47 protein-coding genes (1 of these 47 only partly in view) are annotated in these 52,664 nt (G+C 67.5%); 14 read left to right on the forward strand and 33 right to left on the reverse strand.

Annotation, left to right across the window (positions count from 1 at the left end):
* The 3 genes from VSR34_RS25320 to VSR34_RS25330 all read right to left on the reverse strand — a co-directional run.
* Positions 1–536 carry the 5' portion of a hypothetical protein gene (locus tag VSR34_RS25320; RefSeq protein WP_342963873.1) on the reverse strand. The gene continues 7 nt to the left of window position 1, outside the view, so the window shows 536 of its 543 coding nt (coding positions 1–536); its start codon is at positions 534–536; its stop codon lies off the left edge, out of view.
* A 78-nt stretch (positions 537–614) separates the two neighbouring features.
* Complete coding sequence (locus VSR34_RS25325; protein WP_342963874.1) at positions 615–1,178, reverse strand: peroxiredoxin; 564 nt, start codon at positions 1,176–1,178, stop codon at positions 615–617.
* Positions 1,179–1,376: 198 nt separating this feature from the next.
* The gene (locus tag VSR34_RS25330; RefSeq protein ID WP_238327831.1) at positions 1,377–2,852 is read right to left on the reverse strand and encodes an EAL domain-containing protein; all 1,476 of its coding nucleotides are present in this window, start codon (positions 2,850–2,852) and stop codon (positions 1,377–1,379) included.
* A 334-nt stretch (positions 2,853–3,186) separates the two neighbouring features.
* On the opposite strand from VSR34_RS25330, the gene VSR34_RS25335 reads away from it, so the two are divergent.
* Together VSR34_RS25335 and VSR34_RS25340 are read left to right on the forward strand one after the other, a co-directional pair.
* Positions 3,187–5,115, forward strand: coding sequence for a GGDEF domain-containing protein (locus VSR34_RS25335; protein WP_342963875.1), 1,929 nt, complete (start codon positions 3,187–3,189; stop codon positions 5,113–5,115).
* Between the two features lie 48 nt (positions 5,116–5,163).
* Positions 5,164–6,606 carry an HDOD domain-containing protein gene (locus tag VSR34_RS25340; protein WP_036019113.1) on the forward strand — a complete coding sequence of 481 codons (1,443 nt, stop codon included), beginning with the start codon at positions 5,164–5,166 and terminating at the stop codon, positions 6,604–6,606.
* Positions 6,607–6,655: 49 nt separating this feature from the next.
* Here the strand turns inward: VSR34_RS25340 and VSR34_RS25345 are convergent, their stop codons facing one another.
* From VSR34_RS25345 to hisQ, 12 genes are all read right to left on the reverse strand, one after another.
* Positions 6,656–8,041, reverse strand: coding sequence for an EAL domain-containing protein (locus tag VSR34_RS25345; RefSeq protein ID WP_081716007.1), 1,386 nt, complete (start codon positions 8,039–8,041; stop codon positions 6,656–6,658).
* A gap of 328 nt (positions 8,042–8,369) precedes the next feature.
* The gene (locus VSR34_RS25350) at positions 8,370–9,161 is read right to left on the reverse strand and encodes an ABC transporter substrate-binding protein (RefSeq protein ID WP_342963876.1); all 792 of its coding nucleotides are present in this window, start codon (positions 9,159–9,161) and stop codon (positions 8,370–8,372) included.
* Positions 9,162–9,445: 284 nt separating this feature from the next.
* Complete coding sequence (gene astE / locus VSR34_RS25355) at positions 9,446–10,507, reverse strand: succinylglutamate desuccinylase (protein WP_342963877.1); 1,062 nt, start codon at positions 10,505–10,507, stop codon at positions 9,446–9,448.
* Positions 10,491–11,831, reverse strand: a complete 1,341-nt coding sequence (astB, locus tag VSR34_RS25360; RefSeq protein ID WP_028212128.1) for an N-succinylarginine dihydrolase — start codon at positions 11,829–11,831, stop codon at positions 10,491–10,493. The genes astE and astB overlap by 17 nt, the downstream gene beginning before the upstream one ends.
* Before the next feature lie 9 nt (positions 11,832–11,840).
* Positions 11,841–13,304 (reverse strand): succinylglutamate-semialdehyde dehydrogenase, encoded by a 1,464-nt coding sequence (gene astD, locus VSR34_RS25365; protein ID WP_028212127.1) that lies wholly within the window; start codon positions 13,302–13,304, stop codon positions 11,841–11,843.
* A 2-nt stretch (positions 13,305–13,306) separates the two neighbouring features.
* Positions 13,307–14,341 (reverse strand): arginine N-succinyltransferase, encoded by a 1,035-nt coding sequence (astA, locus tag VSR34_RS25370; RefSeq protein ID WP_342963878.1) that lies wholly within the window; start codon positions 14,339–14,341, stop codon positions 13,307–13,309.
* Positions 14,338–15,429, reverse strand: a complete 1,092-nt coding sequence (aruF, locus tag VSR34_RS25375; protein ID WP_342963879.1) for an arginine/ornithine succinyltransferase subunit alpha — start codon at positions 15,427–15,429, stop codon at positions 14,338–14,340. Before aruF ends, astA begins: the two co-directional genes overlap by 4 nt.
* A gap of 37 nt (positions 15,430–15,466) precedes the next feature.
* On the reverse strand, positions 15,467–16,693 hold the full coding sequence (locus tag VSR34_RS25380) for an aspartate aminotransferase family protein (protein WP_028212124.1): 1,227 nt from the start codon (positions 16,691–16,693) through the stop codon (positions 15,467–15,469).
* Positions 16,694–16,864: 171 nt separating this feature from the next.
* Entirely contained in the window at positions 16,865–17,836 is a 972-nt protein-coding gene (locus VSR34_RS25385; RefSeq protein ID WP_036019110.1) for a GlxA family transcriptional regulator, read from the reverse strand.
* A gap of 155 nt (positions 17,837–17,991) precedes the next feature.
* A complete protein-coding gene (locus VSR34_RS25390; RefSeq protein ID WP_028212123.1) occupies positions 17,992–18,798 on the reverse strand; it encodes an ABC transporter ATP-binding protein in 807 nt (268 codons plus the stop codon).
* 55 nt (positions 18,799–18,853) lie between these two features.
* Complete coding sequence (locus VSR34_RS25395) at positions 18,854–19,567, reverse strand: ABC transporter permease (RefSeq protein ID WP_028212122.1); 714 nt, start codon at positions 19,565–19,567, stop codon at positions 18,854–18,856.
* 13 nt (positions 19,568–19,580) lie between these two features.
* Positions 19,581–20,270 (reverse strand): histidine ABC transporter permease HisQ, encoded by a 690-nt coding sequence (gene hisQ / locus VSR34_RS25400; protein ID WP_028212121.1) that lies wholly within the window; start codon positions 20,268–20,270, stop codon positions 19,581–19,583.
* 502 nt (positions 20,271–20,772) lie between these two features.
* On the opposite strand from hisQ, the gene VSR34_RS25405 reads away from it, so the two are divergent.
* Entirely contained in the window at positions 20,773–21,060 is a 288-nt protein-coding gene (locus VSR34_RS25405; protein WP_028212120.1) for an AbrB/MazE/SpoVT family DNA-binding domain-containing protein, read from the forward strand.
* A gap of 7 nt (positions 21,061–21,067) precedes the next feature.
* Positions 21,068–21,406 (forward strand): type II toxin-antitoxin system PemK/MazF family toxin, encoded by a 339-nt coding sequence (locus VSR34_RS25410; protein ID WP_028230772.1) that lies wholly within the window; start codon positions 21,068–21,070, stop codon positions 21,404–21,406.
* Between the two features lie 23 nt (positions 21,407–21,429).
* Here the strand turns inward: VSR34_RS25410 and VSR34_RS25415 are convergent, their stop codons facing one another.
* The 6 genes from VSR34_RS25415 to hpnI all read right to left on the reverse strand — a co-directional run bounded on the left by VSR34_RS25415 (position 21,430) and on the right by hpnI (position 28,017).
* On the reverse strand, positions 21,430–22,479 hold the full coding sequence (locus VSR34_RS25415; RefSeq protein ID WP_028230773.1) for a patatin-like phospholipase family protein: 1,050 nt from the start codon (positions 22,477–22,479) through the stop codon (positions 21,430–21,432).
* A gap of 34 nt (positions 22,480–22,513) precedes the next feature.
* Complete coding sequence (locus tag VSR34_RS25420; RefSeq protein ID WP_342963894.1) at positions 22,514–22,996, reverse strand: hypothetical protein; 483 nt, start codon at positions 22,994–22,996, stop codon at positions 22,514–22,516.
* A gap of 179 nt (positions 22,997–23,175) precedes the next feature.
* On the reverse strand, positions 23,176–24,264 hold the full coding sequence (locus VSR34_RS25425; protein WP_028212116.1) for a lysylphosphatidylglycerol synthase domain-containing protein: 1,089 nt from the start codon (positions 24,262–24,264) through the stop codon (positions 23,176–23,178).
* On the reverse strand, positions 24,261–25,172 hold the full coding sequence (gene hpnK, locus VSR34_RS25430; protein ID WP_342963880.1) for a hopanoid biosynthesis-associated protein HpnK: 912 nt from the start codon (positions 25,170–25,172) through the stop codon (positions 24,261–24,263). Before hpnK ends, VSR34_RS25425 begins: the two co-directional genes overlap by 4 nt.
* On the reverse strand, positions 25,172–26,647 hold the full coding sequence (gene hpnJ, locus VSR34_RS25435) for a hopanoid biosynthesis associated radical SAM protein HpnJ (RefSeq protein WP_306303734.1): 1,476 nt from the start codon (positions 26,645–26,647) through the stop codon (positions 25,172–25,174). Before hpnJ ends, hpnK begins: the two co-directional genes overlap by 1 nt.
* A gap of 86 nt (positions 26,648–26,733) precedes the next feature.
* Entirely contained in the window at positions 26,734–28,017 is a 1,284-nt protein-coding gene (gene hpnI, locus VSR34_RS25440) for a bacteriohopanetetrol glucosamine biosynthesis glycosyltransferase HpnI (RefSeq protein ID WP_342963881.1), read from the reverse strand.
* A gap of 776 nt (positions 28,018–28,793) precedes the next feature.
* On the opposite strand from hpnI, the gene VSR34_RS25445 reads away from it, so the two are divergent.
* Complete coding sequence (locus tag VSR34_RS25445; protein ID WP_028212113.1) at positions 28,794–29,798, forward strand: LLM class flavin-dependent oxidoreductase; 1,005 nt, start codon at positions 28,794–28,796, stop codon at positions 29,796–29,798.
* A gap of 99 nt (positions 29,799–29,897) precedes the next feature.
* On the opposite strand, the gene VSR34_RS25450 is transcribed toward VSR34_RS25445, so the two are convergent.
* Positions 29,898–31,007, reverse strand: a complete 1,110-nt coding sequence (locus tag VSR34_RS25450) for an alpha/beta hydrolase (protein WP_342963882.1) — start codon at positions 31,005–31,007, stop codon at positions 29,898–29,900.
* Between the two features lie 417 nt (positions 31,008–31,424).
* Here VSR34_RS25450 and glgC point away from each other — a divergent pair, with 417 nt between their 5' ends.
* From glgC to VSR34_RS25475, 5 genes are all read left to right on the forward strand, one after another.
* Positions 31,425–32,690: a glucose-1-phosphate adenylyltransferase gene (gene glgC / locus VSR34_RS25455; protein ID WP_342963883.1), complete on the forward strand. Its 1,266-nt coding sequence runs from the start codon at positions 31,425–31,427 to the stop codon at positions 32,688–32,690.
* 102 nt (positions 32,691–32,792) lie between these two features.
* Positions 32,793–34,283, forward strand: a complete 1,491-nt coding sequence (glgA, locus tag VSR34_RS25460) for a glycogen synthase GlgA (protein ID WP_342963884.1) — start codon at positions 32,793–32,795, stop codon at positions 34,281–34,283.
* Positions 34,284–34,427: 144 nt separating this feature from the next.
* Entirely contained in the window at positions 34,428–35,300 is an 873-nt protein-coding gene (pdxY, locus tag VSR34_RS25465) for a pyridoxal kinase PdxY (protein WP_028212109.1), read from the forward strand.
* Between the two features lie 136 nt (positions 35,301–35,436).
* Entirely contained in the window at positions 35,437–35,898 is a 462-nt protein-coding gene (locus tag VSR34_RS25470) for a hypothetical protein (protein ID WP_028212108.1), read from the forward strand.
* Between the two features lie 324 nt (positions 35,899–36,222).
* Positions 36,223–37,476, forward strand: a complete 1,254-nt coding sequence (locus VSR34_RS25475) for a branched-chain amino acid ABC transporter substrate-binding protein (protein WP_342963885.1) — start codon at positions 36,223–36,225, stop codon at positions 37,474–37,476.
* A gap of 7 nt (positions 37,477–37,483) precedes the next feature.
* Here VSR34_RS25475 and VSR34_RS25480 read toward each other — a convergent pair whose 3' ends face one another.
* The 3 genes from VSR34_RS25480 to VSR34_RS25490 all read right to left on the reverse strand — a co-directional run bounded on the left by VSR34_RS25480 (position 37,484) and on the right by VSR34_RS25490 (position 41,806).
* Positions 37,484–39,355, reverse strand: a complete 1,872-nt coding sequence (locus VSR34_RS25480) for a DUF3857 domain-containing protein (protein ID WP_342963886.1) — start codon at positions 39,353–39,355, stop codon at positions 37,484–37,486.
* A 97-nt stretch (positions 39,356–39,452) separates the two neighbouring features.
* On the reverse strand, positions 39,453–40,448 hold the full coding sequence (locus tag VSR34_RS25485; protein ID WP_342963887.1) for an AraC family transcriptional regulator: 996 nt from the start codon (positions 40,446–40,448) through the stop codon (positions 39,453–39,455).
* A gap of 113 nt (positions 40,449–40,561) precedes the next feature.
* Positions 40,562–41,806 (reverse strand): aminotransferase class I/II-fold pyridoxal phosphate-dependent enzyme, encoded by a 1,245-nt coding sequence (locus VSR34_RS25490; RefSeq protein WP_342963895.1) that lies wholly within the window; start codon positions 41,804–41,806, stop codon positions 40,562–40,564.
* Between the two features lie 130 nt (positions 41,807–41,936).
* On the opposite strand from VSR34_RS25490, the gene VSR34_RS25495 reads away from it, so the two are divergent.
* Entirely contained in the window at positions 41,937–42,815 is an 879-nt protein-coding gene (locus tag VSR34_RS25495; protein WP_028212106.1) for a LysR substrate-binding domain-containing protein, read from the forward strand.
* 64 nt (positions 42,816–42,879) lie between these two features.
* On the opposite strand, the gene VSR34_RS25500 is transcribed toward VSR34_RS25495, so the two are convergent.
* From VSR34_RS25500 to VSR34_RS25515, 4 genes are all read right to left on the reverse strand, one after another.
* Positions 42,880–43,536, reverse strand: a complete 657-nt coding sequence (locus tag VSR34_RS25500; RefSeq protein ID WP_028212105.1) for a hypothetical protein — start codon at positions 43,534–43,536, stop codon at positions 42,880–42,882.
* Between the two features lie 346 nt (positions 43,537–43,882).
* Complete coding sequence (hutC, locus tag VSR34_RS25505) at positions 43,883–44,578, reverse strand: histidine utilization repressor (protein WP_342963888.1); 696 nt, start codon at positions 44,576–44,578, stop codon at positions 43,883–43,885.
* A 46-nt stretch (positions 44,579–44,624) separates the two neighbouring features.
* Entirely contained in the window at positions 44,625–46,160 is a 1,536-nt protein-coding gene (gene hutH, locus VSR34_RS25510) for a histidine ammonia-lyase (RefSeq protein ID WP_342963889.1), read from the reverse strand.
* 124 nt (positions 46,161–46,284) lie between these two features.
* Positions 46,285–47,238, reverse strand: coding sequence for a LysR substrate-binding domain-containing protein (locus tag VSR34_RS25515; RefSeq protein ID WP_342963890.1), 954 nt, complete (start codon positions 47,236–47,238; stop codon positions 46,285–46,287).
* Between the two features lie 113 nt (positions 47,239–47,351).
* Here VSR34_RS25515 and VSR34_RS25520 point away from each other — a divergent pair, with 113 nt between their 5' ends.
* Both VSR34_RS25520 and VSR34_RS25525 read left to right on the forward strand, forming a co-directional pair.
* Positions 47,352–48,257, forward strand: coding sequence for an NAD-dependent epimerase/dehydratase family protein (locus VSR34_RS25520; protein ID WP_342963891.1), 906 nt, complete (start codon positions 47,352–47,354; stop codon positions 48,255–48,257).
* Between the two features lie 108 nt (positions 48,258–48,365).
* A complete protein-coding gene (locus VSR34_RS25525; RefSeq protein WP_028213616.1) occupies positions 48,366–48,548 on the forward strand; it encodes a hypothetical protein in 183 nt (60 codons plus the stop codon).
* 115 nt (positions 48,549–48,663) lie between these two features.
* On the opposite strand, the gene VSR34_RS25530 is transcribed toward VSR34_RS25525, so the two are convergent.
* From VSR34_RS25530 to VSR34_RS25540, 3 genes are read right to left on the reverse strand one after another with little or no spacing between them, the layout of a single operon-like run.
* Positions 48,664–49,404: a thioredoxin family protein gene (locus tag VSR34_RS25530; protein ID WP_028213615.1), complete on the reverse strand. Its 741-nt coding sequence runs from the start codon at positions 49,402–49,404 to the stop codon at positions 48,664–48,666.
* A 31-nt stretch (positions 49,405–49,435) separates the two neighbouring features.
* Positions 49,436–49,840 carry an SRPBCC domain-containing protein gene (locus VSR34_RS25535; RefSeq protein ID WP_081723485.1) on the reverse strand — a complete coding sequence of 135 codons (405 nt, stop codon included), beginning with the start codon at positions 49,838–49,840 and terminating at the stop codon, positions 49,436–49,438.
* Positions 49,786–50,253 carry a metalloregulator ArsR/SmtB family transcription factor gene (locus tag VSR34_RS25540; protein ID WP_342963892.1) on the reverse strand — a complete coding sequence of 156 codons (468 nt, stop codon included), beginning with the start codon at positions 50,251–50,253 and terminating at the stop codon, positions 49,786–49,788. Before VSR34_RS25540 ends, VSR34_RS25535 begins: the two co-directional genes overlap by 55 nt.
* A 167-nt stretch (positions 50,254–50,420) precedes the next feature.
* Between VSR34_RS25540 and VSR34_RS25545 the strand changes: the two genes are divergently transcribed.
* Entirely contained in the window at positions 50,421–50,816 is a 396-nt protein-coding gene (locus VSR34_RS25545; RefSeq protein ID WP_342963896.1) for a hypothetical protein, read from the forward strand.
* 111 nt (positions 50,817–50,927) lie between these two features.
* Here the strand turns inward: VSR34_RS25545 and VSR34_RS25550 are convergent, their stop codons facing one another.
* Entirely contained in the window at positions 50,928–52,364 is a 1,437-nt protein-coding gene (locus VSR34_RS25550) for an NCS2 family permease (RefSeq protein WP_342963893.1), read from the reverse strand.
* Between the last annotated feature and the right edge of the window lie 300 nt (positions 52,365–52,664).

Consider the following 52,664-nt stretch of genomic DNA (forward strand, 5'->3'; position numbering starts at 1 on the left):
TGCTCGTGGCCAGGCGCGTCCGAGCGTGACGTCCTGATCACGAGCCCGTCGGGCGAGAAATGGGCGTCGAACATGCCGTCGCCGGCCACGCCGCCTTCCGCCCAGTGCCAGCTCCAGACTTCCTCGTGGCTCAGCGCATACTTTGCCACCGTTGCCGGCTTGCCGAGCAGGCGCCGCACTTCGTCCTCCGTCATGCCCGGCACGACCCGCGCGATGTTCTGCGCGGTGAGCGCCTGGGTCATCGCGACGAGCTTGCCGTTTGCGTCGAAGTCGAGCATCCACGTGGTGAGACCATTCGGCCCCCGCGGATATTCGAGGCGCTGTGCGCCGTCGTCGTCCTCCCAGACCATTTCGGGCTTGCCCGCCTGGCGGCGCACGTCTTCCACCGTCGAAACGCCAATTATGAGGCCGCCGAACGCCATCGAGTCGGGTTTGATCGCGTTGAGCGCGTCGGCGACCTTTTGCTGGTCGCATGCCGCGAGCAACGTGGTGCAGACCGCGATCAGCGCCGCGGTGATCCAGGGTTTTCGTGACATATTCGATTCGCGTTGCCGGGACACGGATCGCCGCGAGGCCCGCGCGCCGGCCGGCCTCGCGTTGATCGTGGTTGCCGGCTATTGCTGCGGATGCTGCGCGGCCCATGCCTTCAAGGCGCGCAATGTGTTCTCGACGTGCTGGTCGGGCGAGAGACTCGTGTATTCGTAGATGATCTTGCCGTCCGGCGCGATCACATAGGAAACGCGCCTGGCCATCGCTTCGTGCATGGGCATCGAAGCGTCGTACGACTTGATGATCTTCGAGTTTTCGTCGGCGGCCACCGGGAACTTGCTGCGGCACTCGCTCACCGAGAACTTCGTGAGCGTGTCGATATTGTCGTGCGAAACGCCGATCACGGTCGCCCCGTACTTCCTGTACTCATCGACCGCATCGGCGAATTCGTGCGCCTCGATCGTGCAGCCTTTCGTGAACGCGGCCGGATAGAAGTAGACGACCACCGGCCCCTTCTTCAGCTCGGAAGCGAGCGAATACGTATAGGTCTTGCCGCCCAGCGATGCCTGGGTCGTGAAATCGGGCGCGGGATCGCCCGGCTTGAGCGTTGCGTGTGCAGACAGCGTGAAGAGCGTGAGCCCGGCGCAGACGAGCGCCGCAGCTGCCGCCGCAAGGAACCTCGGTTTCATGTCGAATGCCCTCGAGTGGGAATCACCACGCCGGCGCGCGTCTTACCCGCGATTGGCCGGTTCTCGCCTGGATTTGCCAGTTGCGCCCGGTTTTGCTGATTACGCAATAGCACGTGTGACGGCGCGCTCGCGACGATGCCGACATTGGACCACACAATCCCCGCGCTCGCAGCGCGCCCCGCGCTTTGCAACTGACTTTCAGCCGTCCGCGTACGCCGTGAACCAAGCGCCGGCCCACAGGTTGAGTTCGGCGAGCAGCGGCGGCGTGAGGGCGCTGAAGATGCCGCCCGCGCCGCTCGCGAGACGCTGCGCGCCGCCGTGGTCGCCGCGCTCTGCCTCGGTCGCGATGCGCAGCAGCGTGCCGAGCTCGCCGCGCTGGCCATCCACCGCCTCCACGATTTCGCGTGCGAGACCGAGACGATCGAGCGTGTGCTCGGGCGTCGACCCCACGAGCACGTGCACGAGCGAGAAGATCCCGGTCATGAAGGCGGCGTCGGCGAATTCTGGATCCTGCGGCTTAAGGCTGCGCGCGGCCAGCTCCATGAAGTGCGAGCGCGTGCCCGCGAGCTGGACGAGCGGGTCCGAACCCCAGGGCAAGTCGCGCCCGCTGGCGTACAGCAGCAGTTGCGCCCAGCGCGCGATCTGACGCGTGCCGGCCGCGAGCACCGCCTCGCGGAGCGACGCGATCGGCCGCCCGGGCGAATACGCGCTCGAATTGACGAGACGCAATAGCTGCACCACCACGGCAGGGTGGCTGCGCAATTCGCGTTCCAGTTCGGCCGTGCCGACGTCGTTCGCCACCAGGGCGAGCAGGCGCACGAGCGCGAGGCGCGAAGCGCGCACGTGGGGCGCGCGCAGGACTTGCGGGCGGGCGAAGAAGTAGCCCTGGAACAGTTCGAAGCCGAGCGACGACGCCAGCTCGAAATCCTCGCCCGTCTCCACCTTTTCGGCGATGAGTGTCTTGCCATGCGCGGCGAGATGCGCGACCAGCCCGGGCAGCGCCGCGCGCTCGGTCTGCAGCAGATCGACCTTGACGATGTCCGCATAGGGCAGCGCGCGCAGCAGGTTCTCCGTGATTTCGCTCACGTCGTCGAAGGCAATGCGGTAGCCGGCGCGACGCAGCTGCGCGAGCCGTTCCAGCACGGCGGCATCGAAGCTCACATGCTCGAGCACCTCCAGCACGAAGCGGCTCGGGGGCAGCAAATGCACGATGTCGTCGAAGAGCAGCTCGCGGCTGATGTTGACGTAGCCGTAGTGGCGCCCAAGCACCGCAGGCACGCCGAGCTGGCCGATCGCACGCGTCATCACCTGGGCCGTGGCGAGCGCGTCGTCATCGACATCGGCGCGGTTGTGCGCGCCGCCGCGAAAAAGCAGCTCGTAGGCGTTGAGTGCGCCGTTGCGATCGAGGATGGGCTGCCGCCCGAGATACACGAACGGCTGGCCGACGCCCGATGTTGCAGCCTGCGCCGGCTGGCGAGGGTGCGCCCCGGGCGCGCCGACGGACTGGGCGTCGCGCTGCGAACCGGATGCCCCAGGTGCTCCAGGTGCCCCAGGTTCAAGCGCGAGTTGTGAAACTGACGACATGGATGGCGCGGGACCAGGTGTGCCCCTGCCCGCATCGCCTTGCGCGGCCTCGCTTGCCGCCGCGGCGAACGCTGACGATGAATCGGACATGCGGGTGACTCGTACAGATGTAATGAACCGGTAATGGCCGGCAAGACGGGCGCTCCACCAGCGCCGACCCGTCGCGCATGGCGAACGGCGTCTCGACCGGCGCAACTTTAACCGAAACTGGACGCCGCCGCAGTGATCGCCGGTCACGTTTGTGTGCCGGGCGCTTTTTCGGCCGCCGCCGCTAAAGATTTCGCCCGGGAGGTCGATAACTCCTTCTGATGGGCGGCTTTAGCCGGAGGCGAGAACCGGCCGCTGTGCCAGATGCACGGCGTTCCGCGGCGCACGCGGCGCGGCAAGGACGCCTGAGACCAACAAAGGGTTGCCAGCGACACACATGGAAGCGAACAGGATCACCGCGCCCCGCCAGGGCTGGTTGCGCACGGTCGTTGACCGGCTATACGCGCTTGCCGGCCTCAGAGGCGTTGCCGGCGACCCGCCCATACCCGTGGCATCGCACGAAGCGCACGACGAAGCCGCCGCGCCGCTCGTGCCCGCTTCGCCCGCCATCGCGGCGTCCGACTACGCGGACGCCATCTCGCTCTCGTTCGAGAGCACGGCAGCTGCGGTGGACTTCCTCGTTCACGTGGACGCCCATCTCCATTTTCTCTACGTTTCCGACGCGAGCCTGCGCTTCGCCGGCTATCACCGCGAATTCCTGCTCGGCGCGACGCTCGCCGACATCGTCACACCCGGCGATCACGAGCGGCTCGCGGCGCTGTTCGCACGCGCCGCGCACAGCGGCGCCGTGGAGAAGGAAACGGTCGAAATCGTCAAGGCGCTCACCTACCCGCTTCCCGTCGAGCTGCGCGTGCAGCGCGCCCAGTACGGCGAGACGGCCGGTTTCGCCGTCGCGGGCTTCGATGTTTCCGCCTGGCAAGGCACCGAGGCCGCGCTCACGCACGCGCTCCATCACGACCCGCTCACCGGCCTGCCCAACCAGACCGCGCTCGCCCCGGCGCTGCAGCGCGCCCAGGCCGACGCGGACCACTTCGGTGTGCCGGCGGCGCTCCTGCTGCTCGACCTCGACGACTATCAGCGCGTGAACCGGGCGCTGGGCTACGACGCCGGCGACGAGCTGCTGCGCGAGACCGCGCGGCGCCTCACGCATCTCGCGCTGCAGGGAGAAATGATCGCGCGCATCGGCAGCGACGAGTTCGCGATCCTGATCGCGCCGCAACGGCACACCGCGCCCGGCGATGTGCGCGCCGCCGCCGAGGCGCTCGGCCGGCGTCTGCTCACCGCGATCCTCCAGCCCTACGCGTTTCGCAACCAGCCCGTGCATCTCTCGGCGAGCATCGGCATTGCGTTCCATCCGGACCAGCGCCCGCGCGCATCCGCCGCAAGCGGGACCGAAACCAGCGCCGACGCCACGCCGCTCATTCGCCGCGCGGATCAGGCGCTCCAGCAGGCCAAAGCCATTGGCGGCAACACGCTGACGCTGCACGTGCCCGACGACGATCCGACCGACGCCCTGCGCCTGAAGCTGGAGTCCGATCTCTACGACGGCGTGCGCAACGGCGAGTTCTCGCTGCACTTCCAGCCCATCACGAGCAGCGCGTCGCGCGGCGTCGTCGGCGTGGAGGCGTTGATCCGCTGGCAACATCCATTGCACGGCCTCGTGCCGCCATCAACGTTTATTCCCCTTGCGGAATCCGTCGGCCTGATTAATTATCTCGGCAACTGGGTTTTGAAGGCTGCGTGCATGCAACTGACCCAATGGGACGAGCAAGGCATCGAGCTGCAGTACGTCGCGGTCAATGTCTCGCCCCAGCAGTTCCGCAATCCGCGCTTCAGGGAAAGTGTCGAGGAAGCGATCGAGCTCACCGGGGTCGACCCGCGCCGGCTCGTGTTCGAGATCACCGAAAGCCTGCTGATGCACGATCCGCACCACGCGAAGGTGCTGCTCGAAGAGCTGACCTCGCTTGGCATTCGCTTCGCGGTGGACGACTTCGGCACCGGCTATTCGAGTCTTGCGTACCTGCAGCGCTTCCCGCTTTCGAAGCTGAAGATCGATCGAAGCTTCGTCGAGAACCTCATCACCTCGCGCAACGATCAGGCGATCGTGAACGCCGTGGTGGGGCTCGCGCGTACGCTCGATCTCGAACTGGTGGCCGAGGGCGTGGAAACGGAAGCGCAGCGCGATCTGCTCACGGACATGGGTTGCGAGCACATCCAGGGTTGGCTCGTCTGCAAGGCGCTCCCTTCGGAAGAATTGCAGCAGCGCTTCGTTTCGGGCGCGCTGCACGTGCACGAGGTGCAATGATGCGGGCATCGCAAACAGCAGGGCTTTCGCGAAATTGACATGGTTCAGATGGTAAAGGCCGTCCTGCTCGACCGCTTGTGGGCCCGCATGAATGAACGCGGGGACTTCCCCTTGCTGTCGCAATCGCTGCGCACCACGGTCGCGGCGATGACGAACGACGACTACGATTTCAGTGCGCTCGTGAAGGTCGTGCTCTCGGATTTCGCGCTCACGCAGAAAGTGCTGCGGCTCGCGAATTCGGCCATGTACCTGGCGTTCGGCGGCAACATCACGACCGTCACGCGCGCCTTGATGGTGCTCGGCATGGACGCGGTCGGCCATCTCGTCGTCGGCCTGAAGATCGTCGATCACTTCCATCACAGCGCGCCGCGCCGCATCGACGCAAAGCTCGAACTGAACCGCACGATGCTTTCGGGCTGCGTGGCGCGCAAGCTCACCGAGCGCGGCGACCTGCGCGCGGGCGAAGAGGCCGTGGTCTGCACGCTCATGCGCCAGGTGGGCAAGCTGCTCGTGGTGTTCTATCTCGAACCCGAGTGGGACCAGATCCGCCGTGAGATCGAAGAAGGCACGAGCGACGACGACGCCTGCCTCGGCGTGCTCGGGGTAACCTTCGAAGAGCTCGGCCTCGAAGCCGCCGCGCGCTGGCGCCTTCCCGAGACGATCCGTTCCGGCATGCGCCAGTACGATCCGGCCGACAAAGAGCCACGCGACGTGCAGTGGCTGCGCGCCATCACCAACTACTCGACCGAAGTGGCGCGCGTGCTGACCACGGCGGGCCTCACGGAGGAAATGCGCGAGACGCATATCGCGGAACTGGCGCAGCACTATGGCCGCGCGCTGTCGACGGACCCGGAGGTGCTCGTGCAGATGAGTCTCGCGCTCGCACGCGAGGAAGCCGAAGACGGCGTGATGCGCGAGATCGTCGAATTGCGCGCCAATGCCGACGCCATTGCGCGCGAAGCGCTCGACCCCGAGGCGCGCATCGCGGCGGGCGTTCAAGACCTGCGCGCGCTGCCCCCCGACAGCCCGCTCGACACCGCCCTCACGCTCGCGACCGAAACCGTGCTCGCGGGCCTCGGCTTCGCGCGAACCGTGGTGTTCGTGAGGCACGGCGCGAACATGTTCGAGGCGAAGCATGGCTTCGGCCCGCACATAAGCGAAGTGCTGCCGAGGCTCTCGTTCTCCGCCGCGTTCCAGCCCGACGTGTTTCATCTCGCGATCGCGAACAAGGTCGGCATTTTCATCGAGAACGCGCGCGACGCGAAGATCCTCGCGCGCCTGCCTGGCTGGTATCGTTCGAGCTTCGACGACGCGCGCGCGTTCGTCCTGCTGCCCGTGGGCGCCCCGGGCGTTGCGCCGGTCGGGCTGATGTACGGCGACTGGCTCGTGAACCAGGAGCCGCGCCGCATCTCGCAAAAAGAGATGAGCGCGTTGAACGACCTCGCGCAGCAGCTTGCGCGGTTCTTCACGCAAGTTCCACAGACCGCCTGAGTCCCTGAGGAAACGGCGCCGCTTCGCTTGCGGCGCCCGCTTCCGCTCATCAATCCTCGATACGCTCCAGACCTTCGTCTTCGGCATCGCGGCCGGCCGTGCCCGCCCATTCGGCCGCAGCGAGCGCCATGGCCGCGACCGTCGGGGCGTCCAGCGGCGCCAGTGACTCGCACAGCGCGTCCACACTCGCCCAGTTGCCTCGCTCGAGCGCCTCGGACAGATCGAGCAGCCTGCCGAGCACGCCCTCGCGCTCGACGATCGCCGTGCGGATCGGCCGCGCGAGCGTGAGCACTTCGAGCGTGCTTTCGAGCGAGCCGCCGAACACCGCATCGACGAACGAGAACACGCCGACGAGAAACGCCGCGTCTTCCTCTTCGAGATGCGCCTTCTCGAGCTGCGTCACGGCGATTTCCATGAATCGCGCGCGCGTTGCCACCAGTTGCAGCAATGGGTCGTCTTCGGCGGCGATCTTGCGGCCGTCCGCGTAGAGCAGCAGCTGGGTCCAGCGCGCGATGGCGTTGGTGCCCGTCGCGTTGATGGCCTCGCGCAGCGTCGTTACCTTGCGGCCGATGTTCATGCTGCCCGAGTTGGCGAGCCGCATCAGGTGCATCACGAGCACGGGATTGAGCTTGAGTTCCGCCTCCAGTTGCGCGACGGTGGGCTCGGCGGCCAGCAGATGCAGCAGATTCAGCAGCGCCTGGCGCGGCGCGCTGGAGCGCCGCGCGCCGCCGTGCGGTTTCGCGAAGAAATAGCCCTGGAAACGGTCGAAGCCGAGATCGTGCGCGCGCTGATAGTCTTCCTGGGTCTCGACGCCCATCGCCACGAGAAGCTTGCCCGCCGACTTCATCACGCTCGCGAACTTCGGCAGCACAGCGGGCGCGATCTCGCGGATATCGATCTTGATGGCGTCCACATAGGGCAGCAGCTTCGCGAACGACTCGTCCGCCTTCGAGACGTGATCGAGCGCGAAGCGAAAGCGACGGCGGTGCAGCGCGACGAGCCGCGCGACCAGTTCCGGGTCCGCGCCGATGTCCACCGGCAACTCGAGCATCACGCGCTCGGGGCTCAAACGCTGGAGGCTGTCGTGAAAGAGCGAATCGCGCGTGATGTCGAGCCAGGCGGGATGGCCCGCGAGCGAGGCGCGCAACGCCGGCGCAGCGAAGCCGGTGAAAAGCGCGGTGCCGGTGACCGAAGGCCTGGCCGTCATACCCGCGGCCGCATCCCTGGCGGCAGCCTCGGCCTCGCGCTCGATGTCGGCGCTCTCGCGGCGGTCCACGATGCGCGGCAAGGTCTCGAACGCGCACAGGAGGCCGTCTCGATCGAGCAGCGGCTGGCGCGCGAAATAAACGTCGACAGGTGGGCCGGCGTGTTCCGGCGACTGCGTACCTCCCGCCACGCCTGACATCTGCGGACGGTCTGCGGCGTTCAAGCTCATGGAATCCCCCGCGCGGCGCCGCGCTCATGGCGACGCCCTGGTCTTGTCTCTTGGCATGCCGCAACCGTCGACGTTCGCACCGGACGCGGCTCTTTCTTATCTCAATTTTATCCTGGCAAGTAAGGTGCGGAAATGAAGTTCGCCTCGATCAGACGGTTTTTTGTGGCTTTTCCCTGCGCGTTGCCCTTTGCCGGCGCCGCTGCATCAGGACGCGGCAACGCCTGGCCCGTCAATTGATGTGCAATCCGAAACAACTGCGCGAAAAAAAACGACCGGCTGGATGGGCTCCAGCCGGTCGGCAGCGCGAAGCATCAGGCTCGTTCGCCGCTTACTTAAGCACAACCTTCACGTCGAAATACTTGGCGGCGATGCGATCGAGCGTGCCGTCCGCCTTGAGGTCCTTGAGCGCGCCGTTGAGGGCCGCCTTGAGCGCCGCGTCGTTCTTGCGCACGCCGTAGCCCACGCCTTCGCCGAGCAGCTTCGCGTCCACGACCTGCGGGCCCGCGAACGCGAAGCCCGCGCCCTGCGGCTTGTTCAGAAAGCCCTTGGAAGCGGCCTCGGCGTCCTGGAACGAGGCGTCGAGGCGGCCCGAGGCGAGATCCGAGTAGATCTGGTCCTGGGTCTGATATGGCACGACGTCGACGCCAGCGGGCGCCCACTTCGCCTTCGCGTAGGTTTCCTGGATGGTGCCCTGGAGCACACCCACGTGCTTGCCCTTGAGCGATTCGGGCGTGGGCTGCAGCGTGCTGCCCTTCTTCGCGATCATCTGGTTCGGAATCGCGTAGATCGGGTCGGTGAAGTCGATGGCCTGGCGACGCTGGTCCGTGATCGTCATGTCCGAGTTGATCGCGTTGAACTTGCGCGCGGCGAGCGCCGGAATCAGGCCGTCGAACGAATTCTCCACCCACACGCACTTCGCCTTGAGCTTCGCGCAAACGGCATTGCCCACGTCGATGTCGAAGCCCTGCAGTTCGCCTGCGGGCGACTTCGATTCGAACGGTGCGTACGATGCCTCCACGCCAAAGTGGATCTCCTTGATGTCGGCAGCGCGCGCGGCGCCTGCAGTCATGGCGGCGGCACAGAATGCGAGCGTTGCCAGCTTGTTCCAGTTCATCTTCATCAGTGTCTCTTTCCAGTCAGATTAGGGCGCGCCGGCAAGGCCCATCCATCGCGGCAAACGATGGGCATTGCGGCGCTGGCACAGGATCGCTGCGCCAAAAACACGGCTCAATCGCGAGCACCCGATGTGGTGCGCCGCAGCAAGCGCGAGGCCGGGATTGTACCGCGCTCGCGCAAGGCGCCCCGGGCGGCGCAAGCACGGCGCGGGGCGTTCGAACATGCAAATGGGTGTCGTGGATGCGCAAGGGCGCGCCTGAGCGCCTGAGGCACGTGCGCGGCGAGCGCTCAGGCGAGCGCGGCGAGCGTGGCCTTCGTCGTGTCCACGACGAGCAGACCCGCACGCAAACCCGGCTTCACGCCGGGATTCGGAAACACGATGCGTTCTTCGTCGTGCTCCACCACGTAGCGGTAGGCGCCATCTTCGGCCAGCACCTGGCCGCGCGCGAACGGCGTGAAGTTGGGCACATCGGCGGCCACGTTGAGCTTGAGCGCCTCGCTTTGCTTCGTGATCTGGCCGATCACCGTGAAGATGCGCGGCATCCGGGCGGTCTGCGGCGAAGGCGTCTCGCCTGCCAAGAGGCGGCGCACCGCAGCATCGGCACCGGCGAAGCGCGCGAGATCGTTCTGACCGAACGGGCGCACCTTGCCGAGTTCGAGCGTGCACGCGAGCGCGCCGCAGCTCCCGGCGGTGAACGACGACAGCGTCGCGCCCTTCTCCGTGTGGATCAGCACGGCCGCGATGTGCGCGTCGGCGAGCCATTCGAGCATGACGCGCGCAGGCCGTTCGCCCGTGTGCGGCAGCAGCGCGAACTGCTCGAACGCCGAGGCGCGGATCGCCGTGTGCATGTCGAGATGCCAGCGCGCTTGCGGTACTCGCGTCGCCTCGGGCGCCTTTGAGAAGAAGCGCTGCGCCGCCGCTTCCAGTGCCGCTGCGCGCGGCGCCTCGCGGCTGTCAGGCACACGGGCATGGCGCCCGCCGAACAGCCGGTTGAGGTCGTCGTCGAGATAGCGCTCGCCCGCTCGCATCGCCGCCGCGTTGCCGAGCACAACGAGCACGCGGCAGGCGAGCGGCGCACGGCCCGCCGCGATGTCGGCCACGAGTTGCGAGAGCAGTTCGATCGGCGCGGTCTCGTCGCCATGCACGCCCGCCGAGAGCAGCACGCTGCGTGTCGTCTCGTCCACGTGTGCGGGCGTCAGTTCGAGCACGCCTTCGTCGAGCCATTGCCAGCGCACACCGCCTGCGCATTCTCCGCTCGCTTCATCAGCCGTTGCCGGGCTCGAGCCGGCGAGCGTATAGCCGAGAAAATCAGCAAGCACAGAGACAGAAGCATCAGCGCTGGAAGTCATAGAGCGATCCGAGGCCGAGAATCTGCGTGAGTTCGTCGAGCGCCGTGCGTGACTCGACCAGCAGCGCCGGATCGGTCAGATCCTGCGGCGCGAGCCGGTCGCGATAGTGCCGCTCGATCCAGCCGTCGAGACGCGTGAAGAGCGCATCGTTCATCCACACGCCGGGCGCCGTCGCCGCGCGCTCTTCCTCGCTCAGCACCACGCGCAGACGCAGGCATGCCGGGCCGCCGCCGTTCTTCATGCTCTCGCGCAAGTCGAACACGAGCACCTCGTCGATGGGCCCGCTGCTCGCGGTCAGGTCGTCGAGGTAGATCGCCACGTGCGGATTTTCGCGGCATTCCTGCGGCACGACGAGAATCTGCTTGCCGTCGGCGCGGCTCAGCAACTGGCTGTTGAAGAGGTACGAAGACACGGCGTCGGCCACGCTCACGCGCGCCTCGGGCACTTCGATCACGTGGAACGGCGCGTCGTGCGCCGCGAGCTTTGCGCGCAGCTCGTCGTACACCGCCTTCTGCTCGACGAACGCGAGCTCGTGGCAAAACAGCGTGCTGCGGTTGCCCACGGCGATCACGTCGTTGTGGAACACGCCTGCGTCGATCACGTCCGGATTCTGCTGGGCGAACACGGTGCCGGCGTCGGTCAGGCCGTGGCGCTGCGCGATGGCGCGGCTCGCCTCGAAAGTCTGCCGCGCGGGGTAGCGCTTCGGCTCCGGCCCGCGACGGTATTCGCTGCGTCCGTACACGAAGAACTCCACGCCACGCTCACCGTACTGCGCGCCAAAACGCGTATGGTTGGCCGCGCCTTCGTCGCCGAGCGCGGGCGTGCCGGGCAGCGCCTCGTGCACGACGAAGTGCGCCGGATCCGCGAAGACCGTGGATAGCGTGCGGCGCGTGGCTTCGTGCTCGATCGCGCGATGCAGCTTGCTGCACAGGTTCGCAGGCGTGAAATGCACGCGCCGGTCGGGCGTATCCGCCGATGGGCTCACCGTGGCCGCGTTGGCGGTCCACATCGCCGAAGCGGAGCTTGCGGCCGCGAGCAGCTCGGGCGCCTCTTTCGCGGCGCGGGCAATCGCTTCGGCCTCCTTACCGCCGAAGCCCAGTTCGCGCAGCAACCGCATGGAGGGTCGCTCCTGCGGCGGCAGCACGCCTTGCGCGAACCCGAGGTCGGCGAGCCGTTTCATCTTGCGCAAGCCCTGCTGCGCGGCGGCGCGCGGGTTCGCCACGGACTTCTCGTTGTTCTGCGAGGCGACATTGCCGAACGACAGCCCGGCATAGTTGTGCGTGGGGCCGACGAGTCCGTCGAAGTTGGCTTCAAGGGTTTGCATCGTCGTTCCTTAGAAGGTCAGGCCCGGCGAAACGCTCGCGGGCATCTGCAGTTGCGCGCTTTCCACCGAGGCCATCGGGTAGGCGCAGTAATCGGCCGCGTAATACGCGCTCGGCCGGTGGTTGCCCGAGCGGCCCGTGCCGCCGAAGGGCGCGCCGCTCGAAGCGCCGTTGGTCGGCCGGTTCCAGTTCACCACGCCCGCGCGGATCTCGCGCGTGAAGCGATGCCAGAGCGCTTCGTCGTCGGCGAGCAGGCCCGCCGAGAGGCCGAAGGCCGTGTTGTTGGCCTGCGCGATGGCGTCGTCGAAACCCGCGTAGCGGATGATCTGCGCGAGCGGCCCGAAGTGCTCCTCGTCCGGCAGATCGGCCACGCCTGTCACGTCGAGGATGGCTGGGGTCACGAAACCGAGCGCCGGATCGCGTTGCTCCATCGGCAACAAGGCGCGTGCGCCGCGCTCGAGCAACTGCGCCTGCGCACTCATGAGCTTGCCCGCCGCGCGCGCCGAAATCACGGCGCCCATGAAGGGCTGCGGCTCAGCGTCGTATTCGCCCACGGTGATGCGCGAGCTCACTTCGACGAAACGCGCGAGGAAGCGCTCGCCGAACGCGTCGGCGGGCACCAGGATGCGGCGCGCGCACGTGCATCGCTGCCCCGCCGAAAGAAACGCCGACTGGATCGCGTGGTGCACGGCCGCGTCGATGTCTTCGACCGGCGCGACGACGAGCGGGTTGTTGCCGCCCATCTCCAGCGCGAGCACGATCTCGGGGCGGCCGCCGAACTGGCGATGCAGCAGCGTGCCCGTGTCCGAGCTGCCCGTGAAGAAGAGCCCGTCGATCTGCCGATGGTTCGCGAGTGCAATGCCCGTGTCGCGCTCGCCCTGCACGAGGTTCAGCACGCCCGCGGGCAGGCCCGCTTCGCGCCACAGCTCGACCGTTGCGCGCGCAACTTCCGGCGCGAGTTCGGAAGGCTTGAAGACCACGGCGTTGCCCGCGATCAGCGCGGGGACGATATGGCCGTTGGGCAGATGGCCCGGGAAGTTGTACGGACCGAACACGGCGACGACGCCATGCGGGCGGTGCCGCAGCACCGCGATGCCGTCGGCCATCGGCGTGCGTTTCTCGCCGGTGCGCTCGCCATAGGCGGTGATCGAAATTGCGACCTTCGCGGCCATCGAAGCCGCTTCGGTGCGCGCTTCCCAGAGCGGCTTGCCGGTCTCGCGGCCGATCGCCTGCGCGAGCGCTTCCTTCTTTTCGGTGACGAGCGCGGCGAAGCGCTTCACGATCTCGCAGCGCGCTTCGAGCGGCGTTTGCGACCACGTGGCGAACGCGCGGCGTGCGGCGTTGACGGCGCGATCGACATCGTCGGCGCTCGCGGCATTGCCGCTCCACACGGTTTCGCCGGTGCCGGGGTTGCGCGAAGCGAACGCGGGGCCCGAGGCCGCGCACCACTGTCCATCGATGTAAAGCTCGTTCATGTTTATCCCTTTTGTTGCTTCTGCGCCGGGCCGAGCACACGCACCGGCTCGCCCGCCGCGACGTTCAACGCTGCTGCTTCCTGGGCGCTCAGCGTGAACACGCCGTCGTGCACGACGCCAGGCGCGAAACCCACGCGAAAATCGCCGAGCGAAGTATTCGACACGAGCGAGCGCACGCCCTCGCCACCCTGCGTCTCGCCGATCCGGACCGGCACCAGCACGCTGTCGCGCACCGTGCGCAAGTCGCCGATATGGCATTCGAGCACCGGGCCCGCATCGAAGATATCGACGTGATTCTCGTAGCGCAGCCCCTCGGCTTCGAGCATGCGGCGCGCGGGAATCGTGTCGGCATGCGTGAGGCCCACGCATGCCTGCGCTTCCTCGGGCAGCAACTCCACGTACACGGGGTAGCGCGGCATGAGTTCCGCGAGGAACGACTTGCGGCCGTGCGAGCTGAGGTAATCGGCGGCGTTGAAGTCGATTTGATAGAAGTGCGAACCGACCGCGCGCCAGAACGGCGACGTGCCCTCCGCGTCGAAGTGGCCGCGCAACTCCGCGCACAGGCGCTCGGGAAAGCGCTCGCGAAACTGGGCGATGAACATGAACCGCGAGCGCGAAAGCAGGCTGCCCATGCCGCCCGTGCGATAGCGCGGCGACAGGAACAGCGAGCACACTTCGGCGTAGCCCGTGAGATCGTGCGAGATATTGAGCGCGCGCATGCGCGTCCAGATGCCGAGTTCCTGGCTCGCGTGCACCACCGTGCTCACGCGATAGTTGTAGAACGGCTGCTCGAGTCCCACCGCCGTTTCGATGCCGCATACGCCGGCCACGTCACCCGTCGCCGTGTCTTCCATCACGAAGAAGTAGCCGGCTTCGCGTGGCGCGGCTTCACCGGCTAGCGTGCGCCGCGTGCGTTCGATGCGCGCCTTGAGCGCCTCGCGGTCGGGCTTGAAGGTCGTGAGGCCGGGCCCCGTTTCCTGGGCGAGCGCGACAAGTGCGTCCACGTCGCCCGTTTGCACGACGCGTACCACGATCATTGTGCGTCTCCCATGTAAGCCTCTTCGGTTTGCGGCGTGGCGCGATAGAGCGGCGCGCAGCGCACCGGCTCGCCGTCCTGCACGCCGAGCGCCGCGCGCGTCGCGGCGTCGAGCGGCGCGAGGTTCGCTGCGCGCGCGCCCGCGCCCTTCACGCTTTCGGGCAGCGTCGCGAGCACGCAGCGGAACTCGCCCGCTCGCTGGCTCGCGACCAGATACGCCATGCCCTGTTGATTCGTTGCGTCCGCAACTTCACGCACCGCTCTCGTCTCGCTTTCCGCGACGGAGCCCGTGCGGTCCACTTGCGCGGTCAGCACCGGGCCCGCGTCGAAGATATCGACGAAGCGGTCCGGCTCGAAGCCCTCTTCCAGATGGATCTCATAGGCGAGCAAGGCGCTCTGGTCCGGCTCGCCGAGCACGCGCTGCGCCGGCTCCGGCAGCAGCGGCACGTAGAGCGGATAGGCCGGCATCACCTCGGCGATGAAGGTGCGGCTGCGCCCGCCCGAGGCCAGTTCGATGTCCTTGAAATCGCGCCCGAAGAACTTGCGCCCCACGGCTTCCCAGAACGGCGAGGCACCCGTCTCGTCGGTCACGCCGAGCAGCAGCGAGAACACCTCGGGCGTGAAGCGGCGGCGGTTCATCGCGACGTACATCATGCGAGCGCGCGACATGAGATGCGCGGCCGCGTCGCCGCGGAGCGTTGGCTCGATGTAGAAGCCCGCGAGGCGGCTCTTGCCCGTGAGTTCGTGCGACATCGTGAGCGCGTGGATCTTGCGGTTCACGTGCAGCTCGCGCGAGGCATGAATGAGCGCGTCGTTGCGGAACGCGTAGAACGGCTCGGCATAGCCGGCCGCCGCCACGATGCTCGAGGTGCCGACGAGCCGCCCGGTAGCGGAGTCTTCGAGCACGAACAGATAGAACTCCTCACCGGGGAAGTCCACGTCCGCGCGAAACGAGTCCTCGGAAAGCGCGATGCGCGCTTCGAGCGCCGCGCGGTCGTGCGGCAGCGAATGCAGCACCGGCTGCGCGGTGTGCGCCATGTGGGCGATCGCATCGAGATCGGCCAGCCGGGCGGGGCGAACGAATAGCATCGTCGGTCCTGTGAATGCGGTTGTGCGTGCGCCGGTTTCAGCGCGAGCCGTTGACGCCGATCACGTCATAGCAGGCCTGCTCGAAGCGCGCAAAGCCTTCGTCGAGGTCCGCTTCGGGAATGATGAGCGACGGTGCGAAACGCAGCACGTCCGGTCCCGCGATCAGCATCATCAGGCCGCGGTTCGCGGCCGCCGCGTTGAAGTCCTTGGCGCGGCCTGCGAAGCGCGCGTTCAGTTCGGCGCCGATCAGGAGGCCCTTGCCGCGCACTTCCTTGAACATGTCGAAGCGCTCGTTGAGCGCGGCGAGCTTGCCGCGAATCGTTTCGCCGCGCGCGCGCACGCCCGCGAGCAGCGCCGGATCGCTCACGAGCTCGACCACCTTGCCCGCGATCGCCGCGCCGAGCGGATTACCGCCATAGGTCGTGCCGTGCACGCCCACCTTGAAGTGTGCGGCGATCGCTTCGGTGGTGAGCATCGCGCCGATCGGAAAGCCGTTGCCGAGCGCCTTCGCCGTCGTGAGGATATCGGGTGTCACGCCCGTGTCTTCATAAGCGTAGAAGTGGCCCGTGCGGCCCACGCCCGTTTGGACCTCGTCGAAAATCAGCAGCGCGCCGTGCGCGTCGCATGCTTCGCGCAGTGCGCGCAGGAACGCGGGATCGGCGGGAATCACACCGCCCTCGCCCTGCACCGGCTCGACGATCACGGCGCAGGTCTGGGGGCCAATCGCCCGCTTCGCCGCTTCGATGTCGTTGTACGGCAGATGCGTGATGCCACCCGGCACCGGGCCGAAGCCTTCCGAATACTTGGGCTGGCCGCCCACGCTCACGGTGAAGAACGTGCGGCCGTGGAACGACTGCGTGAACGAGACGATTTCGAACTTGTCGGCACCGTGCCGATCGAACGCCACGCGGCGCGCGAGCTTGAGCGCGGCCTCGTTGGCTTCCGCGCCCGAGTTCGCGAAGAATGCGCGATCGGCGAACGTGAGCGATTCGAGCTTGCGCGCGAGGCGCAGCACCGGCTCGTTGGTGTAGCCGTTGCCGATGTGCCACAGCTTGCTGCCCTGCTCCTGCAGCACGCGCAGCAGTTCGGGGTGCGCGTGGCCGAGCGAAGTCACGGCGATGCCGCACGCAAAGTCGATATAGTCGCGGCCCTCGGTGTCCCACACGCGCGAGCCCTCGCCGCGCTCCGGCACGAACGGCGCCGGCGAGAAACACGGCACCATCACTTCGTCGAAGGTCTTGCGGCTCACAGTCTGGTCGTTCATGGCGATTCCTTTATAGCGCTTTCGCGTGTCGAATTCGGGGTCGATGCGGGCCGGGACGAGGCCGTTCCCGGCAAGTAACAGATGCAGTGTAGGCAAGCTCGTCGCAAACGTCTTGCGCAGGCGCGACGCGTTTTTTCGTACGGAACCCGCAAGATCGGCGTCTGGCCGCGCTCACTCGACTTCAGGCGGCTCGACGAGCGCACCGGCGCGCGGCTCGGCGGCGGCCCCGCCATGCTGGCGCTCGATCCAGTTGCGGCGGTCTTCGCGCGGCGTCACGCCGAAGCGCTCGCGATAGGCATTCGAAAAATGCGCCGCCGACGAAAACCCGCATGCGAGGCTGATCTGCACGACCGACTTGCTGGTGCGCTGCAGTTGCGAGCGCGCCTTGGCCAGGCGCAGGCCGAGGTAGTACTTCGACGGCATCGCGCCGAGGTACTGGCGAAAGAGCCGCTCGAGCTGGCGCCGCGACACGCCCACGAGATCCGCGATCTCGTCGGTCGTGAGCGGATCCTCGATGTTCGCTTCCATCAGCTTGAGCGCGTCGTTCATGCGCGGATGACGCTCGCCCGGCGCGGTCACGAACGGAATGCGCTGACGTTCGTCGCCGCTGCGCAGCGTGCTGGCGCCGAGCGCGTCGGCAATGCGCTCGGCAAGTTCGGGGCCGTGGTCGCGGCCGATCATCGCGAGCATGAAGTCGAGCGTGGCCTGCCCGCCCGCGCAGGTGGCGCGGTCGCGGTCGATTTCGTAGATGTGCTGGGTGACGATGGTCCGCTCGAACTGCTCGGCGAACTGCTGGAACGTCTCCCAGTTGGCGGCCACGCGGTAGCCCTGGAGCTGCCCCGCCATCGCGAGCCACCAGATGCCGTGATGAACGCCCGTGACGAGCGGCGTGCGCTGCCCCACGCGCGCGAGGCTCGCGAGAAAGAGGCGGTAGTCGGCGAACTGCTGGTAGCGCTCGGTCACGACGATCAGCCAGTCGCACGAGAGCGCGTCGCCGAACGCGCAGTCGGCGGGCCATTGCGCGCCGCCCACGAGCGGCACGGGGCGGCCGTTCCACGAGCACATCTGCCAGCGGTACAGCGCGCGGCCGTCGATCTCGTTGGCGAGATGGAGCGCATCGACGATCGGGCCCACACCCGACATCGAAACGGGCGGCAGCGCGACGATGGCGACCTGGGTGGTGCGGCCGGCGCGCGCGGGCGACGCCTGGCCGCCCGGCGCCGCGGCAGCGACGGAAGCGGAAGGGAGCACGGGGGAGCGGACCATCGGCGGCAGGATGCGCGAGACGAGCGCGCCGCTTACTTGAGGCTGCCCGAGAGGAACTGTCGCAAGCGCTCGCTCTTCGGCGCGCCGAGCACGTCGCCGGGTGCGCCCTCTTCCTCGGTGCGTCCCTGATGCAGGAACATCACATGGTTCGAGACGTTGCGCGCGAAGCCCATCTCGTGCGTGACGACGATCATGGTGCGGCCTTCCTCGGCGAGCTTTTGCATCACCTTGAGCACTTCGCCCACGAGTTCGGGATCGAGCGCCGAAGTCGGCTCGTCGAACAGCATCACGTCCGGGTGCATGGCCAGGGCGCGCGCGATCGCCACGCGCTGCTGCTGGCCGCCCGAGAGATGCGAGGGATACTGCTTTTCCACGCGAGGCGCGAGGCCCACTTTCTCGAGATACTGACGCGCGCGCTCCTCCGCTTCCTTGCGCGGCACGCCCAGCACGTGAATGGGCGCCTCCATCACGTTCTCGAGCACGTTCATGTGCGACCAGAGGTTGAAGTGCTGGAACACCATCGCGAGCTTGGTGCGGATGCGCTGCAACTGCTTGTGGTCGGCCACGTCGAGGTCGCCGTTGCGGCCGGCCTTGGTGCGCACCGTCTCGCCATCGACGACGATCTCGCCCGCGTTCGGCTTCTCGAGGAAATTGATGCAGCGCAGGAACGTGCTCTTGCCCGAGCCGCTCGCGCCGATGATGCTGATCACGTCGCCCTTCTTCGCGTCGAGCGAGACGCCCTTGAGCACCTCGTTGTCGCCGTAGCGCTTGTGGATATCGCGCGCGACCAGCTTGCTGTCCGAATGTTGCGTCATGCCTGGGTTCGTGCTTTGGGTCATGCCTTGCGTCGTCTGAGCCAAGATGGCCTCCAATGTTTCCGGTGATTCCGATGATTCAGCGGGTGCGCACGGCGAGATGGCCCAGCCAGCGCTTCTCGGCGCGGCGGAACGCGGCCACGAGCACGAACGATACCGCACAGTAGATCAGTGCCGCGAGGCCGAACGACTCGAACGAGCGGTACGTGGCCGAGTTGGCGTCGCGCGCGACCTTGAGGATGTCGGGCACGGTCGCCGTGAACGCCACCGTGGTTGCGTGCAGCATCAGGATCACCTCGTTACTGTACAGCGGCAGCGCGCGGCGCAGCGCCGAAGGCAGGATCACGCGCCAGTACATCGTGAACGGGCTCATGCCATAGGCGCGCGCGGCTTCCACCTCGCCGTGCGACGTGGCGCGAATCGCACCCGCGAAGATCTCCGTCGTATAGGCGCAGGTGTTGAGCGCGAACGCGAGGATCGCGCAGTTCAGGCCGCTGCGAAAGAACGCATCGAGCAGCGGCTCGGCGCGGATGAACGCGAGACTGTACACGCCCGTGTAGATGAGCAGCAACTGCACGTAGAGCGGCGTGCCGCGAAACACGTAGGTGTAGAAGCGCACCGGCAGCGAAAGCCAGCGGCGGCTCGACACGCGGGCCACGGCGAGCGGCACCGCGCACACGAAGCCGAAGGCCACCGAGATCACGAGCAGCCACAGCGTCATCGCGAGGCCCGAGACATGCTCGCCGTCCCAGTAGAGGAACGCGCGGCCGAATTGCTGGAGGATTTCGTTCATGGCGGCCTTTGCCTCAAAGTTGCGCGTGACGCACGCCCACCGAATAGCGGCGTTCGAGCCAGGCGAGTGCGAAGTTCGAGAGAGTGGTGATCGCGAGATAGATGAGCGCCGCGATCACGAGGAAGAAGAACAGGTTGAAGGTGCTGCGGCCCGCGTCCTGGGCGGCCTTCACCACGTCGGCGAGACCGATGATCGAGACGAGCGCCGTCGCCTTCACGAGCACCTGCCAGTTGTTGCCGATGCCGGGCAGCGCGAAGCGCATCATCTGCGGAAACAGGATGCGCGCGAACACGCGCGCGCCGCTCATGCCATAGGCGTGGCCCGCTTCGAGCTGGCCGCGCGGCACCGCGAGAAACGCGCCGCGAAAGGTCTCGGTGAAGTACGCGCCGTAAATGAAGCCGAGCGTGATGACGCCGGCCACGAACGGGTCGATGTCGATCTGCGCCATGCCGAGCGCGTCGGTGGCCTCGTTCACGCCGATCTGGATGCTGTAGAACAGCAGCAGCATCAGCACGAGGTCGGGCACCGAGCGGATCAGCGTCGTGTAGGCCGTCGCGGCCGCCGCGAGCGGCCGGTTGAACGAGAGCTTCGCCGCGGCGCCCGCCAGTCCGAGCAGGACGGCCACGCCGAGCGAAAGGAGCGAAAGTTCGATGGTCTGGATCGTGCCGGCGAGGAGCACCGGGCCAAAGCCGTAGAGGAACACGCGCGTCTCCGCAACAGAATCGTTTTGTCGTTTCGGCCGGAAGCGGCAGGCACTGGGCGCCGCCGCAACCGGGTGAATTGGCGCGGATCGTCTCAGTGCAAAATGGATTGCTCAAACTGGCACGGCGCGGATATTGCAGCGCAGCATCGCGATGCGGCGCGTGGTCGCAGGCGCGACGGCCCGCACAGTGGCGGGCGCGATGCAGTTGAAAGGGAAGAGAACGCCCTGGCAAGCAGGGCGTTTTCGCAAGTTTCGGGTCGCTTTTTCGATAGGCGTGCGGCGCGCGTGCCGGGTGCGCGCGCGGGTGGTCCAGGCAGGCGGCGCAGCATTCCTTGATCTATCTCCGCACAGGGAGCTAACACGACACGTATCAACGCGTTGACACACGGCGTCCGCCCACCTAGTATCGATCTTGTATCAACACCGTAGATACATCACGACAAGTATGGACATCAGGCTTAATGCGCTATTGGCCAGAAGGCCGATTCAATACGAGGACGAAATGGCGATACAAACCCTGAAGCGCTGGGGCAACAGCCTTGCGGTGCGCATTCCTTCCACCCTGGCCGCCAGGCTGGCTTTGGCGGAGGGGCAGGAAGTCGAGGTCGAGGTCGAAGATGGGTTGCTCACGGTCCGCCCGCACGCGGCAATCCGGCGCTTCTCGCGCGAGCGCTATTTGCAGCAGTTGCGCGAGCGCAAGCTGCAGCAGCATCCGGACATCGACTTCGGCCAGCCGCAAGGTTCCGAGATCGGCGGACCCGACGACCCCGCGCGTTTCGACCAATGGTAAGGAACGCATGAAGAACGGCACACCGGACGCAGGCGACATTCTTTGGCTCAATGTCGGGCCGGGCGCGGGAAACGAGCAGGACGGCTATCGTCCCGCCCTGGTGCTCACCGATAGCGAATTCAACGAACTCACGAGCCGCTTTATCGGGCTCCCCATCACCAGCAGCATTCACGGATGGGAATCGGAAATTCCCATCAGCGGACTTTCGAAGCCCTGCGTCGCGATGGCCGACCAGATCGTCACGCTTTCCCTCACGGGAAGAATCTGGCGCTACAAAGGCGAAGCGGCGACTGCGGACGAACTGGAGGCGGCGAAATTCGCCGTCGCCGGTATTCTCGATCTGTAGCCGCACGTAAGCCGGAACGCGCGCTAGTCCAAACCCAATTGCGCCTTGATGGCCGGCATCATGTACTGCACGGCCGCGCGCCCCTCCTCGATGGCGGGCGCGGCGCGATGAAAATCGAAGATGCCCATGCCGCCCAGGCGCGGCTGGATCAGCACGTCGGCGGGTTCGCCCGCGAGGCGGCTGCGCGTGATGCGCACCTGCATGATGTCGATGCTCTGGGCCACCGAGCTCAGCACGGAAGGCACGCGCGTGCTGGGCGGCGGCGCCACGCGCACGTCCTCGCCGCCCACCGCGCCCGGCCCCGCCGGCTGCAGCCAGCGCGGGAAGCGCTTGCCGTTGCGGCGCAGGAGCGGCTCCGGCGCCGCGCCGCCGTTGGCCGATCCGTCTGCGGTGTCGGCGTCCGCGCTGCCGGTCAAAGCCGCGGCCGATGCGGCGGCCGCCGCGTCGCTCGCCTCCACGGGGAGTTCGCGCGGCATCGTGTCGATCGCGCCGCCAAGATCGCGGCCGTTGAGGATGTCGTGATTGAGGTCGATCGCGATCACCGTGTCGGCACGCATCGCGCGCGCGGCGGACACCGGCACGGGATTGCTGAGGCCGCCGTCGACTAGCCACACGCCGTCATGCCAGATCGGCGTGAAGATGCCGGGAATCGCGATCGAGGCGCGTACGGCATCCACCACGCCGCCCTCGCGCAGCCAGACTTCGCGCCCGGTGTCGAGCTCGGTCGCGACCGCCGTGAACGGCAACCGCAGATCGTCGATCGACCGGCCGTTGAACTGGTGCGCAAAGACGTCGATCACCTTGCGTCCGCCCAGCAGGCCGCCCGAAATACGCAGATCGAGCAGGCGCACCACGGTCTGCCAGGTGAGCTTGCCGGCCCAGTCCTCGAGCCAGTCGAGATCGCCGTTCGCATAGACGGCGCCGACGAGCGCGCCGATCGACGTGCCGCACACCACATCGGGCTTGATACCCGCTTCCTCGAGCGCGCGGATCGCGCCGATGTGCGCCCAGCCGCGCGCCGCGCCGCCGCCGAGCACGAGGCCCACGCACCTGGGCCGTCGCCGGTTCATCATGCGCGCCTCCCTCTGTAGTCGTGGGTCAACGGAGTCAGTGCCCGCGGATCACGTCCGAGCGCGAGGTCGTCGTCACCCGCGCGTCCGGTCCGAAATGCACGTTGAAATACGCTTCGGGTGTCACGCCCCCTTCCAGCCACTTCCAGCTCCACACGGTCTCCTTCTTCAGGCGGTAGCCGGCCACCTGCCCCGGCTTGCCCAGCAGACGCCGCACCTCGTCCTCACTCATGCCGATGCGGATCTTCGCGAAGTTTTCCGCCGTGAGTGCCTGGGTGATCGCGACGAGCCGGCCGTTCGGGCCGATGTCGACCATCCATGTCTTGAGCCCCTGAGGACCGCGCGGATATTCGAGGCGGCGCGAACCGTCGTCGAACACGCGCTCCATCTCGGGCTTGCCCATCTGCTCGCGCACCTGCTCGAGCGTGGAGACGCCGGGCGTGAGGCCCTTGAGCAGCAGCGCGTCGGGCTTCACCGAATCGAAGAACGTCTTGAATCCCTGCCGTATGGAGTCGAGCATGGCATCGAACTGGCGAGCGTCGCAGCCGGAAAGCGTGAACGCCGCCAGGGCGGCGCACGCGAGCGCGAGCGAGCGCGTGGATGAAAACGTGGGCCTCATGTCCTTGCTAACGCATCAGCACGGGCTTGCGCCGACGCGCGCCCAGCTCGGGCACGCATCGACATCTCCACAATGTACCGTCAATGGACGCGGTCGTGCTCGGTGTCCCGCTGCGGGCGGGACGCGTAAGCGGGTGCGCTGGCCACGGCGGGACGCGCCTCGACGGACTGCGCGCCGTGGCTCACGTTGTGGCGCACCGTGCGACGCGTGCGCACGATCTCGGCGACCTGCCAGGAGATCAACGCGAGCACGCCGAACACCACTTCGCGCATGCGTTTGACGAGCGCCAGCGAGAACGCCACCTCCTGACTCACGCCAAAGAGCTGGGCAAGCAGCACCACGGCGACTTCCTGCACGCCGAGGCCGGCGGGCACCATGAAGGCGGCATGGCGCACGGCCTGCGTGATGGCCTCGATGGCGAGCGCGTCGCCCACCGTGACCGGATGGCCGAGCAGCGCGAGCGCCCACCACGTCTCGAACGCGCCGAGCATGTAGCCGCCGAGCTGCCAGAAGAACGCGCGGAACATGAGGCCGGTGCGCGACATCAGCGCGTCGAGATCGGCGTCGAGCTGCTTGCCGTCGAGACCGGACACGAGTGCGTTTTCGCTGCCGAGCAGACGCGCGGCCCACCGTTCGATCGCATGAAAGACGCCGCCGCGGCGCAGCAGGAACACCGCCAGCAGAGGCAGCGGCGCGGAGAGCACCAGCGCGAGCGCGATCGTGACGATGGTGCGCCACGAGCCGCCATCGCCGATCGCCGCGACGATCAGCACGACACCCAACGCAGAAAACGCGTATTGCACGGCGATCGTCACGAACACCTCCACGATCACCGAAGCCGTGACCTCGCTCGCATTGCGCACCTTCCAGCGCGCGAGGCGAATGCCGACGAGTTCGCCACCCACGCCCACCACGGGCAAGAGCCGGTTCACGGCCTCGCGCACGGTCGCGGTCCACCAGAGAAAGCTGAGCGGCGCGCGCTTGTCGAGCAGAAGGCGCCACGCGTGGGCGTCGAGCAGCAGCGGCAGCGCGTGGAACGGCACGAGCCAGAGCAGCACCGGCCCGGCCGTGCCGATGACGCGCAGCACGTCGTGCGCGCCGTTATGCACGACGAGACCGATCAGGATGGCGATCCCGACCGGCAAGCCGAGCCATTGCAGCCACTTCATGACGCCTGCACCTCTGCGCCATGTGACGCCGCGGAACCGGAGCCCGAAGCCGCGCCGAAAAAGACGTCGGTAAAGCCGCCGCGACGCACGCCCGCCTGCGCGAGCGCTGCCGCCACGCGCGGCGAGATGAGCGCGCCGAACTCGTCCGAATGACGATACGTGCGCATCGACGGCGTGATGGGTCCTTCGTGCGCCTCATCGGCGAGCGCCGGATGGCAATAGATCTCGCCCACGCCGTGCGCGGGCAGGTGCGCGAGCGCATCGAGCACGGCGGCCTCGTCCATGGCGCCCGTCTTCGCGATACCGACCACGTAGTCGTTGTGCGCGACGCCCGCACGGGCGAGCCGCGCGCGCACGAGCGCGAGCCAGGGCCTGAGCGCGAGCGGCGCGCCCGCTTCGAGCGGCAGACGCATCGCACGCAGACCATAGTCGCGGCCGATTTCGAGGATCAGCGCGAGCACCGTGGGATGCAGATGAAAATGCTTGTGCGTGTTCACGTGATCGAGCGCGAGCCCGGTCGCCGCGAACGCTTCGAACTGCGCGCGAATCTCCTTCGCGAGCTGCCGGCGCACGTGTGGCAGGAAGAAGAAGCGCACGCCATCGCGGACCATGTCGTCGCCGAAGCGCCCCTGGGCATCGACGAGCGCGGGAATCTGCGCGCGCGGCAGCGTCGCCGCGCCGTCGGCCAGCACCAGATGCAGCCCCACGCGCAAGGCCGGCGTGCGCCGCGCGCGCGCCACGGCGTCGGCCGCGGCGGGCGCGGCCACCATCAGGCTCGCGCAGTCGAGCACGCCCTCGCGATGCGCGCGCTCCACCGCGGCATTGACCCGCTCGTGCAGGCCAAAGTCGTCGGCGGTGAAGATGAGCGCGCGCCGGTCCTGCCCACTGCGGCCTGACGACCGGTCCATCATGCCTCGTGCGCGCGCAGGAAGCGGAAGAACTCCACGCCTTCGCGCAGACGGCGCTTCATCATGTCCCAGCTCGTGAGCATCTCGCGCACGATCTCCCAGATCTTCGAAGGCCGGAAATAGAACTGCCGGTAGAACTGCTCGAGGTGGTGATAAATCTCCTCGCGCGACAGATGCGCGTAGCCGATCGCCGCCAGCTGCACGCCTTCCTTGCTCACCAGGTTGATGGTCTTGTTCTCTTCCATCCAGCCGTTTTCCACGGCCTGGTTATAGAGCGTCGTGCCCGGATACGGCGCCGCGAGCGACACCTGAATGGTGTGCGGATTGATTTCCTTCGCGTACTCGATCGTCTTCTTGATCGTTTCCTTCGTCTCGCCCGGCAGGCCCAGAATGAAGGTGCCGTGGACCTTGATGCCGAGGCTCTTGCAGTCCGCGCTGAAGCGGCGCGCGAAATCCGTGCGCACGCCCTTCTTGATGTTCACGAGAATCTGGTCGTCGCCCGATTCGAAGCCCACGAGCAACAGGCGCAGCCCGTTTTCCTTCATGATCTTGAGCGTCTTGTACGGCACGTTCGCCTTGGCGTTGCACGACCACGTCCAGCCGAGCTTGCCGAGGCCGACGGCGATGGCTTCGGCGCGCGGCAGGTTGTCGGTGAAGGTATCGTCGTCGAACATGAGCTCCTTGACTTCCGGCATGTTCTCGCGGATCCACTTCGCTTCTTCCAGCACGTTCTCCACCGAGCGCGTGCGGTAGACGTGGCCGCTCACCGTCTGCGGCCAGAGGCAGAACGTGCAGCGCGACTTGCAGCCACGACCCGTGTAGATCGACACGTACGGATAGTTCAGGTAACCGATGAAGTAGTTCTCGATCTTCAGGTCGCGCTTGTAGATCGGCGCGACGAACGGCAGCGAGTCCATGTCCTCGAGCACCGGACGGCCTTCGTTGTGCTCGATCGAGCCGTCCTTCGCGCGCCAGGAAATGCCCTTGACCTCGGCAAGCGGCATGCCCTCGGCGATTTCCTTGCAGGTGAAGTCGAATTCCTCGCGGCAGACGAAATCGATCGCCTCGGTCGCGGTGAGCGAGTTGTGCGGATCGACCTGCACCTTCGCGCCCACGAGGCCGATGACGACCGACGGCTTGCGCTTTTTCAGGTCTTCGCAGAAGAGCGCGTCGGTCGGGAACGACGGCGTGCTCGTATGGATGATGACGAGGTCGTATTCGGCTGCGATCTTGAGCGTCTCTTCCACGGAGAGGCCGTCGGCCGGCGCGTCGACCACGCGGCTGCCCGGCACGAGCGCCGCAGGCTGCGCGAGCCACGTCGGATACCAGAACGAGCGAATCTCGCGCTTTGCCTGATAGCGCGAACCCGCGCCACCGTCGAAGCCGTCATACGACGGGGCCTGCAGAAACAGCGTTTTCATGCGATGAGTGCTCCCGGTACCCTTTTCTTTTTCGGGTGATGATTGATGTGACATTCGATAAATAGTCAGCGCTTAGTAACAGCAACGCAAAAAGCGACGCAACGAGCGAGGCACGCAGCCGCCGCGACAGGCGAACCCGCTCAGCGAGCGTCCGATCCCTCGACGGCGGGCCGCCGCGCGCTCGCAGGCCTCGCCATGGCGGAAGGCGCTTCGGCTTCGGGATTGGCGACGCTCACGCGCACGCCGCGCCAGATCACGTGCGAGCCGAACGCGGCAGACAGCCACTGGAGGGCCAGCAGCAGGTCGCGCAGCGGCACGAGCGGCAAATCGCGCCAGAACGCGCGCCAGCTTCCGCTCGCGCGCGCGTGCAGGATCAAACGCGCAATGATACCCCCAAGCGTGGCCGTGGCCAGTGAAGCCAACGCCGCGCGCGTCGCCGCGCAGGCGCCGACCCCCGCACCTGCCGCGATCACGGCGTAGAACAGCGCGCCCGCCACGAGCCACGGCGTGGGGAACGTGATGAAAAGCGACGCGAAGCCCGCCGGATTCACGGAGCGGATCGTGCGCAGCCAGCGCGTCTCGCGCAGCCAGAGCGAGCTGAAGGTGGGCTCGATCACGTCGGTGGCGACGACCACCGGCGCAAGCACCGTGGCAAGGCCGTGATCGCGTGCGTAACGGGCGAGCAGATAGTCGTCGGCGAGGCAGTCCTTGAGGGCGGCGAACCCGCCGATGCGTTCGAGCGTTGTGCGCGAAAGCGCGAGCGTCGCGCCAAAGCCGAAGGCGCGCGAGCCCGTGGAATGCGCGACCCGCACCGAGGGCGCGAACCATTCGTTGATGAAGAGCGCGCCCACGCGCGGCCAGAAGCCGCCGATGCTGCGCGCGCTGTAAAGACACGTCACGACGCCCACGTCCGGGTCGGCGAGCGGCGCGGTGACGATCTCGAGATAATCGGGCTCGACCGCGATATCGCTATCGGCAAGGACGATCGCGTCATAACGCGCGCGCGCCGCGAGATTGATGAGATTGCTCACCTTGAGATTGCTGCCGTGCACGCGCGGGTCGATCACGAGTTCGATGTCGTGGCCCGGATAAGCTGCCTGCAGGCGGCGCACGACGGCAATGGCGGGATCGGCCGGCGACGAAACGCCGAACAGCAACTGAAAGCGCGGATGGTGCTGCTCGCAGAAGGTGGCGAGGTTCTCGTAGAGACGCGGCTCGGCCCCGCACAGGGGCTTGAGCACGCTCACCGGTTGCGGTCGCGCACTGCGCGCGCGGCTCGCCGCCTCGCGCACGAGCGTCGCCGTGCCGAGACGCGGCATGGTGAGCGCGGCGACGAGGCCGTAAAAGGCGGCCACCCCGCACAACGCGACCACGAGCCACACGAGCGCCGGCCAGGGCGAAGCGAGAACGAGCGGCGCCATCATGCGATGCCGCCTCGCCGGCTCGCGCGGACGAACCTGCCTGTAGCCCTGTCAGCGCCAGCGGCGTTCGTCGCGCCCATGCTGCCGCTCAGCAAACTGACCCGGATGCGATTGCCGCCGGCGGCGCGCAAGGCGTAATGCTCCTGCGTTGCGCCGACCGGAGCTAGCGTATCGCCACTAACCATTTCCCTGCCCTGAGAATTCAGAAAATAAACCGCGCATCGTAGCCGTCCCATCGAACGGAGGCGCCAAACCGAGGCACTCGATGCCGGTTTGCGCGATGCGACGCAAATTGGATGAAGAATGAATCAGCCGATAACCTGACCACTGCACTTGCCAAGCCTGCTTGCCAAGCCTGGTGGTTCCCCCGATTCAAGCGAAAAATTGTAGCAGCAAGATCGATCGGTTGCTTCCGGCACCCACAGGAAAATGCGTTTCCCGAAATGCAACACCACGAGGGTTTCAATTTTTGAACGGCGCGCTTCCAGCGCTTTTCTGTCTCGAAAAGAATCGGTAAGCAAACGGTAATGCGTGATTCATCGATTTGAATGCAGCCGCGTCCAGAGGCATCTCAATAAAAACCGTTCTCGCTGATGATCAAAATCTTCCCTGATCAAGGCGATCGAGCTTGAATCCACGCCAGCCGCATGGGTTCACGGCGGCCGCCAGCGCGAACGACACCGCTTTGGCACAATGGCCGCACCTTGCGACTGCCTTGCGGGCGCATGCCGGCGCATCGCATGCCCGTCGCTCCTCCCTTCCTGGTCTTGCGCTATTCCATGATCCCTTTCTCCGTCCTCGACCTCTCGCCCATTCCGGCTGGCTCTCACGCCGGCGCTGCCCTGCGCAACACGCTCGATCTCGCCCAGCACGCCGAACGCTGGGGCTACCAGCGCTTCTGGCTTGCCGAGCACCACAACATGGCGGGGATTGCCAGCGCGGCGACCTCGGTGGTGATCGGCTACGTGGCGGGCGGCACGCAACGCATCCGCGTGGGCTCGGGCGGCATCATGCTGCCGAACCATGCGCCGCTCGTAATCGCCGAGCAGTTCGGCACGCTTGAGGCCCTCTATCCTGGCCGCATCGATCTCGGACTCGGGCGTGCGCCGGGCACGGACCAGACCACGGCGCGCGCACTGCGGCGCGACTTGCAGGGCAGCGCCGACAGCTTTCCCGACGACGTGGCCGAGCTGCAACGCTATTTCGGCGCACCGGTCGAGGGCCAGCGCGTGCGCGCGGTGCCCGGCGCGGGCCTGAACGTGCCGCTCTACATCCTCGGCTCGAGCCTCTATGGCGCCCAGCTCGCCGCGGCGATGGGCCTGCCGTTCGCCTTCGCCTCGCACTTCGCGCCCGACCACCTGCTCACGGCGTTGCGCCTCTATCGCTCGCAGTTCCGTCCCTCGGCGGTGCTCGCCAAACCGCATGCGATGGTGGGTGTGAACGTGTTCGGCGCGCCCACCAACGAAGAAGCGCGCTTTCTCTTCACCTCGCTGCAGCAGCAGTTCGTGAACCTGCGCCGCGGCACGCCGGGACAGTTGCCGCCGCCGGTCGAGCAGATCGAAGCAAGCGAATTCGAACTGGCCGGCGTGTCGCACTCGCTCGCCTGCTCCGTGGTGGGCGATAGCGAAACGGTGCGTGCGGGCCTCGCCTCGGTCATCGAGCAGACTGGCGCGGATGAGCTCATCGTCACCGCGCAGATCTACGACCACGCGGCGCGTTTGCGTTCGTTCGAGATGGCGGCGCAGGCGCGCGACGAATTGAAGGAAACGGCCGCGGGAAGGTAACGGCTACGACGATTGGGCGCGGCGATTCCGGCGCGCGCCCGCGCCGATCCAGTCAGGGCGCGCGGCGTCGCTCCGGTGCCCGCTTTCTCAAGTGCGCGCTCAGTGGGAAGCGTTCAGCGCGTCGAGCCCCTGAAGCAGCGCGGCGTGAAATGCCTGCGGATCCTGCATCTGCGGCGCATGGCCCAGATCGGGGAACTCCACGAGTGTCGCGTGCGGAATGGCGCGCTGCGCGGCCTTCGCCAGCGCCGGATAGTGGCCGAGCTGCGCGCGCACCTCGGGCGGGGCGAACTCCTTGCCGATGGCGGTCGTGTCCTTGTCGCCAATGAGCAGCAGCGTCGGCACTTGCAACTGGCCGAACTCGTAGATCACGGGCTGCGTGTAGATCATGTCGTAGAGCAGCGCCGAATCCCACGCCACCTGCGTCTTTCCCGGCCCGCGATACATGCCCGCCAGCATCTGCACCCACGGCTCGTAAGCCGGCCGCCACTGCCCCGCGTAATAGGTGGCCTGCTCGTAGCGGCGAATGCCGTCGGCGCTGGTCTTCAGTTCGCGCGCGTACCAGTCGTCCACGGAGATCGAGGGCACGCCCTTCGCCTTCCAGTCTTCGAGCCCGATCGGGTTCACGAGCACGAGCTGCCCGGTTTCACGCGGATACATGAGCGCGTAGCGCACCGCGAGCATGCCCCCCGTCGAATGCCCGATGATCGTCGCATCGTGCACGCCGAGCGCCGCGAGCAGCGCATGCGTGTTGCGCGCGAGTTGCTGGAAGCTGAACTGGTACGCAGCCGGCTTGCTCGATTTGCAAAAGCCTATCTGGTCCGGCGCGATCACGCGGTAGCCCGCGGCATGCAGTTCGCGGATGGTGGCGTCCCAGGTCGCCCCGCAAAAATTCTTGCCGTGCAGCAGCACCGCGACTCGCCCGTTGGGTTGCTCGGGCTGCACGTCCATGTAGGCCATACGCAGCGTCTGCCCCTGCGAAACGAACGTGAACTCATGCACGGGATGCGGATATTCGAAGCCCTGAAGCTCCGGGCCATAGGCGGGGCCATCGGGCGTTTGCGTCGCGCCCTGAAATGCTGACGCGTCAGATGACGCGGCCGCGCTCGCGGCGGGATCGGCCGCATGCGCGCCGTGACAGAGCCCGGCCGCGACGAGCGCGGCGATGCAAGCGGCGAAACGGACAAGCGTGCGATTCAGGACGGCTCTCATCGACGGGGTGATCGGGCGAAAAGGTGTGGGGCAGCAATCCGGTCGGCGGGGATGCCGCGATTGCGCGGGTGCAGCGAGCGATTCTAGCGGCCCTGAGTCCGACTCGCGCTTTGCGCGGCCATCACCCGCAAGGCACGCCGTTTGCGCTTCACGAGCGCCTCGCACGAACGCGGCGCGCGCTGGGCAAGTGCAGGCGATTCGCGCTGCGCCCCAATCGGTGCTAGAACAGTCAATGCGGGGCGCGCAAGACGTCCGCGACGAGCGCCAGCTTCATTGCAGCGCACAACGGACGTGCCAGGCGCCCACGGCTTCGGCTAGACGAGAGACGCGACAGGCCCGCCACGAAAACGACCGCATCGGCGCCGGCAGGGCAACGCTGGGGCGGTGGCGCACCGGGGGCACAACAAGGAGACGTCCATGGAAACCCCGGCAAGCCTCAACGATCTGCAACGCACCACGCTCGCCATCGTGCTCGCGGGCGGCCGCGGCACGCGCCTCGGCCCGCTCACCAACAAGCGCGTGAAGCCGGCGGTGTACTTCGGCGGCAAGTACCGCATCATCGATTTCGCGCTTTCCAACTGCCTGAATTCGGGCATCCGCCGCATTGCCGTCGTGACGCAGTACAAGGCGCACTCGCTGTTGCGGCACCTGCAGCGCGGCTGGGGTTTCCTGCGCGGCGAGTTCAACGAGTTCCTCGACCTGTGGCCGGCGCAGCAGCGCGTGGAAGGCGCGCACTGGTATCGCGGCACGGCGGACGCCGTCTACCAGAACATCGACATCATCCGCTCGATCCGCCCGAAGTACGTCGTGGTGCTGGCCGGCGACCACATCTACAAGATGGACTACACGCGCATGATCGCCGACCACGCCGCGAGCGGCGCCGACTGCACGGTGGGCTGCATCGAGGTGCCGCGCCTGGACGCGCGCGCGTTCGGCGTCATGGCCGTCGACGCGACGCGCCGCGTGACCGGCTTCGTCGAAAAACCCGACGACCCGCCCGCCATGCCCGGCCGCCCCGACATCGCGCTCGCGAGCATGGGCATCTACGTGTTCGACACGAACTATCTCGTCCGTCTGCTCGATGAGAACATCGAGCGTTCTGCCACCGATCACGATTTCGGCAAGGACATCATTCCGCGCGTGGTGAGCGACGGCAATGCAATCGCGCATCCGTTCAGCATGTCCTGCGTGTCGTCGGATCCGGCGGCCGAACCCTACTGGCGCGACGTGGGCACCGTCGATGCCTACTGGTCGGCCAACCTCGATCTCGCCTCGACGATCCCCTCACTCGATCTCTACGACCGCAACTGGCCGATCTGGACCTACCAGGAGCAGTTGCCGCCCGCCAAGTTCGTGCGCGACCTCAACGGCCTGCAAGGCTCGGGCACGAACCTGATCGTGTGCGGCGGCAGCGTGATCTCGGGTTCGCAGATCTCGCGCTCGGTGCTCTCATCGAATGTCGTCGTGCAGTCGTTTTGCAACATTGCGGAGGCAGTCTTGTTGCCGCAAGTGACGGTGGGCGCGAGTTGCCGGCTGCGCAAGGTCGTGGTGGACCGGGGCTGCCGGATTCCCGACGGCACCGTAATCGGCGAAGACCCCGCGCGCGACGGCGAGCGCTTCTATCGCACGGAAAGCGGTGTCGTGCTGGTCACGGGGGAAGCGCTGGGGAAACTGGCTCGCTAGCTGGCTGCGTGGTCCCTGACTCTTTGCCCACGGGTTGCCCGTCCAAAGACGGGCAACCCGCGCCGCCCAATCAAACCTGATCACCGAGAGGACTGACTCCCGATGACCATCCGCGTCCTGCACGTTGCGAGCGAGCTGTATCCGCTCCTGAAGACCGGCGGCCTCGCCGACGTCACCGCCGCCCTGCCCGCCGCGCTCATCGAACAGGGCGCCGATGCGCGCATCCTGCTGCCGGGCTTCGCACCCGTGGCAGCGGGCCTCGCCGACCTGCGCCCTGTCGCGCGCCTCGCGCGCACCTTCGGGGCGCCCGCGGCGACGCTGGAACTCGGCCGCCTGCCCGGCAGCGAGCTCGCCGTCTACATGATCCGCGCCGATGCGTTCTACGCGCGTGCCGGCAACCCCTATCTCGATGCCGAGCACGTGCCCTACGGCGACAACGCACAGCGTTTCGCGCTGCTCGGCTGGACCGGAGCCCAACTCGCGTTGCATCTCGACCCCGACTGGGCACCGTCCATCGTGCAGGCGCACGACTGGCACGCCGGACTCGCGCCTGCCTACCTGCGCGCGGCGGCGCGCGAGCGCGGCGCGAGCATGGCGCCCGGCGGCGCGCGCTCGATCTTCACGATTCACAACCTCGCCTATCAGGGCATCTTCCCCGCGCAGCAGTTCGACAGCCTCGGCCTGCCGGGCGACTTCTTCGACATGCACGGCGTGGAGTTCTACGGACAACTTTCATTCCTGAAAGCCGGCCTCTATTTCGCCGACAAGATCACCACGGTGAGCCCGACCTACGCACACGAGATCCAGACGCTCGCGCAAGGCGGCGGCCTCGAAGCGCTGCTGCGCGGGCGCGCGCACGATCTCGTCGGCATCCTCAACGGCGTGGACTACGCGGTGTGGAATCCGGCGAACGATGGGGCCATCGCCGCGAGCTTCTCCACGACGCGGCAGAGCGGCAAGCTCCATTGCAAGGCAGCGCTGCAGGGGCGCCTTGCGCTCGCGCAGAAGCACGACGCGCCCGTGTTCGGCGTGGTGAGCCGCCTCACCGAGCAAAAAGGCCTCGACCTGCTGCTCGCGGCGGTGCCCGAGATCGTCGCGCGCGGCGGCCAGCTCGTCGTGCTCGGCACCGGCGACGCGAGCCTCGAACAGGGTTACCTGCGCGCCGCGCGCCAGCATCCCGGGTCGGTGGCCGTGGAGCTCGGTTTCGACGAGACGCTCGCGCACGAGATCGTCGCGGGGGCCGACGTCATGATGGTGCCGTCGCGCTTCGAGCCGTGCGGCCTCACGCAGCTCTATGCGCTCGCCTATGGCGCGCTGCCGCTCGTGCATCGCGTGGGCGGCCTCGCCGATACGGTCGTCGACGCCTCGCTGGAAAACCTCGCCGATGGCCTCGCCACCGGCTTCGTGTTCGAGCGCTTCGAGCCCGAAGCGCTCAAGGCTGCGATTCGCCGCGCCTTCGCGCTCTATGGGCGCAGCCGCGACTGGCGCGAGACACGCACGCGTGCGATGCGGCAGGACTTCGGCTGGGCCGCATCGGCGCAACGCTACATGACGCTCTATCGCGAACTGGCCGGGCCCAATCCTCCCACGTAGCCCGCCCTGTAGCGGACAGGCGCGCAGGCGAACACCGCGCGCATCCATCGACTGCCCGCAACAAATTCGGTTATCGTTGCTGCACCTGCGTAAAGGCGCGCCGTACGAAGCGCGCCGCAAGCCACAATGAAATCTGGACCGGCCATGAAAAACGTTTTGAGCATCCAGTCCCATGTCGTGTTCGGTCACGCGGGCAACAGCGCCGCGGTGTTTCCCATGCGCCGCCTCGGCGTCAATGTCTGGCCGCTCAATACCGTGCAGTTCTCCAATCACACGCAGTACGGCCACTGGACCGGCACCGCCATCGGCTCGGACGAAGTCATGGATCTCGTCGAAGGCATCGGCGCGATCGGTGTGCTCCCGCGCTGCGACGCGGTGCTGTCCGGCTATCTGGGCGCGCCCGAGCAGGCCCAGGCCGTGATCGACGTGGTGCGCGCCGTGAAAGCCGCCAATCCGCAGGCGCGCTACTTCTGCGACCCGGTCATGGGCACGCTCGACACCGAGAAAGGCTGCCGCGTCGAGCCAGGCATTCAGGAGTTCCTCGTACGCAACATGCCCGAAGTCGCCGACGCGATGATGCCCAATCACAGCGAACTGCAACGGCTCGTGGGCCGCGAGATCGAGACGGCGGAAGAAGCCGTGCTCGCATGCCGTGAAGTGCTCAGCCGCGGGCCGAAGCTGATCCTCGTGAAGCATCTGCTCGACCGCAACAGCCCCGCCGACCACTTCAACATGCTCGTCGTGACCGAGCGCGAAGCGTGGCTGGGCCAGCGTCCGCTCTATCCGTTCGCGCGCCAGCCCGTGGGTGTGGGCGACGTGACGAGCGCGGTGTTCGTCGCGCGCCTGATGCTCGGCGACTCGCTGCGCCGCGCGTTCGAGCACACGCTCGCGGCCGTGAACGCCGTCGTGAAGGCGACTTACGACGCGGGCCGCTACGAGCTGGAAATCATCGCGGCGCAGGACCAGATCGCGCGGCCGCGCGAATGGTACGACGCCTGGGCCGTCGATGCCGTCTAGGATCTATTCAAGCAGATGACAAGGCCAGGACTGAAGCGGTCCGCGCACGGCCTATAATGCCGAGCGCATAACGAGCGCATGACGCGCGCCGGCAATCCGCGCGGCCGCGGCGCCCACCGCCTTGAGAGAATGACCGATGTCCGATTCGATCCGTACCGAACAGGAAGAGTATTTCGAGCAGCTTTGCCTTGCCGTCGACGCCGGCGATACCCACGAGCAGGAAGCCATCGAATACTTCGAGGAGCAAAGCCACGAAATCGGCTTCGACGCCGCAGTGTGGCTCGACATTGCGCTCTACCATGCGCCCGACGTCGCGCGCGGCATCATCGACATGGTCGACGAGAGCGACCGCGAGCGCAGCGACATCGCGCAGATCATCGCGGACACGCTCGACATCTCGTACGGCGAGGACGAATGCGAACGCTTCGAAGCGACGATTCGCTTCGCGCTCGCCAATGGCATCCCCATCGATCTCGACGTGCTGCTCGACGGTTGCAACCGCGCGCTCGACGACCTCGAGGACTGGGCGAGCGCCGATACCATGGCGCCGCTCGTGCACCTGCGCGACGCATTCTTCGAGCTTCAGCGGGGCGAGTAGTCTTCCGGTAGTTATCCGCTCATTCCTCTCGTTTCCCGGTCGTTGCGCCCGCGCGGACGCGTCGCGCGACAGCGCAGCGGCAGCCTGCTATATTGCTCGCCAGCCGCGTCGCCTCGAGGGCGCGCGAGCCAGCCGGCGCATCATGGGGAGCCGGCACAAGCACTCCCGCCGCCGCGCGTGGCCACTGCGCGCAGCACGTCCCGGCAAGCCGCAGTCGCAAGCAGAAGACCCGAAGACGAGACGCCCCGCGTGCGCCGCCATGGCCGGCGCGCGGCCCGGCGTATGCACAGAAGAACACCACGCCGCCGCCGCGCAGGAGTCACGATGAGTCTCGCCGCCACGCTCAGAACCGCTGTCGCCAACGCCCTCGGCACCCGCTTCGCCACACCGTGCGACGCCGCCGGAACATTTGGCATATTTAGCGCATTCGGCAAGCGCGCGGCGGCGCTCGTGGCCGTCATCGCCGCGACGTTCGGCGCGCCGGGCTCCGGCAGCAGCGCGCTTGCCGCCGGCCCGCTCGACGTGCGCATCGGCTTCGTCTCGCCGCTCTCGGGCGACGACGCGAATTATGGTCGCGATCTGGAAAACGGCGTGCAGCTCGCCCTCGACGAAGCCAACGCGCAAAGCCTGAAGATCGGCGATCAAACGGCCCACTTCGTGCTCGTGCCTCTGGACGACCGCGCCGACCCCCGCCTCGGCGTCCAGGCCGCCGCGACGCTGGCGAATCAGGGCGTCAACGTCGTGGTCGGCCATTTCAACTCGGGCTCGGCCATTCCGGCCTCGCGCATCTACGAGAGCGCCGGCATTCCGATGATCAGCCCCGCCGCCACCAACCCCGTCATCACGTCGCAGGGCTTCGCCAACACGTTCATGGTGATTGCAAACGACGCGCAGAACGCCGGTGTGGCGGGCGCATGGGCCGTGGACATGATGAAGGCCAAACGGGTGGCCATTGTCGATGACCGCAGCGCGTTCGGCCAGGGCGAAGCCGACGTGTTCGAGCGCACCGTTCGCGAGCACGGCGGCAACGTGGTCGCGCGCGAATTCGCCGAGGGACCCACTAACGACTTCGGCCCGCAACTCGCGAAGATCAAGGCCGCCGACGTGGACCTGCTCTACTTCGGCGGCCTCGCGCGCCAGGGCGCGGCGCTCGTGAAGCAGATGAAGGCGCGCAGCATGCACGCGCAGTTCGTGGGCGGCGGCGGCGTGGCCAACGCCGACTTCACCCAGGCGGCGGGCGCCGCTGGCGAAGGCGCGATGGCCTGGGAGTATGGCCGCCCGCTCGCGCAACTGCCCGAGGGCCCGCGCTTCGAGCAGGCCTACAAGAGCCGCTTCGGCACCAGCGTGCTCGCCTACGCGCCGTTCGGCTACGACGCCGCGTGGGCCGCGATCCACGCGATGGTCAACGCGAAATCGGCGATGCCGGACGTCTACCGCAGTGCGCTCAAGGCGCTCTCCTTCGACGGCGTGACGGGCCGCATCGCCTTCGAGGCGGATGGCTCGCTCAAGAACGGCACCTCCACGCTCTGGCAGGTGAAAAAGGGCGTGTGGGTGCCGCTCATGACGCGCGGCGGCTGAGCGCCGGTCATCGCTCACGCGGCTCGCGCGCTGCGCGCACGACGATCTGCGCGTGCGTATCGCGCTCGATGCGCAAGAGCGCGTCGCGCATCTGCGTGAATTCGTCGGCGCTGCACATCTGGTGGCCAAAGCGCGCCGAGAGCCGCCGCTCGATCTGCAGCGTGCGCGAGGCCGCATCGAACACGTAATGCGACGTGTAGTCGAGAAACGCGTCGTTCACCTGAGCGTCCTGGGGCACGTCGGTCACGCGGGCGAACGCGGGCAGCACGATCTGCGCACTCTCCGAGTACTCGCCGCCGATGCACGCCCACGGCTGCGTGCGGTGCGGCTGCGCGAGCCAGTTGCCGGCCTGCGTGGCGATACCGCCCGTGAAGCTGCTCGTCGCGGGGATCGCGGTCGTGCCGTCGCGCCACACCACGTGATCGAGCGTGCCTGCCATCGTCACCGAAAAGGGGCCGCCGGTCGCGGCCGTGGGGCTCGTGCTCACGCGCGCGGTGCCCGCGAGGCCGCTCATGCGCAGCCGCTGCGCGGCGATCTGCTGCGCCCCCGCGCGCGTCGCGCGGCGAAACGTATTGCGCTCCGGCTCCGCGCCCGCGCCCTCGTCTTCCACGTAGTAGCTGTAGGCCGCGTCGCCGGCCGGTCCCACGTCGAGTGAGAGGCGCGCGGTGCGCTCGCGCCGCTCGGTCGCTGGCGTGCGCGCGAGCACGCCTTCGTCGACGAGCAATGCGGGCCGGTCCATCGCGCCCGGCGGAAGGTAGCCGAACGCGTAGCCGCCCGACGAAGTGTCAGCGTACACGTCAAGGTCGGGCAGCCACGTAATCGCATGATTGATCGCGTGGGCGCCGTAGCCCGGCACGTCCGGCAGCGTGTACACAGGGCCCAGGTTGAGCAGCACGGCCTCGGCGCGTATACCCGCCGCCGCGAGCAGCGCGGTGAAGAGCGCCACGTGGTCCTTGCAGTCGCCATAGCGGTTGCGCAGGATGTCCGTCACGCGATGGGGCACGGCCGCGGTCTCGCCGAGAAAAAGCGCGACGTAGCGGATATTGAAGCGCACCCAGTCGTAGAGGCGCCGCGCCTTCTCGCGCGGATCGCTCACGCCCGCCGTGAGCGACTGCGCGAGCGCCGCGACGGCCGGATCGGTCGCCGTGGGATCGGCGGCGGCCTCGCGGTAACGCGCCGCGAACGTGGCGAAGTCGGGCACGGTCGAGACCATCAGCCGGTCGCCCCAGTTCACATAGGCCACCGCGCCCGCTTCGAGCGGCGGATAGACGCCATGCCGGTACTCGAACGTGTAGCGGGTGCGGCCGTTCCCGCTCACCGGGGCGAGCGCCGCGTAGCCGCGCGCGTCGGCGTGCAGCGGCAGGCTGGCGGGCAGATCGAAGATCAGACGTTGAAACTCGACGGGGACGCCCGAGTCGGGGGCGCCCGAGTCCGGTTCGCTGGTCGGCTCGACGAAGTACGAGAACGTGCCGGCTTCGAGCGCCTTCGCGCGCCGCTTGGCAAAATGCAGATGCACGCGCGAGCCGACCTGGACGCCCGGGAAGATCACCGTGCGCAGCACGCCATCCTCGAACGTGGGCGCGCCCGCAGAACGAGGCTCCTGCACGTCGCGAATGCCGCCCGGGCCGACTGCGTGCCTCGTGCCGTCGGGGTCGATCGTCTCGGCCGAGAGCTGCGTGATCGTTTCGATATCCTTATTGAACCAGACATAGCGCTGGGCGATCTGGTCCACGCCGGCGCTGGTGTTCGCGCGCAGCACCGTGTCGTCGTCCTCGACCGCCGAGCCGTCCTGCTGGACGACGAACAGATGCTCGTCGCGTTCGAGCGTGTAGTGAGGGATGTCGGTTTGCGCAGCGGCGCCGGGGCCTTCGTTGCTCATTTGAGCGCCGGCATCCGCGCTCGCGAAGACAAGAATCAGTGTGAGGCATGACGCGAAGCGCGGGGCGGCACGCCTGAACCCCCGCGTCATGGGCGGCTCAGGCGCGCGCCGCCGCGTGCGCGGGGTTCGGCCATGAAGTGCGCGCGAGATCACGCTCTCGCTGCGCGGCACGCCACGCGCGGGGACTCGCACCGAACTCCGCGCGAAACGCCGCGTTGAAGTTCGACAGATCGTTGAAGCCGCTCGCGAGCGCAATATCGACGATCTTCGCTTCATCGTCGGCGGCGAGGCGCAGCGCGGCGGCACGCAGCCGCGCACGCAGGAGATACTGGTGCGGCGTCACGCCCGCAACGGCCGAGAACGTACGCAGAAAATAGAATTCGCCCACGCCCGCGGCCGCCGCGAGGCTCGCGAGCGTATGCGGCGCGTCTGGCGTTTCGTCGATGAACCGCAGCGCCGCGACCACGCGCGCCGCCGCGGCGGCGCCCGGCTTCGTGGGCGCGAGCGCGTCCTTGCTGCTCGCCACCGCCTGCAAGGTCGCGAGCGCCAGCTCGAGTGCCAACTCGTCCCATGCCCCGCTCGGCAGTCCGGCGCTCGCGGACATTCCCCCACGCTCCACGGCGAGCGCATCGGCGCAGGCGCGCGCCACGAACGGCGCGAGCGCTCGCACGGGCGGCACCCGCGCGGCCCGCCAGCGCCGGGCGCCAGGCGCGAGCCCGGCGGCGGCGGCCTGCACGTCGAGCCAGGCGTCGTCGTAATGGAACGAGAGGCAGCGGTCGCCCGCCGCGTGGTGGTGGCCGCACTCGAAGCAGGCGTCCGTCGCGCCGAGCATGAGCGCGCCCGGCGTCATCAGCGCGCGTGCGTTGCCGCTGCGATAGCCAAACGCGCCCGCCGCGACGAGCGCGAGGCACGCGCTGGCGTGGCGTTCCTCGTAGGGGCGGTCGCCCGGTCCGAGCGTGCAGACGACATCGTCGACGGACCAGCCCGGTCCGCCTGCAATGGAACGCGCGATGGGCGCATGGCCGCTGTCGGGGCGGCCTTCGCGCTCGCGCTGCGCGAGCGCGCGATGGAGCGATGCGGCGAGAGCGTGCACGGCAACCTCGCGGAAAAGGACCACGGGCAGAGACACCAGGGCGCTACGTCTGCCAGTTGTAGCACATTGGCGTTGTTGCCGCCGGCCCCGTCCGCGCGCGTCGCCGCCTCGCGCTATGCGCGTCGTTCGTCGATGGCGCGCAGCAGCGAGAGCGCAATCCCCTCGGCTGCGAGACGCACCTCGTCGAGTGCCGGAAACGACGGTGCGATCCGCAGATGGCTGTCGCGCGGATCGACGCCATAGGGAAACGCCGCGCCGGCGGGCGTGAGGATCAGCCCCGCCGCCGCCGCGAGTTCGACCGTGCGGCGCGCGCAACCGTCGGGCGCGTAAAGGCTGATGAAATAGCCCCCGCGCGGCACGTTCCAGCTCACGCCGCCCACGCCGGCAAGACGCGCACGGAAAACATCGTCGACGGCGTCGAACTTCGGCTTGAGCAGCGCGCGATGCCGCGCCATCAGCTCAGCGAGCGTCGCGCCATTGCGCAGGAAGCGCACGTGGCGCAGCTGGTTGAGCTTGTCCGGCCCGATCGTGCGCACGGCGGCGTGCTTCTGCCACCAGGCCACGTTGCGCGGCGCGGCCGCAAGCCACGCAAACGCACCGCCGCCGAACGTCACCTTCGAGAGCGAAGCGAACATCAGCGGGCGTTGCGCATGGCCCGCTGCCGCGCAGGCCGCGAACACGTCGAACGTCGTATGCGCTTCTTCGGTGAGATGGTGGAAGCGATAGGCATCGTCCCAGAAGAGGCGGAAATCGGGCGCGGCGGGCATGGCCGCGAGGCGCCGGATCACCTCGTCGGACCAGATCGCGCCCGTCGGGTTGCTGTAGAGCGGTACGCACCACATGCCTTTGATCGAGGGATCGTCGCGCACGAGCGCCTCGACGCGGTCCATGTCGGGACCGTCCTCGCGCATCGGCACCGCGATCATGCGCACGCCGAGCGCCTCGCAGATGGCGAAGTGGCGGTCGTAGCCCGGCGCCGGGCACAGGAATGCGATGTCGCCTTGCGCGCGCCACGGCGCGCTCTTGTGTTCGCCTTCGCCGACCGGCACGCCGTGCAGCAGCGCGAACGTGAGCGCGTCGTGCATCAGTTCGAGGCTCGAATTGCCCGCCGCGATGACCTGCGCCGGCGGCACGCCGAGCAGCTCCGCGCCCAGCTCGCGCGCCTCGGGCAAGCCGCTCGCCAGGCCGTAGTTGCGGCAGTCGAAGCCGTCGCGCGCGAGAAAGCCTGCCTGCCCCGCTTCGTCGATGAGCGCCTGCGAGAGATCGAGCTGCCCGGGCGAAGGTTTGCCGCGCGACATGTCGAGCCGCATTTGCAGTTGCTGGAATCGTTCGTAGGTCAGATCGACGGGCGGCGACATCAACATGGCGTTCTCCGAAGCAAGGGGGCAGGCAACGAGCCTAAGGGACGGAACGAGTCCAGTATCCGTGCGTCCCCGCGTTCAGACAAACGCGTTATATTGAAGTCTTCGATCAATTTTTCTTATACCAATGAAGACCCTCGATCTCGACGTGCTCGCCATGGTCGTGGCCGTTGCGGACGCCGGCAGCTTCGTGCGCGGCGCCGCGCTCGTGCACCGCTCGCAGGCGGCGCTCAGCATGCAGATTCGCGCCCTCGAGGAGTCCATCGGCAAGCCGCTCTTCATCCGCGCGCCGCGCAGCGTGACCCCCACGCCCGACGGGCAGACGCTCATCGCCTACGCGCGGCGCATGCTCGCGCTGCGCGACGAGGCGTGGGCCTCGCTTGCGCACCCGGAGGTTACGGGGCGGGTGTCGATCGGCGTGCCCGACGACTATGCTTCGTCGCTCATGCCGCCCGTCTTGCGCAAGTTCTCGGCGAACTGGCCCAAGGTGGAAATCCAGGTGATCGGTCTGCCGAGCAGCTCGCTCATGCCGCTTCTGAAGGACAACAAGATCGATCTTGCCTGCGTGACGCGCACGCGTGGCCTGGCCGGTGAGTTCATCCGCTTCGAGCCGATGGTGTGGGCCGCGCCACCGGCCGCCGTGAGCGCGGCGAGCGGGCGGGAAATCTGGCGCGAGCGGCCGCTGCCGGTCGCCCTCTTCGGCGGCGGCAGCGTCGCACACACGAACGCAATTCAGGCGCTGGAGCGCGCGAAGATCGCGTATCGCACGTCGTATGAGAGTCCGAGCCTGATGGGGCTATGCAGCATGGTGGCCGCCGGACTCGCCATCGCGCCGCTCGCGCGCTGCGCGGTGCCTGAGAACTTCGTCACGCTCGGCCGCCAGCACGGGCTGCCCGCGCTGCCAGAACTCGAAGTGGTGCTTGCGCGCAGCGCGCGTTCGAATCGTCCGCCGTGCGACTTTCTCGCCGATCAGATACTCGCGGAACTGCGCGTCCAGGAGCGCTGATTCGTTGGCCGTCGATGCGCGGGACACTGCGCGCAACGATGTGGGCGCCGGCGCGGGCAACGCATCATTCGTCGCCTAGCCGGGAAAGCAGCGCATAGAGGCGCGTGACATGCCTCAGCAGCATTTCGCGATGCTTCTCGATCTGCTCCAGACGGCCTTCGAGATCGGCGCGCACGCGCTCGTCCGGATCGGCGTAATTGATCACGTCCTCGATGCGCGAGCGCAGCACCGCGGGCTCGACCGGCGGCACGCTGAGATAGCGTTCGAGCTTGCGCACGTCCTGCGCGGCGAGATCGCGGATCTTGCGCATGCCCGCGAGACGCCGGTGTGCCTCGGACGACGGCGCGGGCGCCCCCTCCTCGCGCTTCGCGCCCTGGCCGAAGATCGGCTCCGCGCGCAGCACGGGCGCCTTGCGCACCGGATGCGCGGTACCGCGAAAGCGCGCGCGCGGCGTCTCGCTCGCAATCGCTTCGCGCGCTTCGTCGGGCACCTCGGCGCTGTCGTGCCTCACATCCATCCAGCCTTCGGGCAGGCCCGTGACGGCCTCCACGCCGCGCACGAACTCAGCGCTGAAGTCGCGCTGGCCCGACACGATCAGCTTCATGTAACTCGCGGAAAACGTCATCATGCGCGCGAGCCGCGTGGCAGAGCCGACCTCGCGCGTGAGCAGCACCAGATTGGCCCGCCACATCGGCATGAGCGTGGCGTTGGCATCGTCCATTGCGGGGCTCCTCCTTCGTTCGCACACACGCCAATGATACGGGCTGCGGCGCACCGAGGGCCGGTTACACGAGCTCTTTGGCCCCTGTCGGCACGCGCCGCGCTCCATTGGGAAGAACCAGCAAGGAATATGCCGAGCCCGATCGGCCAGGCACAGGAAAAGCGGAAGAAAACGGCGAACAGCGGTGCGGCGCACGCACGGCCCGTCACGCACGGCCTCACCGGCGCGGCCCGACCTGCGCTGATCGACCTGTGCGGCCCGACCTGCGCGGCGCGACCTTCGCGGCGCGACCTACGCGGCCCGACCTGCGCGGCGCGACCTACGCGGCGCGACCTACGCGGCCCGATCAAAAATGGCCCGTGAAGCGGTAGCGGCTACCCGGATGCCAAAGATTGGCGACCGTCGCCACGAGCCCGCGCGAGCGGGTGCGCCGGTGCAGCACGAGACAGGGCTCGGCCTCGCCCATGCCCAGACGCGCCCGCGTATCCGCTTCAGGGGCGAGCGCCTCGATGCGGTACTCCACGCCCTGCAGCGGCGCCACGCGCACGAGGTACTGGTTCGGCGTGATGTGCGTGAAGTCCTGCGCCGCGTAGTCGGGCGCGATGGCGGGGTTGACCCAGCGCTCCTCGAGCTGCACGGGCTCGTCGTTCTCGAAGTGCAGCACGCGCGAGTTGAACACCTTGTCGTTCGCGGCCAGCCCCATTTCGATGGCGAGCGCCTCGTCGGCGGCGAGCACGCCGATCTCCAGCACCTCGGCACGATAGCGGTGTCCGCGCGCGAGGATTTCGTCGGAGATGCTGCGGATCGCCACGAGCGTCGACTCGTATTTGGGCCGCGCGACGAACGTTCCCGCACCCTGCACGCGCGTGAGCACCTGCTCCGCGGTGAGTTCGCGCAGCGCCCGGTTCACGGTCATGCGCGCGACCCTGAACTCGCGCGCCAGTTCGTTCTCCGAAGGCACCTGGTCGCCCTCGCACCACTCTCCCGCATGGATGCGCGCAAGGATGAAGTCCTTGATCCCCTGGTACGCGGGTGCGTTCATCGCCTTGGCCCGTGCTTTGGTTCGCGTGATTTCGCGCGATTTTGCGTTATTGCGCCTCGGACTCGAACGCGAACGGGCTATGCCTGGCGATCGCCCCGTTCTGCACGAGACGCGTGAGCGCTGCGATGTCCGGCGCGAAGTAACGGTCGAGATCGTAATGCGGCACCTCGGCGCGCACCGACTGCATCACGTGCGCGAGCGCCGGGCTCGTGTGGTGCGGCGCGCGCAGATCCACGCCCTGGGCCGCGGCGAGTAGCTCGATCGCGAGGATGTTGGCCGTGTTCTCCGCGATGTCCGCGAGCTTGCGCGCGGCGAACGTCGCCATCGAAACGTGGTCTTCCTGGTTCGCCGAGGTCGGCAGCGAATCCACCGAGGCCGGATGCGCGAGCGTCTTGTTCTCCGAGGCGAGCGCGGCCGCCGTCACGTGCGCGATCATGAAGCCCGAGTTCACGCCGCCGTCCTTCACGAGGAAAGGCGGCAGGCCCGAGAGCGTCGCGTCGATGAGCAGCGCGATGCGGCGCTCGGCGAGCGCGCCGATTTCGGCGGCGGCCAGCGCGAGGTTGTCGGCGGCGAAGGCCACCGGCTCGGCGTGGAAGTTGCCGCCCGAAAGCACTTCGTTCGTTTCCGGGAAGATCAGCGGGTTGTCCGAGACGGCGTTCGCCTCGATGAGCAGCACCTGTGCGGCGTGGCGCATCTGGTCGAGGCACGCGCCCATCACCTGCGGCTGGCAGCGCAGCGAGTACGGGTCCTGGACCTTGCCGCAGTCGCGGTGCGAGAGGTTGATCGCCGAGCCTTCGAGCAGCGTGCGGTAAGCGGCGGCCGCCTCGATCTGGCCGCGATGGCCGCGCAGCTCGTGGATGCGCGCGTCGAACGGCTTCACCGAACCCGCTGCCGCGTCGACGCTGAGCGCGCCGGAGACGAGCGCCGTGCGGTACAGGTCTTCGATCGCGAACAGGTTGTAGAGCGCGAGCGCCGTGGAAGCCTGCGTGCCGTTCAGGAGCGCGAGACCTTCCTTCGCCTGGAGCGCGAGCGGCTTGAGGCCCGCGGCGGCGAGACCCGCTTCCGCGCTGGCGCGCTCGCCGCGAATGAACACTTCGCCGATGCCGAGCAGCACCGCCGACATATGCGCGAGCGGCGCGAGGTCGCCCGAGGCGCCCACCGAGCCCTTCACGGGAATGAGCGGGAGAACGTCGGCGTTGAAGAGCGCGATGAGTGCATCCATCACTTCGCGGCGAATGCCCGAATGACCGCGGCCGAGACTCGACAGCTTCAGCGCCATCAAGAGACGCACGACCGGACGCGACATCGGCTCGCCCACGCCCACGGCGTGCGAGAGCACCAGATTGCGCTGCAGGAGTTCGAGCTGGTCGTTCGGAATATGCGTGCTGGCCAGACGCCCGAAGCCCGTGTTGATGCCATAGGCGGGCTCGCCCTTCGCCGTGATTTCGGCAACGGCGCGCGCGCCCGCATCGATGGCCGCGAAGCTGGCCGGATCGAGCTCGAGCCGCACGGCCTCGCGCGCGATCTGGCGCAGGTTGGGCAGGGTCAGATGGCCGGGCGTGAGGCGAAGGGTCGGGAGCATGGTCGAATCCTGTCTATACAAGTCGCGAAATTGGCCGAAAGTCTAGCCTGGCGCGCCTGTCTATACAACTCCTCTTCCTGGCCCGCGTGACCTGGGACTATCCACGAGAGCGCCGCTTGCCCCGTCACGCGTCGAGTTGCAGCCTGCCCCCGATAAATGCGAGAAAGCACTGCACGCGGGCCGCGAGCGCCGCGCTGCGGTAGTACACGGCGTGAACCGGCTGGCGCGCCTCGACGAGCGCATCGTCGAGCACGGTCACGAGGCGCCCGGCCTCGCGGTCGGCCGTGGTGAGAAAGTCGGAGAGGCAGGCAATGCCGCTGCCGGCGAGCGCGAGCTGGCGTATCGTCTCGCCGCTCGACGCGAGGAGCGAGGGTGCGATCGTGTAGCCGGGCTCGGCCAGTTGCGCCTCCAGCGCTGCCTGCGGTCCGGCTACGCCGTCGGTGACGCCGTCGCCTGCGGCCGCCCGCAGCGGCCAGCGATTCAGATGCGCGGGCGCCGTGAAGCCGATCAGCCGATGCCCGCCCAGCGCCGCCACGCTGCGCGGCGCGCCGTGCGCGGCGAGATAGCCGGGACTGGCGACGATGCGCAGCCGGCTCGTGCCGAGCGCACGCGCGTGAAGCGTGGAATCCTGGAGCGTACCGATGCGAATTGCGATATCGACGCGCTGCTCTAGCAGATCGACGATGCGCTCGTTGTTCGTGAGTTCGAGCTGGATCTCCGGATAACGCTGCGCGAACGCCGCGACGTGCGGCACGATGCAATGGAGCATGAACGGCGTGGCGGCGTCCACGCGCAGCCGTCCTGAAGGGCGCTCGCGGTGACGCGTGACGGCCTCCTCGGCGTCCGCCATCGCGGCGAGGATCGCGCGGGCGCGCTCCAGAAACAGCTCGCCCTCCTCCGTGAGCTGCAAGCGCCGCGTCGTGCGCAGGATCAGTGCGACGCCGAGCTGCTTTTCGAGCCGGGTGAGCGCGCGGCTCACGCCCGATACCGTCTGTTCGAGCTTTTCCGCGGCGGCTGTGATCGAACCCGCGTCGATCACCGTGACGAATACGAGCAGTTCGTCGGTCGACGTCTTCATCGTTGATATTGTTGATCTGCAGTCAAGATTCATTTGAGACTAACACGCTTTTTGCAAAGCACGGATGCACCGATACTGGCCGCCAACGCAATCCGGACACTAGGGAGCAACCCATGAAAGTTTTCGTGACAGGCGCAGGCGGTTTCATCGGCGGGACGATCGCGGCGCACCTCGTGCGCGCGGGACACGAGGTGCACGGCCTCGTGCGCCGGCCCGAGCAGTTCGCCGACCTCGAAAAGCTCGGCATCGCGCCCGTGCAGGGCGATCTCGACGACCGCGAGACGCTGATGGCACAAGCGCGCGCCGCCGACGCCGTGATCAACGCCGCGAGCAGCGACCATCGCGGCGCGGTCGAGGCGCTCATCGACGCGCTCGAAGGCTCCGGCAAGACGCTGCTGCACACGAGCGGCTCGAGCATCGTGGGCGACGCCTCGGGCGGCGAGGCGACCGCGCGCATCTATCACGAAGATGCCCTACCCGAACCGACTGCCGACAAGGCGGCTCGCGTGGCCATCGACAAGCTCGTGCTCGCGAGCGCGGCGCGCGGCGTGAAGAGCGCCGTGCTCTGCAACACGCTGATCTACGGCGAGGGCGCCGTGCGGGGTGCGGCGAGCGTGCAGTTGCCGCGGCTCATCCGCCAGGCGCAAAAGAGCGGCGTGATGCGCCACGTGGGGCGCGGCCTGAACATCTGGTCGAACGTCCACGTCGGCGACGTGGCGGAGCTTTACCGCCTCGCGCTGGAAAACACACCGGCGGGCACGTTCTACTTCGTGGAAAGCGGCGAAGCGAACTTCCGCGACATGGCCACGGCGCTCGCCGATGTCATGGGGCTCGGCGCCCCGCAGGACTGGCCGCTCGAAGCCGCGATCGAGGAATGGGGCTATGAAATGGCGTCCTATGGCCTCGGCTCGAACAGCCGCGTGCGCGGCGAGCGCGCCCGCGCGCTGCTCGGCTGGCAACCGTCGCGTACGTCGGTGGTCGACTGGATCCGCACTGAGATGCGAGTTCCGCAAAAATAGGTGCGACACCGCACGTCATTGTTGCGTATCCGTAAGGCCGGTCCGCTAGAATCCGGGCATTTCGCACTACCTGCCCGCGCCCCGCATGCGCCGGCACCGGATACGCCAATGCTACTCGCGCTGAACTTCGACTGGCTGACCAATCTGCTCGCCATCCTGTTCATCCTCGCGTGCCTCCACGACGTGCGCTACGACGAATATGGCACGCTGACGCTCGCCGCCGGCGCGATGGGACTCATCGTGATGGCGATCGAAGTGTTGTTGCGCCCCGCGTTCGAGATGTCGCTCTAGCGCGAATCATCGTGCGAAATTCGTACGAGATTGGTGCAAAACTCGCACGATGATTTCGCGGCTGGCGCGGCGACTTTCGTTGCGCCAACAACCAATCTTGCCCGTTACACTGCCGCTATGATTTTTCGTGCCCACAGCACGACGACTGCGCGGGCGCATTTTCGTAGCGATCGTGGTGACGCATCCACTCGCGCATGTCCTTCTTTTCGTTTCGGCCCTTCGCGGTCAACTCCAGCATCGCATACGTGCCGATCAGCATCTCTGCGCCGCGCGCGTACGTCGAATACGTGTGATACACATTTCCCGCTTCGTCGCGGTAGAACGCGCTGACACCGGGCAGCTCGTCGCTCATGTAATCCTGCTCCGCATAGTTGTAGATCGCCTTGCCGCGCGCCTTGTCGGCCTCGCTGAACGAGACGTGATAGTCGAAGTTGAAGTCGCTGCCATGCGAGGACACCCAAGGGAAGCGCCAGCCCATGCGCTTTTTGAACGCCTCGATTTTCGCGAGCGGCGCGCGGGAAACGGCGACATAGGTCACGTCGTGATGCTCCAGATGCGTCAGCGCGCCATCTACATGATCGGAGAGAAACGAGCAGCCCGGGCAGCCCTCTTCCCACTCCGGGCCGAGCATGAAGTGATAGATGAGCAACTGGCTGCGCGGGCCGAACAGCTGGGCGAGCGTGCGCGGGCCTTGTGGGGTTTCGAAGGTGTACGTCTTGTCGACTTTCACCCATGGCAACGCCTGGCGTTTCGCCACCAGTGCATCGCGCGCGTGCGTGAACGCGCGCTCTTCGGCAAGAAGCGCCTTGCGCGCCTCGGTCCATTCGTTCTGCGAAACAATCTTGTGAGATTCCATGCTCGCCGCCTCCTTTGTGAACCCGCGCCGCTCAGTTCTGTTCCGAGTCGAGCAGCGCCACCAGTTTATCGATCGCGCTCGTCCAGCCCTCGTTGTGCGAATCGCGCACCGCTTCGTCGAAGAAGCGTTCGTGCTTGAGCGTGAGTTCGGTCGCCGGCCCGTCGGCGCGCAGGGTCATCGTAACGAGCGACTCCCGCTCCGGCGTGTCGCGCCATGCCCACGTGAACACGAGCTTCTGCTCCGGCACGACTTCGAGATACGTGCCGCTCACCTCGTGAGTCTCGCCGTTCGCGCCGCGCATGATCACGCGAAAGCGCCCGCCCACGCGCACGTCGGCTTCGGCGTGAATGCAGGTGGTGTCGAGCGGCTGCATCCAGCGCATCAACTGCGCCGGCTGCGTCCACGCGGCGTAGACCTTCGCGGCGATGGCGTCGATGCGTCGCCGGACGGTGAGGCTCGGAGCGTCCTGGGCACGACGGGCGGCGCCGGCTCCGGGCCCGGCTGAGGGTTGGGTCGACATGCATCTTCCTCCACGAATGCGGCAAGACGATCGAGCGCGTCGCTCCAGAAGCGCTGATAGTGCGCGAGCCATTGCATCGCGTCCTCCATCGGCCCCGCAGCGAGCCGGCAGGCCACGGTGCGGCCGGTTTTCGCGCGCGTGACGAGGCCCGCCTGAGCGAGCACGTCCAGATGCTTCATGACCGCCGGCAGCGACATCGCGAACGGCTGCGCGAGCGCGCTCACCGAGAGTTCGTCGTGCTGCGCGAGGCGCGCCAGCAGCGCGCGCCGCGTGGGATCGGCGAGCGCCGCGAACGTGCGGTCGAGGGCGGCGTCTTCATACTTAACCATATGGTTTAGCATAGGCGACGAACGCGGGATGTCAAGGACGATGCCGATGCATGCGCCAGGCAATGGCGGAAGACGGCGGCGCGCACCCTCCCAACGCCGCCGCTAGAATGTCGATTCCGCCGCGCGGCCTTGTTTCGCCGCGCGGCCTCTCCCAAGTCCGCCAGCCCATGCCGTCCAAAATCCGCAACTCGCTGCTCTGGATATTCGACGCCTTCGAGCGCGAGCCAGGCTACCTCTGCAAGCGCATGTTCGGCTGCGACGCCGCGTATCTGGACGGTCTGCTGTGCCTCGTGGCCGCCGACCGCGACCCGCCGTTCAACGGCTTGCTGGTTTGCACGTCCCAGGAGCACCACGCGTCGCTCATCGAGGTGATGCCGGCCTTGCGTGCGCATCCCGTGCTCGGCAAATGGCTTTATGTACCGCAGGCCGATGCCGCGTTCGAGGACACCGCCGAACGGCTGGCCACCCTCGTCCTCGCGCGCGACGCGCGTATCGGCGTGGAGCCCAAGCCGCGCAAACCTCGCAAGGCCGGCAACGCGCGCAACAGCGTCCTGCCGGACTAACGCGGCCTGCAGGCCTGCGCGACGCAAAAGCGACACGGCCCGCGCCGCCATGAAGCGACGCGGGCCATTCCGCCGCCGTGGTCACGCGGCGAACGACCGGCCGGGCCCTGCTCAGATAGACCAGCCACCGAGGTAGAACGCGGCCAGCACGCCGGCGATGACGACCGTGCCCACGTTCAGCTTGCGGATTTCGCCGCTCACCAAACGGCCGATCACGAGGGTGCAGAAGCCCAGCATGATGCCCGTGACGATGTTCGCCGTGAGCACGATGAACACGGCGCACACGAGGCCCGACATCGCGTCGACCATATCGGCCATGTCGAGTCGGCTCACGCTCGATAGCATCATGAGACCCACGTACATCAGCGCGGGCGCCGTCGCGTACGAGGGCACGAGGCCCGCGAGCGGGGCGAAGAACATCACCGCGAGGAACAGCACGCCCACCAGGGCGGCGGCGAGGCCCGTCCGTGCGCCTGCGGCCACACCCACCGTCGATTCGATATAGGCCGCCGCCGGCGCGCCGCCGAAGAAGCCCGAGAAGATGGAGCTGAGCGAGTCGGCCGTGAGCGCGCGAGCGCCGTTGACAATGCGCCCGTTCGCATCGAGCTGGCCCGCCTGCCCCGCCACGGCGCGGATCGTGCCGGTGGCGTCGAACACGGCCGTCATCACGAGCGCGAGCACGCTGGGCAACACGGCGAGCGAGAGCGCGCCCTTGATGTCCATCGCGCCGATCAGCGAGGCATGGCCCGGCGCCGAGAGCGAAGGCCACGCGAACACGCCGTGAAAGGTCACGGCCGGATCGATGGCGAGGCCGAGTGCCGAGATCGCGACGATCACGATCAGGATCGCGCCCGGGACGCGGCGGCGCACGAGGCCGAAGATCGCAGCGAGCCCGATCACGGAAAGGATCACGGGCAGCGACGTGATAGGGCCTAGCGAAACGGGCAGGCCCGCGCCTGGATTCTTGATGACGAGACCTACGTCGTTCGCGGCGATCAGCAGCAGAAAGAGCCCGATGCCGATGCCCGTGCCATGCGCGATGCCGTGCGGCAGATTGCGCAGGATCCACGAGCGCACGCCCGTCACCGAGATCGCCGTGAACACGAGGCCCATGAGGAACACCGCGCCGAGCGCCACTTCGGGCTTGAGCCCCTTGCCGAGCACGAGGCCGAAGGCCGTGAACGCCGTGAGCGAGATGGCACAGCCGATCGCGATCGGCAGGCGCGCCCACAGGCCCATCAGCAGCGAGCCGAACGCCGTCGTGAGGCACACGGCCACGAATACGGCGCTGGTGTCGAAGCCCGCCTTGCCGAGCATGCCCGGCACGACGAACACCGAATAGACCATCGCGAGGAAGGTCGTGACGCCCGCGATCGCCTCCTGGCGCAGCGAGCTGCCGCGCGCGGCAACGTCGAAATAACGGTCGATGAAGCCAGTGGCCGTGCCGAGGCCGGTGGGCTCGGCGATCGGCTCGACTGCGGCCCCGGTCGTGCCGGCAAGCGGCTGCGCGTGGGGTTCGATCATGGTGAGTGCCTCCTTTATCAGCATGCTGAAACGGTTCGTGGCTCACCGGCCCGATCCGTCATCAGGTTCGTCTCGATTGAATGGTCGTGTCGACGCGTTGCCGGCGCCTTGCTTCTGAAAGGCTCCCGCACGCCGAACCTGCGATGTGCGAAAGCCGTGCGGCGCTCATCGTTTTGACATCTCTTTATGGATGGAGCGAAGGTTAGGCGAACGCGATTTGTGCTCCCATCGCGCGCGTCGCATTGAGGTCATGCCGCGCTGGTTATATGCCCGCGAACAGGGCCCCATACACGCACCGTCCCCGCGTTTACACCTGGGCGGGGA

It is taken from the genome of Paraburkholderia sp. JHI2823 (assembly GCF_038900695.1).
Taxonomy (GTDB): Bacteria; Pseudomonadota; Gammaproteobacteria; order Burkholderiales; family Burkholderiaceae; genus Paraburkholderia; species Paraburkholderia mimosarum.

Bases quoted from the DNA above. Each gene is read 5' to 3' on its own strand.
- VSR34_RS25325 (WP_342963874.1), bottom strand. From the start codon at position 1,178: ATGAAACCGAGGTTCCTTGCGGCGGCAGCTGCGGCGCTCGTCTGCGCC.
- VSR34_RS25330 (WP_238327831.1), bottom strand. From the start codon at position 2,852: ATGTCCGATTCATCGTCAGCGTTCGCCGCGGCGGCAAGCGAGGCCGCG.
- VSR34_RS25335 (WP_342963875.1), top strand. From the start codon at position 3,187: ATGGAAGCGAACAGGATCACCGCGCCCCGCCAGGGCTGGTTGCGCACG.
- VSR34_RS25340 (WP_036019113.1), top strand. From the start codon at position 5,164: ATGGTAAAGGCCGTCCTGCTCGACCGCTTGTGGGCCCGCATGAATGAA.
- VSR34_RS25345 (WP_081716007.1), bottom strand. From the start codon at position 8,041: ATGAGCTTGAACGCCGCAGACCGTCCGCAGATGTCAGGCGTGGCGGGA.
- VSR34_RS25350 (WP_342963876.1), bottom strand. From the start codon at position 9,161: ATGAAGATGAACTGGAACAAGCTGGCAACGCTCGCATTCTGTGCCGCC.
- astE (WP_342963877.1), bottom strand. From the start codon at position 10,507: ATGACTTCCAGCGCTGATGCTTCTGTCTCTGTGCTTGCTGATTTTCTC.
- astB (WP_028212128.1), bottom strand. From the start codon at position 11,831: ATGCAAACCCTTGAAGCCAACTTCGACGGACTCGTCGGCCCCACGCAC.
- astD (WP_028212127.1), bottom strand. From the start codon at position 13,304: ATGAACGAGCTTTACATCGATGGACAGTGGTGCGCGGCCTCGGGCCCC.
- astA (WP_342963878.1), bottom strand. From the start codon at position 14,341: ATGATCGTGGTACGCGTCGTGCAAACGGGCGACGTGGACGCACTTGTC.
- aruF (WP_342963879.1), bottom strand. From the start codon at position 15,429: ATGCTATTCGTTCGCCCCGCCCGGCTGGCCGATCTCGATGCGATCGCC.
- VSR34_RS25380 (WP_028212124.1), bottom strand. From the start codon at position 16,693: ATGAACGACCAGACTGTGAGCCGCAAGACCTTCGACGAAGTGATGGTG.
- VSR34_RS25385 (WP_036019110.1), bottom strand. From the start codon at position 17,836: ATGTCGGGTGTGGGCCCGATCGTCGATGCGCTCCATCTCGCCAACGAG.
- VSR34_RS25390 (WP_028212123.1), bottom strand. From the start codon at position 18,798: ATGACCCAAAGCACGAACCCAGGCATGACGCAACATTCGGACAGCAAG.
- VSR34_RS25395 (WP_028212122.1), bottom strand. From the start codon at position 19,567: ATGAACGAAATCCTCCAGCAATTCGGCCGCGCGTTCCTCTACTGGGAC.
- VSR34_RS25405 (WP_028212120.1), top strand. From the start codon at position 20,773: ATGGCGATACAAACCCTGAAGCGCTGGGGCAACAGCCTTGCGGTGCGC.
- VSR34_RS25410 (WP_028230772.1), top strand. From the start codon at position 21,068: ATGAAGAACGGCACACCGGACGCAGGCGACATTCTTTGGCTCAATGTC.
- VSR34_RS25415 (WP_028230773.1), bottom strand. From the start codon at position 22,479: ATGATGAACCGGCGACGGCCCAGGTGCGTGGGCCTCGTGCTCGGCGGC.
- VSR34_RS25420 (WP_342963894.1), bottom strand. From the start codon at position 22,996: ATGCTCGACTCCATACGGCAGGGATTCAAGACGTTCTTCGATTCGGTG.
- VSR34_RS25425 (WP_028212116.1), bottom strand. From the start codon at position 24,264: ATGAAGTGGCTGCAATGGCTCGGCTTGCCGGTCGGGATCGCCATCCTG.
- hpnK (WP_342963880.1), bottom strand. From the start codon at position 25,172: ATGGACCGGTCGTCAGGCCGCAGTGGGCAGGACCGGCGCGCGCTCATC.
- hpnJ (WP_306303734.1), bottom strand. From the start codon at position 26,647: ATGTCACATCAATCATCACCCGAAAAAGAAAAGGGTACCGGGAGCACT.
- hpnI (WP_342963881.1), bottom strand. From the start codon at position 28,017: ATGATGGCGCCGCTCGTTCTCGCTTCGCCCTGGCCGGCGCTCGTGTGG.
- VSR34_RS25445 (WP_028212113.1), top strand. From the start codon at position 28,794: ATGATCCCTTTCTCCGTCCTCGACCTCTCGCCCATTCCGGCTGGCTCT.
- VSR34_RS25450 (WP_342963882.1), bottom strand. From the start codon at position 31,007: ATGAGAGCCGTCCTGAATCGCACGCTTGTCCGTTTCGCCGCTTGCATC.
- glgC (WP_342963883.1), top strand. From the start codon at position 31,425: ATGGAAACCCCGGCAAGCCTCAACGATCTGCAACGCACCACGCTCGCC.
- glgA (WP_342963884.1), top strand. From the start codon at position 32,793: ATGACCATCCGCGTCCTGCACGTTGCGAGCGAGCTGTATCCGCTCCTG.
- pdxY (WP_028212109.1), top strand. From the start codon at position 34,428: ATGAAAAACGTTTTGAGCATCCAGTCCCATGTCGTGTTCGGTCACGCG.
- VSR34_RS25470 (WP_028212108.1), top strand. From the start codon at position 35,437: ATGTCCGATTCGATCCGTACCGAACAGGAAGAGTATTTCGAGCAGCTT.
- VSR34_RS25475 (WP_342963885.1), top strand. From the start codon at position 36,223: ATGAGTCTCGCCGCCACGCTCAGAACCGCTGTCGCCAACGCCCTCGGC.
- VSR34_RS25480 (WP_342963886.1), bottom strand. From the start codon at position 39,355: ATGAGCAACGAAGGCCCCGGCGCCGCTGCGCAAACCGACATCCCTCAC.
- VSR34_RS25490 (WP_342963895.1), bottom strand. From the start codon at position 41,806: ATGTCGCCGCCCGTCGATCTGACCTACGAACGATTCCAGCAACTGCAA.
- VSR34_RS25495 (WP_028212106.1), top strand. From the start codon at position 41,937: ATGAAGACCCTCGATCTCGACGTGCTCGCCATGGTCGTGGCCGTTGCG.
- VSR34_RS25500 (WP_028212105.1), bottom strand. From the start codon at position 43,536: ATGGACGATGCCAACGCCACGCTCATGCCGATGTGGCGGGCCAATCTG.
- hutC (WP_342963888.1), bottom strand. From the start codon at position 44,578: ATGAACGCACCCGCGTACCAGGGGATCAAGGACTTCATCCTTGCGCGC.
- hutH (WP_342963889.1), bottom strand. From the start codon at position 46,160: ATGCTCCCGACCCTTCGCCTCACGCCCGGCCATCTGACCCTGCCCAAC.
- VSR34_RS25515 (WP_342963890.1), bottom strand. From the start codon at position 47,238: ATGAAGACGTCGACCGACGAACTGCTCGTATTCGTCACGGTGATCGAC.
- VSR34_RS25520 (WP_342963891.1), top strand. From the start codon at position 47,352: ATGAAAGTTTTCGTGACAGGCGCAGGCGGTTTCATCGGCGGGACGATC.
- VSR34_RS25525 (WP_028213616.1), top strand. From the start codon at position 48,366: ATGCTACTCGCGCTGAACTTCGACTGGCTGACCAATCTGCTCGCCATC.
- VSR34_RS25530 (WP_028213615.1), bottom strand. From the start codon at position 49,404: ATGGAATCTCACAAGATTGTTTCGCAGAACGAATGGACCGAGGCGCGC.
- VSR34_RS25540 (WP_342963892.1), bottom strand. From the start codon at position 50,253: ATGGTTAAGTATGAAGACGCCGCCCTCGACCGCACGTTCGCGGCGCTC.
- VSR34_RS25545 (WP_342963896.1), top strand. From the start codon at position 50,421: ATGCCGTCCAAAATCCGCAACTCGCTGCTCTGGATATTCGACGCCTTC.
- VSR34_RS25550 (WP_342963893.1), bottom strand. From the start codon at position 52,364: ATGCTGATAAAGGAGGCACTCACCATGATCGAACCCCACGCGCAGCCG.